The 45,207-nt window shown below is 53.9% G+C and carries 42 protein-coding genes and 2 pseudogenes; 23 read left to right on the top strand and 21 right to left on the bottom strand.

The window, feature by feature from the left end:
- Positions 1-28: 28 nt before the first annotated feature.
- Positions 29-679, top strand: coding sequence for a DUF4225 domain-containing protein (locus ACHH0Z_RS22955; protein WP_395149568.1), 651 nt, complete (start codon positions 29-31; stop codon positions 677-679).
- Here ACHH0Z_RS22955 and ACHH0Z_RS22950 read toward each other — a convergent pair.
- Both ACHH0Z_RS22950 and ACHH0Z_RS22945 read right to left on the bottom strand, forming a co-directional pair.
- A complete protein-coding gene (locus ACHH0Z_RS22950) occupies positions 657-983 on the bottom strand; it encodes a hypothetical protein (RefSeq protein WP_039265473.1) in 327 nt (108 codons plus the stop codon). The two genes, ACHH0Z_RS22955 and ACHH0Z_RS22950, sit on opposite strands and share 23 nt — an antisense overlap.
- 258 nt (positions 984-1,241) lie before the next feature.
- The gene (locus ACHH0Z_RS22945; RefSeq protein WP_044597653.1) at positions 1,242-1,793 is read right to left on the bottom strand and encodes a LuxR C-terminal-related transcriptional regulator; all 552 of its coding nucleotides are present in this window, start codon (positions 1,791-1,793) and stop codon (positions 1,242-1,244) included.
- A gap of 672 nt (positions 1,794-2,465) precedes the next feature.
- Between ACHH0Z_RS22945 and pgaA the strand changes: the two genes are divergently transcribed.
- Genes pgaA through pgaD form a run of 4 tightly spaced genes read left to right on the top strand, consistent with a single transcriptional unit; the run spans position 2,466 to position 8,602 of the window.
- Positions 2,466-4,904: a poly-beta-1,6 N-acetyl-D-glucosamine export porin PgaA gene (gene pgaA, locus ACHH0Z_RS22940; protein ID WP_045409493.1), complete on the top strand. Its 2,439-nt coding sequence runs from the start codon at positions 2,466-2,468 to the stop codon at positions 4,902-4,904.
- A gap of 2 nt (positions 4,905-4,906) precedes the next feature.
- Positions 4,907-6,850, top strand: a complete 1,944-nt coding sequence (gene pgaB, locus ACHH0Z_RS22935; protein WP_163291546.1) for a poly-beta-1,6-N-acetyl-D-glucosamine N-deacetylase PgaB — start codon at positions 4,907-4,909, stop codon at positions 6,848-6,850.
- The gene (gene pgaC, locus ACHH0Z_RS22930) at positions 6,843-8,171 is read left to right on the top strand and encodes a poly-beta-1,6-N-acetyl-D-glucosamine synthase (RefSeq protein WP_045409496.1); all 1,329 of its coding nucleotides are present in this window, start codon (positions 6,843-6,845) and stop codon (positions 8,169-8,171) included. Before pgaB ends, pgaC begins: the two co-directional genes overlap by 8 nt.
- Positions 8,171-8,602, top strand: a complete 432-nt coding sequence (gene pgaD, locus ACHH0Z_RS22925; protein WP_008499789.1) for a poly-beta-1,6-N-acetyl-D-glucosamine biosynthesis protein PgaD — start codon at positions 8,171-8,173, stop codon at positions 8,600-8,602. Before pgaC ends, pgaD begins: the two co-directional genes overlap by 1 nt.
- A 52-nt stretch (positions 8,603-8,654) precedes the next feature.
- Here the strand turns inward: pgaD and gss are convergent, their stop codons facing one another.
- The 6 genes from gss to ACHH0Z_RS22895 all read right to left on the bottom strand — a co-directional run bounded on the left by gss (position 8,655) and on the right by ACHH0Z_RS22895 (position 16,084).
- The gene (gene gss / locus ACHH0Z_RS22920; protein ID WP_395149567.1) at positions 8,655-10,517 is read right to left on the bottom strand and encodes a bifunctional glutathionylspermidine amidase/synthase; all 1,863 of its coding nucleotides are present in this window, start codon (positions 10,515-10,517) and stop codon (positions 8,655-8,657) included.
- Between the two features lie 183 nt (positions 10,518-10,700).
- Entirely contained in the window at positions 10,701-11,678 is a 978-nt protein-coding gene (locus ACHH0Z_RS22915; protein ID WP_045409497.1) for an ABC transporter ATP-binding protein, read from the bottom strand.
- A complete protein-coding gene (locus ACHH0Z_RS22910; RefSeq protein WP_008499792.1) occupies positions 11,675-12,652 on the bottom strand; it encodes an ABC transporter ATP-binding protein in 978 nt (325 codons plus the stop codon). Before ACHH0Z_RS22910 ends, ACHH0Z_RS22915 begins: the two co-directional genes overlap by 4 nt.
- Positions 12,645-13,490, bottom strand: coding sequence for an ABC transporter permease (locus tag ACHH0Z_RS22905; RefSeq protein WP_008499793.1), 846 nt, complete (start codon positions 13,488-13,490; stop codon positions 12,645-12,647). Before ACHH0Z_RS22905 ends, ACHH0Z_RS22910 begins: the two co-directional genes overlap by 8 nt.
- A 5-nt stretch (positions 13,491-13,495) precedes the next feature.
- Positions 13,496-14,449, bottom strand: coding sequence for an ABC transporter permease (locus tag ACHH0Z_RS22900; RefSeq protein WP_084832257.1), 954 nt, complete (start codon positions 14,447-14,449; stop codon positions 13,496-13,498).
- A 45-nt stretch (positions 14,450-14,494) separates the two neighbouring features.
- Complete coding sequence (locus ACHH0Z_RS22895; RefSeq protein ID WP_045409500.1) at positions 14,495-16,084, bottom strand: ABC transporter substrate-binding protein; 1,590 nt, start codon at positions 16,082-16,084, stop codon at positions 14,495-14,497.
- A 245-nt stretch (positions 16,085-16,329) separates the two neighbouring features.
- Between ACHH0Z_RS22895 and yghU the strand changes: the two genes are divergently transcribed.
- The 4 genes from yghU (at position 16,330) to ACHH0Z_RS22875 (ending at position 18,551) form a co-directional block, all read left to right on the top strand.
- Positions 16,330-17,196, top strand: coding sequence for a glutathione-dependent disulfide-bond oxidoreductase (gene yghU / locus ACHH0Z_RS22890; RefSeq protein ID WP_008499796.1), 867 nt, complete (start codon positions 16,330-16,332; stop codon positions 17,194-17,196).
- A 158-nt stretch (positions 17,197-17,354) separates the two neighbouring features.
- Positions 17,355-17,687: a glycine zipper domain-containing protein gene (locus ACHH0Z_RS22885; protein ID WP_008499797.1), complete on the top strand. Its 333-nt coding sequence runs from the start codon at positions 17,355-17,357 to the stop codon at positions 17,685-17,687.
- Positions 17,688-17,879: 192 nt separating this feature from the next.
- Positions 17,880-18,212: a type II toxin-antitoxin system RelE/ParE family toxin gene (locus ACHH0Z_RS22880; protein ID WP_008499798.1), complete on the top strand. Its 333-nt coding sequence runs from the start codon at positions 17,880-17,882 to the stop codon at positions 18,210-18,212.
- 12 nt (positions 18,213-18,224) lie between these two features.
- Positions 18,225-18,551, top strand: coding sequence for a DNA-binding protein (locus tag ACHH0Z_RS22875; RefSeq protein WP_008499799.1), 327 nt, complete (start codon positions 18,225-18,227; stop codon positions 18,549-18,551).
- Positions 18,552-18,595: 44 nt separating this feature from the next.
- Here ACHH0Z_RS22875 and ACHH0Z_RS22870 read toward each other — a convergent pair whose 3' ends face one another.
- The 3 genes from ACHH0Z_RS22870 to ACHH0Z_RS22860 all read right to left on the bottom strand — a co-directional run bounded on the left by ACHH0Z_RS22870 (position 18,596) and on the right by ACHH0Z_RS22860 (position 20,999).
- On the bottom strand, positions 18,596-18,868 hold the full coding sequence (locus ACHH0Z_RS22870) for a hypothetical protein (RefSeq protein ID WP_008499800.1): 273 nt from the start codon (positions 18,866-18,868) through the stop codon (positions 18,596-18,598).
- A gap of 202 nt (positions 18,869-19,070) precedes the next feature.
- Positions 19,071-19,325, bottom strand: coding sequence for a hypothetical protein (locus ACHH0Z_RS22865; RefSeq protein WP_045409503.1), 255 nt, complete (start codon positions 19,323-19,325; stop codon positions 19,071-19,073).
- A 126-nt stretch (positions 19,326-19,451) separates the two neighbouring features.
- Positions 19,452-20,999 (bottom strand): methyl-accepting chemotaxis protein, encoded by a 1,548-nt coding sequence (locus tag ACHH0Z_RS22860; RefSeq protein WP_023326068.1) that lies wholly within the window; start codon positions 20,997-20,999, stop codon positions 19,452-19,454.
- A 550-nt stretch (positions 21,000-21,549) separates the two neighbouring features.
- On the opposite strand from ACHH0Z_RS22860, the gene ACHH0Z_RS22855 reads away from it, so the two are divergent.
- Together ACHH0Z_RS22855 and ACHH0Z_RS22850 are read left to right on the top strand one after the other, a co-directional pair.
- Complete coding sequence (locus ACHH0Z_RS22855) at positions 21,550-24,096, top strand: autotransporter outer membrane beta-barrel domain-containing protein (protein ID WP_239519666.1); 2,547 nt, start codon at positions 21,550-21,552, stop codon at positions 24,094-24,096.
- A gap of 181 nt (positions 24,097-24,277) precedes the next feature.
- Positions 24,278-25,318, top strand: coding sequence for an aldo/keto reductase (locus ACHH0Z_RS22850; RefSeq protein WP_045409509.1), 1,041 nt, complete (start codon positions 24,278-24,280; stop codon positions 25,316-25,318).
- A 64-nt stretch (positions 25,319-25,382) separates the two neighbouring features.
- Here the strand turns inward: ACHH0Z_RS22850 and ACHH0Z_RS22845 are convergent, their stop codons facing one another.
- A complete protein-coding gene (locus ACHH0Z_RS22845; protein ID WP_008499805.1) occupies positions 25,383-25,871 on the bottom strand; it encodes a TIGR00645 family protein in 489 nt (162 codons plus the stop codon).
- An 82-nt stretch (positions 25,872-25,953) separates the two neighbouring features.
- Positions 25,954-26,457 carry an ESA_00282 family adhesion-associated protein gene (locus ACHH0Z_RS22840; protein WP_045409513.1) on the bottom strand — a complete coding sequence of 168 codons (504 nt, stop codon included), beginning with the start codon at positions 26,455-26,457 and terminating at the stop codon, positions 25,954-25,956.
- Positions 26,458-26,560: 103 nt separating this feature from the next.
- On the opposite strand from ACHH0Z_RS22840, the gene ACHH0Z_RS22835 reads away from it, so the two are divergent.
- Together ACHH0Z_RS22835 and ACHH0Z_RS22830 are read left to right on the top strand one after the other, a co-directional pair.
- Positions 26,561-26,965, top strand: a complete 405-nt coding sequence (locus tag ACHH0Z_RS22835; protein ID WP_025912493.1) for a hypothetical protein — start codon at positions 26,561-26,563, stop codon at positions 26,963-26,965.
- A gap of 1 nt (position 26,966) precedes the next feature.
- A complete protein-coding gene (locus ACHH0Z_RS22830) occupies positions 26,967-27,416 on the top strand; it encodes a hypothetical protein (protein ID WP_023294557.1) in 450 nt (149 codons plus the stop codon).
- A gap of 43 nt (positions 27,417-27,459) precedes the next feature.
- On the opposite strand, the gene exbD is transcribed toward ACHH0Z_RS22830, so the two are convergent.
- Entirely contained in the window at positions 27,460-27,885 is a 426-nt protein-coding gene (gene exbD, locus ACHH0Z_RS22825) for a TonB system transport protein ExbD (protein ID WP_008499809.1), read from the bottom strand.
- Between the two features lie 4 nt (positions 27,886-27,889).
- Complete coding sequence (gene exbB, locus ACHH0Z_RS22820; RefSeq protein ID WP_045409516.1) at positions 27,890-28,621, bottom strand: tol-pal system-associated acyl-CoA thioesterase; 732 nt, start codon at positions 28,619-28,621, stop codon at positions 27,890-27,892.
- A gap of 251 nt (positions 28,622-28,872) precedes the next feature.
- On the opposite strand from exbB, the gene metC reads away from it, so the two are divergent.
- Together metC and yghB are read left to right on the top strand one after the other, a co-directional pair.
- Entirely contained in the window at positions 28,873-30,060 is a 1,188-nt protein-coding gene (metC, locus tag ACHH0Z_RS22815; RefSeq protein ID WP_008499811.1) for a cystathionine beta-lyase, read from the top strand.
- A gap of 143 nt (positions 30,061-30,203) precedes the next feature.
- Positions 30,204-30,863, top strand: coding sequence for a DedA family general envelope maintenance protein YghB (gene yghB, locus ACHH0Z_RS22810; RefSeq protein WP_008499812.1), 660 nt, complete (start codon positions 30,204-30,206; stop codon positions 30,861-30,863).
- 49 nt (positions 30,864-30,912) lie between these two features.
- Here yghB and ACHH0Z_RS22805 read toward each other — a convergent pair whose 3' ends face one another.
- The gene (locus tag ACHH0Z_RS22805; protein ID WP_045409519.1) at positions 30,913-31,812 is read right to left on the bottom strand and encodes an AraC family transcriptional regulator; all 900 of its coding nucleotides are present in this window, start codon (positions 31,810-31,812) and stop codon (positions 30,913-30,915) included.
- Positions 31,813-32,006: 194 nt separating this feature from the next.
- On the opposite strand from ACHH0Z_RS22805, the gene yqhD reads away from it, so the two are divergent.
- Positions 32,007-33,170 carry an alcohol dehydrogenase gene (gene yqhD / locus ACHH0Z_RS22800; RefSeq protein WP_045409522.1) on the top strand — a complete coding sequence of 388 codons (1,164 nt, stop codon included), beginning with the start codon at positions 32,007-32,009 and terminating at the stop codon, positions 33,168-33,170.
- A gap of 105 nt (positions 33,171-33,275) precedes the next feature.
- The gene (dkgA, locus tag ACHH0Z_RS22795) at positions 33,276-34,103 is read left to right on the top strand and encodes a 2,5-didehydrogluconate reductase DkgA (RefSeq protein ID WP_032675499.1); all 828 of its coding nucleotides are present in this window, start codon (positions 33,276-33,278) and stop codon (positions 34,101-34,103) included.
- 41 nt (positions 34,104-34,144) lie between these two features.
- On the opposite strand, the gene ACHH0Z_RS22790 is transcribed toward dkgA, so the two are convergent.
- The 4 genes and pseudogenes from ACHH0Z_RS22790 to ACHH0Z_RS22775 form a co-directional block, all read right to left on the bottom strand.
- The gene (locus ACHH0Z_RS22790; RefSeq protein WP_025912494.1) at positions 34,145-34,546 is read right to left on the bottom strand and encodes a carboxypeptidase-like regulatory domain-containing protein; all 402 of its coding nucleotides are present in this window, start codon (positions 34,544-34,546) and stop codon (positions 34,145-34,147) included.
- Between the two features lie 115 nt (positions 34,547-34,661).
- Positions 34,662-35,672 (bottom strand): annotated as a pseudogene (locus tag ACHH0Z_RS22785) (radical SAM protein); the annotation flags it as partial.
- A gap of 114 nt (positions 35,673-35,786) precedes the next feature.
- Complete coding sequence (locus ACHH0Z_RS22780; protein WP_000140246.1) at positions 35,787-36,116, bottom strand: hypothetical protein; 330 nt, start codon at positions 36,114-36,116, stop codon at positions 35,787-35,789.
- A gap of 204 nt (positions 36,117-36,320) precedes the next feature.
- Positions 36,321-39,596 (bottom strand): P-loop NTPase fold protein, encoded by a 3,276-nt coding sequence (locus tag ACHH0Z_RS22775; protein WP_045409525.1) that lies wholly within the window; start codon positions 39,594-39,596, stop codon positions 36,321-36,323.
- A gap of 858 nt (positions 39,597-40,454) precedes the next feature.
- On the opposite strand from ACHH0Z_RS22775, the gene ACHH0Z_RS22770 reads away from it, so the two are divergent.
- The 6 genes from ACHH0Z_RS22770 (at position 40,455) to fghA (ending at position 44,861) form a co-directional block, all read left to right on the top strand.
- The gene (locus ACHH0Z_RS22770; RefSeq protein ID WP_017384073.1) at positions 40,455-40,751 is read left to right on the top strand and encodes a helix-turn-helix transcriptional regulator; all 297 of its coding nucleotides are present in this window, start codon (positions 40,455-40,457) and stop codon (positions 40,749-40,751) included.
- Positions 40,752-41,287: 536 nt separating this feature from the next.
- Positions 41,288-41,985, top strand: a protein-coding gene (locus ACHH0Z_RS22765; RefSeq protein WP_223479951.1) for an IS1 family transposase whose coding sequence is annotated in 2 segments (ribosomal slippage) — positions 41,288-41,537 and positions 41,537-41,985 — 699 coding nt in all. Because the reading frame shifts where the segments join, the coding sequence is not laid out codon by codon here.
- A gap of 113 nt (positions 41,986-42,098) precedes the next feature.
- Complete coding sequence (frmR, locus tag ACHH0Z_RS22760) at positions 42,099-42,374, top strand: formaldehyde-responsive transcriptional repressor FrmR (RefSeq protein ID WP_017384071.1); 276 nt, start codon at positions 42,099-42,101, stop codon at positions 42,372-42,374.
- A gap of 34 nt (positions 42,375-42,408) precedes the next feature.
- Positions 42,409-43,518 (top strand): S-(hydroxymethyl)glutathione dehydrogenase, encoded by a 1,110-nt coding sequence (frmA, locus tag ACHH0Z_RS22755; protein ID WP_017384070.1) that lies wholly within the window; start codon positions 42,409-42,411, stop codon positions 43,516-43,518.
- Positions 43,519-43,561: 43 nt separating this feature from the next.
- On the top strand, positions 43,562-43,960 hold the full coding sequence (locus ACHH0Z_RS22750; protein WP_012561111.1) for a VOC family protein: 399 nt from the start codon (positions 43,562-43,564) through the stop codon (positions 43,958-43,960).
- 64 nt (positions 43,961-44,024) lie between these two features.
- The gene (gene fghA / locus ACHH0Z_RS22745) at positions 44,025-44,861 is read left to right on the top strand and encodes an S-formylglutathione hydrolase (protein WP_012561110.1); all 837 of its coding nucleotides are present in this window, start codon (positions 44,025-44,027) and stop codon (positions 44,859-44,861) included.
- 27 nt (positions 44,862-44,888) lie between these two features.
- Here the strand turns inward: fghA and ACHH0Z_RS22740 are convergent.
- Positions 44,889-45,041: pseudogene (locus tag ACHH0Z_RS22740) on the bottom strand (resolvase); the annotation flags it as partial.
- Positions 45,042-45,207: the final 166 nt, after the last annotated feature.

Raw genomic sequence — 45,207 nt, 5'->3', positions numbered from 1 at the left:
CTTCGGCTTCGCGGAGAATACTGATGATCTGTTCGTCGGAAAAACGCTTCTTCATGGGGATGTCCTCATGTGGCTTATGAAGACATTACTAACATCGGGGTGTACTAATCAACGGGGAGCAGGTCACCTGGAACAAGCTCGTTTATTACGAACGAAGGCAGCGAAGCTTTACGCGAAAGTCGAGTTCATCCGAGAGAATAACAAAATTGTTGGGTATGTTATCTCGGCAGTTAGTGTTGTCCTGGCCGGTGCTGAAATAGCCGCAGGATTTACACTGATTGGCACGATGACCCCTCTCGGAGTACTTGCTGGTGCGATTCTGGTTACTGACGGGGCAAACAGCATCAGTAAAGAAGTGGCTCGCTACGCAACGAACAACACTACCAGTGAAGGGCTGGTCGCGAATGCCGCGATGTCTACAGCTGAGTTTATGGGCTTTAGTCGTGAGAATGGTTTAGGTGTCTACAAATCAATCTCACTGGCCGCTAATGCGTATACCATTTTTGGCTTGTTACGGCGACCTGGTACCTGGCGACTGTTTCGTTATCTACCCACAGACTATTACCGAAAGGTGAGCACATTGAGCCGCCCGCAGCTTACAATGAAAATAGCAGGTTACGGCGTGAAAGCTAAGATTATTTTTGATCTGTTGTCCGTCAGCGACCCGTCTCAGAATTAGTCAGCATTTTACGGTAACGCCAGGATTTGTAGCCAAGTTTTGCTGGCGTTATATACCAGATAAAAGGTAGTACAATCAATAACGTGAGCGCAAGTGTCAGACTTGTATCCCTGGATGCAAGTAAAAGAGTTAAAGCCAGTATGATAAAGGCAATAATAGTTATCCACTTCATTGCCTTAAAACGATTGGCCAGATCATGAGTTACGCTATCAAACGAACCACCGTAATTCTCGATATTGTTTTTTAGCTTTTGAAGATCTCGTTTACTAAAACCTGATTTTAAAAGTGCTTCTTCGCTGGTCATTCTACTAACCATCCCATAACTCACTGAAACATGTGACGAAGTTTAACTGAATTTGACGGATAAATCGCTACCTGTCGATATTTGTCAAATTTATATTTATATCAAATAGTTGAAGATATCTTACAGTGGCGGTGACCAGACTCTTCAATCGTGTCCATGACAACGTCCTTGTGTCGTTTTGAGCCAGAGTAAATCCAAACCCAAGGCCAGGAAGTTGTCCTCATCCAGCGTTCTCAAACCTCAGAATACCGCCCGCAATTATGCTTTTGATCTCTCCCCAACCCAGGGATCGTTCCCACCTGCGCCCAGCAGTTTGTTTTTGAAGATAAACAAACACGCCTCGTTGAAGTTCTCCGCCCCCAGCCGTTCCGAGAGCGCCATTCGTTTGCGATAGAGACTTTTCACCGACGTATTCAGCTCGCCTGCAATCTCCTCCATTGACATCCCTGCTCTCAGCAACCGCAACATGATCGTTTCATGCGTGCTCAGCCGTAAATTCAGCAGCCACTTCGTGGTCAGGCGACGGCCCTTCATATTGAGCACCAGGTTAAACAGCGAGGCCATGTCCGGCGCCGTCAGCGACGTGTTCATAAACAGCTTCATACTGAGCAGATTCTCCTCGCGATGGCGCATATCAAGCATAACGCAGCAGATCGTTTTTTTCGTTCTGGCCGGATGGCGTATCAGATAATCATATAGACGGAGCGGCGCACGACTATCAATCAATACAGAATATTCATCTGCACCGTTATCAAATATGTTTCTGTCAATCGAATCGAGCAGGATAATATCCGGAAAAAATATCCGCATCCCCCTGACAAGGTAGCGATCCTGAGTCACTAACACTATTGAAGTTGCCACTAACCATCCCTTTTAGATTAAAGCAAGAACGATCCTGCGAAAAGAAGACCGCCTTCGTTTTATAGCGCTGTTATATTAACGATAGATGTATTCTGGCTTTGGACATCCCTCAATACACACATTGATGAGTAAGACTTCCTGTAGACTATCATTCAATGTCTGTCTTTAATTATAAATAAAAAACAATCGCAGAAAAGTCACTTCTCTAAACATTAAGAATTTTTGTCATGAAACTTCCCAAACATGCACCAGAAAGTACTTTAATTGAGGCTAGCAAGCGTCATTAAAAATATATACAAAACTGTCACAATAAAAATAAAACCATTACATTTCAATGAGTTGCAATTAATCACTCAATTCAAAATAAACACAAAAAACTGCTCATTACAGAATTATCTCAAAACGACACAGCCGCTTTTCAGCATATTTATCGGGCAACATATCGGGTGTACATTACCTCCCATCCAGTCCACTAAGATGAGGCGCCATAATTACCTTTAAGTAAGTACCCCTTAACGTTACTGCATTCAGATTTAATGTTCTCATTTATGGCCTTTAACGCAGAGTTAAAAGGCAGCCGTGTTATGCAATGGATTCATGATAAACAAATGGCAAATAGATATGGAAAGATCGCTTCGCTTCAGTACATTATTCTTTTATCGCACCCCAACATTATTGTTTCTGTTATTACTCTTTCCTGTTCTGGTTCAGGCGACGGAATCCGTTTATGAGCAACAGATTCAACAGGCGCGTAACGGTAATTACACGTCGTTTCTCGATTATCTTCAGCGTTATCAGCAGCAGCATGCCCTGACGCCTGAGCACGTTGCGGACTGGTTACAGGTGGCTGCCTGGGCAGGTCATGATGACGAGGTTATTCAGGTCTGGCAGCGCTACAGCATTTATATGCCGCTGCCCGCCCGCGGCGTTGCGGCTGTCGCGCAGGCCAGACGAAATCAGAAAGCGTGGGAGCCCGCTCTGGCGCTCTGGAAAGAAGCGCGCAGCCTTGCGCCGGATAACGACGATTATCGTATCGGCTATATCAAAACCCTGGCCGATGCCCGTAAAGATACGCTTGCCCTTCAGGAGGCCCGACGGCTGGTGGCGGAGGCCCCCTCGCAGGCGCATCTTCAGACGCTGGCATACGTCTGGCTACGCCAGGGAAAAAGCTGGGATCGGCTTTTAGCCGACACGCGCGCGCTGTATGTCGCGCCAGAAAATCACGCGCTTCTCCGCGAGCGGGTCGACGCGCTAACGGATAACCGGGTCAATACCCCCGCGCTCCTGCTTTCACAAAAGGTGGCGCTAGCCCCCGCGGAGCGTCGTCGTCTTGAGCTGAATGCCGCCGCCGAAAGCGTTCGCCTTGCAGACGTGCCGGGCAGAACAGAAAAGGAGCGCCTGCAGCTTGCGCAATCTGCGCTGAATCGTTACGACGCGCTGCTGTCTCGCTGGCAGAGCGAGCCGCAGGCGGCGGAAGACGTCGTGCTTGCGCGTATCGACCGGCTCGGCGCGCTGTATGCCCATGCCGATTACCCGCGGGTCATCAGCGAATATCAGGATCTGACGGCAGCCCGGCATCCGGTGCCGGGCTGGGCAATCGGCTGGGTGATCTCCGCATATCTGCAGGAGAAAAACGCTGCCGCCGCCTTCGCGCTTCTGCAACGCTATCCGCAGTATGCATCCGATCCGCAGGACGAGGAGCACGCGCTTTTCTACGCCTGGCTGGATACGGGAGAGTATCCGTCCGCCCGCCGGTATGCAGAGCGCCACACCCGCAACGTTCCCTGGACCCGTTACGATTTCGGTTCTCCTACCCCTCAGCCGAACGATCGGTGGCTTACCGGTCAGTCGCTCCGTTTTAACTATTTGCTGGCGACGAATGCCCTGCCGGAAGCCGAAAAGCTGGCGCGACGTATGGCGACAACGGCACCGGGCAATCAGGGTTTGCAGATTGACTACGCTACCCTGCTGCAGGCGCGAGGCCTGCCGCGCGCGGCCGAGCAAACGCTGAAAATGGCGGAGGCGCTGGAGCCCTCGAATCTGGAGCTTGAGCAGCAGCAGGCTTACGTCGCCATGGATCTGCAGGAGTGGCGGCAGATGGATTTACTGGCCGACGACGTCGTTGCCCGCGCGCCGCGCGATCGCAGCGCAAGGCGTCTGGACAGGCTCCGCACCGTCCACCATATGTCCGAGCTGCGCCTCAACGCGAGCAAGGGTTTGCACTCCGATAACCCCGTCAGTGGGACGCACGACCTCAACTGGGACGCCACGCTCTATGGCCCGCCCATAGCAGATAACTGGCGGCTGTTTGCCGGCACCCGCTATGCAGAGGGCAATTTCGATGAAGGCAAAGGCACCAGCCGTCACCTGTTGGGCGGCATCGAATGGCGGCCACGCGATCTCCAGCTCGAAGCCGAGCTCTCAAGCAACCGCTATCACGGGGCGAACAAGCCGGGCGCTCGCCTCTCAACGACGTACAGCCTCACCGATAGCTGGCAGGTCAGCGGCAGCCTTGAGCGCCTGTCGCGCACCACGCCCCTGCGAGCGTTACGCAACGGGATCAGCGCCAACCGGGGGGAAGGCGGCGTGCGCTGGTATCAAAACGAGCGCCGTGAGTATCAGTTCAGCGCCGCCCTCAGCCGCTTCTCGGATCATAACCGCCGACAGGAATACACCCTCACGGGCAAGGAGCGTCTCTGGCAGACCCCGTCCCTGACGCTGGATCTCGAACCGGGGATCGCCGCCAGCAAAAACAGCCTGCGGGACACCCTCTATTACAACCCGGCACGGGATCTTTCCGTGACGGCCGCCCTGGCCGTAGACCATGAGATGTATCGCCATTACGACACCCTCTGGAGCCAGCAGTTCGTGGCGGGAGGCGGCCGCTACTGGCAGAAAAATCAGTCCGCTGGTGCCATCGCCCTGCTGGGTTACGGACAACGCGTTCAGTGGAACAACGTCATGGATACCGGCGTGATGCTGAACTGGGACAAGCGCCCTTACGACGGCAAACGCGAGAGCAACCTCTCCGTCACGTTTGATGCGACTTTACGCTTTTAAGGATGATGATAATGAACACACGTTTTTCCGCGAGCCTGATACTCATCGGCTGGCTCTGCCTCAGCGCAAATGTCTGCGCGCAGGCATTTTCGTTTATTGCGCCCAAAGATCGGCCGCAGCTGGAGGCGAGCAAACCCTGGCCGCAGAACCAGTTTCTGGTGCTGGCCTACCACGACGTCGAAGACGATGCCGCCGATCAGCGCTACCTCTCCGTGCGCACCAGCGCGCTAAACGAGCAGATAAGCTGGCTGCTGCACAACGGTTATCACGTCATCAGCGTGCAGGACATTCTGGATGCCCATGACGGAAAAAAAACGCTGCCGCCCAAAGCCGTTCTGCTCAGCTTTGACGATGGCTACAGCAGCTTTTACACCCGCGTCTGGCCACTGCTTCAGGCGTGGAACGTCCCTGCGCTCTGGGCGCCGGTGGGCAGCTGGGTGGATACGCCGGAAAATCAAAAAGTTAACTTCGGCGGTCTGATGACGCCCCGCGATCGCTTCGCGACGTGGGATATGGTGCGCGAGCTCAGCCGGTCTCCGCTGATTGAGATCGGGTCGCACACCTGGGCCTCGCATTACGGCATTGTTGCCAACCCGCAGGGCAGCCGCGAACCCGCCATCGCCAACCGCTTTTACGATAAAGCGACGGGCCGCTATGAAACCGATCGGCAGTTCAGCCAGCGGATCGGCGATGACGTTCACAAAGTGACTGAAAAAATCACGCAGGTGACGGGCAAGGCGCCGCGCGCCTGGGTCTGGCCCTACGGTGCCGCCAACGGCACGTCGCTCGCCATCGCCAGACAGCAGGGTTATCAGCTGGCCTTTACCCTTGAGGACGGGCTGGGGAACGTGCAGGAGCTGGGAAACATCCCCCGGCTGCTGATCGCCGGCAATCCCTCGCTTAAGGCGTTTGCCAGTACGGTCAGCCAGGTTCAGGAGCGCGAACCCGTGCGCGTCATGCACGTCGATCTCGACTACGTTTACGATCCCAATCCAGCCCAGCAGACGCAAAATATCAACAGGCTGATCCAGCGGGTCTACGACATGAAAATCAGCCATGTTTTCCTGCAGGCGTTTGCCGACCCGCAGGGCGACGGCAGGATCAAGGCGCTCTATTTCCCCAACCGCCAGCTGCCGGTCCGGGCCGATCTCTTTAATTTTGTCTCCTGGCAGCTGCAAACCCGGGCGGGCGTGAAAGTCTTCGCGTGGATGCCGGTGCTCTCGTTCGATCTCGATCCTGCCCTGCCGCGCGTGCAGCGTCGGGACCGCTCGTCAGGCCAGCGGCGCGAAGCCACCGATCCCTATATCCGGCTCTCCCCGTGGGACCCGCAGGTGCGCGAGCAGGTGACGGATATCTATGAAGATCTTTCCCGCTACGCCAGCTTCAACGGGATCTTATTCCATGACGATGCGGTGCTGACGGACGTGGACGATGGCCCTCAGAGCACAACACGTCAGAAAAGCCAGACGCTTATCGGGTTTATCCACGCCCTGAGCCTCGCGGTGAAGCATATCCGTGGCCCGCAGATAAAAACCGCGCGCAACATGTTCGCCTTGCCCATTCTGCAGCCCGAAAGCGAGGCGTGGTTCGCCCAGAATCTTGACGATTTTCTGGCGGAGTATGACTGGACGGTGCCGATGGCCATGCCGCTGATGGAGTCCGTCCCGGCAGACGAGAGCGATGCCTGGCTGACGCGTCTGGTGAAAGCGGTCGCCGCGCGTCCCGGCGCGCTCGATAAAACCATTTTCGAGCTGCAGGCCCGGGACTGGGAGCGGAAACCGCAGCGCGCCGTTTCCGACAGCCAGCTGGCACAGTGGATGCGCGTGCTCCAGCTGAACGGCGTCAAAAACTACGGCTACTACCCCGACGATTTCATCAACAACCAACCTGATATCTCACGCATCAGGCCTGTATTTTCTTCATACTGGTACCCTGACAATGACTGATCGCATTATCGCCTTTTCCATTTTATGTCTGGTATTCGGGTTGCCGTTAGGCGTGGCCGCCCTCTTTACCGGCGAGCTGATTCTGGATTTTGTGTTCTTCTGGCCGCTGTTCATGTCGGTGCTCTGGATAACCGGCGGGCTCTATTTCTGGTTTCAGCTTGAACGCCACTGGTCGTGGGAGAAAGAGACGCCCGCCCCGACGCTCGCCGGTGAGCCGCTCATCTCCATTCTGATCCCCTGCTTTAACGAGGGACGAAATGCCCGGGAGACCATCAGCGCCGCGCTGGATCAGCGGTATGAAAATATCGAAGTTATCGCCATCAACGACGGCTCGTCTGACAACACCGCGCAGGTGCTGCAGGCGCTGGCGCAGGAACATCCGCGCCTGCGGGTGATTAATCTCGCGGAAAACCAGGGGAAAGCGCTGGCGCTCAAAGCCGGGGCAGCGGCGGCCCGGGGCGATCTGCTGGTCTGCATTGACGGCGACGCCCTGCTCGACCGCGATACGGCAGCGTATCTGGTGGCCCCGCTGATTCAGTATCCCCACGTCGGGGCGGTCACCGGGAATCCGCGTATCCGCACGCGCTCCACGCTGATTGGCCGCATTCAGGTGGGCGAGTTCTCATCGATTATCGGGCTCATCAAGCGGACGCAGCGGATCTATGGCCGGGTCTTTACCGTCTCGGGCGTCATCGCCGCCTTTCGCCGACAGGCGCTGGCGGACGTCGGGTACTGGAGCCCGGACATGATCACCGAAGACATCGACATCAGCTGGAAGCTCCAGCTGCGCCACTGGGATATCTTTTTCGAGCCGCGGGCGCTGTGCTGGATCCTGATGCCGGAGACGCTGAAGGGCCTGTGGAAACAGCGTCTGCGCTGGGCCCAGGGCGGTGCGGAGGTGTTTCTGGTCAACCTTCGCAAGATAGTGCGCTGGGAGCATCACCGCATGTGGCCCCTGTTTCTTGAGTATGCCCTGTCAACGCTGTGGGCCTTCGCCTACGCCATGACGGTGCTGTTATTTATCCTCAGCCATATCACGCCGATTCCCGCCAGGCTGACCGTGGAGAGCCTCTTTCCACCGGAGTTTACCGGGCTGCTGCTGGGCGTGATGTGCCTGCTGCAGTTCCTGGTCAGCCTGTTCATCGAGCGTCGCTATGAACGGAAGGTGGCCAGCTCGCTTTTCTGGGTGATCTGGTTCCCGATGGTGTACTGGATGATCGGCCTGTTCACCACCCTCGTCGCATTTCCAAAAGTCATGCTTAAACGCCAGCGCGCCCGCGCGCGCTGGATCAGTCCGGACCGGGGAAAAGGACGCATTTAATGAACGAAAATACCTTAATTCTGACCGAACATCGGCTGTTGCCACGTCTTTTCGATGCCGCGTTAACGCTGGTGGCGTGGGGAGGCTTTCTGTTTTTCCTGTATGCCCGGCTCTGGATGCAGCTCACCGAGGAGAGCGACCACCGCTGGAGCGTGATTATTGCGTCCTTTAATACGGTGTTGCTCTACCTGCTGTTCGCCGCGCTCAACGGCTGGCTGCTGATTTTGTGGTATCAGTACAATCGCCGTCGGGCCCACGCGAGGCGGCGTCAGCCGGGCTATTTTCACCAGGAGGAGCTGGCCCGCAGCTTTAATGTCTCACCGCAGATCATCTCTGAGATGAGCCAGTACAACCTGCTGACGGTCTATCATGACCAGATTGGCCGCATCATCGATCTGAAAATCAACGGGCAGGAAGAGGAAGAACAGTAACGAAAAGCCCCCGCAGGATGCCCTGCGGGGGCTTTTTTATTGCGGGTAAGAGCTACTTATCTTTAACCACGATCAGCGGCTCAATATCGCTCTCTTTCTTCACCACCAGTGAGTCATCGCCGCGCAGGCAGGTCCCACCGTAGTTCCCGCCCACGGTAAAGGTACAGACCTGAATGTACTTGCCGTCGACGTTTGGCAGGCACCACAGCTGCTGGTAGATGTTTTTACGGTCGACAAACTTGCCGCTGGATTTATCCAGCAGTTCGTCCTGGGCGCTAATCAGGTCGATATTGCTGCCGCAGCGTCCGGCAATCGGCTTGACGGCGTATCCGGTCTGCTTCAGCAGATCGTTGACCTCAAAATCGGTGTCGAGCAGGTAACGGTGATTCGGGAACAGTTGCCACAGCACCGGAAGAATCGCCTTGTTGCCGGGAATAACGGTCCACAGGGGTTCAAAGACCAGCACCTCCGGGCGCAGCAGGACGTCAATCAGGCGCACTTCGCCTTCAGGATGCCCGGTGCGGATCGGCACCGCCGCGTATTCGGTTTCGCTGACCTCGCGGATCTGCTCAATCGCCGTCTCCCACGCCCAGGTTTTCCACACGCAGTTGACGTGGCGACCCTCGTCGTCAATCAGCTGTCCGGCGGCATCCCAGCTGAGCGCCCCCAGACCGTGGAGGATTTTGGTCTCGAACCCGGCCTGCAGCAGAGAACGCTGGATAAAGAGCGCGTGATAGTCCTCTTCGACATCGTTGTCCTGCATGATGTGCACGAACGGCCGCGCGTGGCTGTGCTTCCAGGCGCCGGTCAGCTCTTCCAGCAGGCCTTCCGCCGGGTTATGCCCGTTGCCGCGATAGCCGTTTTTCACCCACTCCTCAAGGATAAGCCCGCCCTCGGTATGACAGGACGCGGAGTCCGCGTTGTACTCGTAGACCTTGATGCCGCGCTCATCCATGCAAAAATCCATACGACCGGTGATCATATGGTGACGGCGCCACTGCCAGGAGAGGCGCAGGCGCGGCCAGAGGATTTTCGGGATGTCGAAAAGCGCCAGCAGGCTGTCGTCTTTCAGCACCTTGTCCGTCGCGTGCAGGTACATCAGGTGCAGCTCGTTGGTGGCTTTGATCAGCTCCTGTTCGGCGCTTTCGGTAATGGTGAAGTACTGGCAGGGATCTTTGTTGATCACGTGACCGTTGGCGCGAATATACGCCTGCTGCAGCGCGTCATTTTCGTTGAGCCATTTCCCGTCGAACTGACGTGTGTTTTTCAGCCGCGCGCCGCTGATTTTCAGCAGTTCGCCGTCGATTTCCGGCTGCGGAATGCTGTGTTCTGTGTCGTCGGTCTGGATCATCCAGCCGAGAATTTCCGTGTCGCTGAAGGTGTCGTGGAGGGTGTAACACCCGTTCTCCACGCTCAGGCGCAGCTCGCGCGTCCACTGCTGCCCGAGCGACAGCGGGGAGTGAATCACGTTCTGCTCGGCGATACGCACCTTATCGTCCAGAAGCTGGGTGATCACCGCCACGTGGCCGGTCTCGTGAAACTCGCCGCCCTTTTGCCAGATCAGCAGCGCCCCGGCGCGCGGCGCGCGTTTTGAGCCGTTGGCAAACGCCTGAAGGGGCAGAATGTTATCGTTCACCACCTGACGCAAAAAGCGCAGAGAGAAAATTTCCCACGCCATACCGACGTCGGTAAACACAAAGCCATAGTTGAGGAACAGGAAACGGCGGGCAAACTCAACGCACTGCCACTTGTGGCCCATGTATTCGTTGCCGATATAGCTGCGGAAATCCGCATCTTCCGGATAGTTTCGCGGGTCCAGACTGCCGTAATTTGAAGAGTAAATCGCCACGCCACCGGGCGCATAGCCTAACAATGTCCCGAATGGCGCATCACTGCTTAACGTTCCTTTACGCATGTATCCAACCTAAAACAGGCAGGCGGCAATTTTTATGGGTTGTCGTCGTCTGCACGTTGTAATTAACCTGACAGAGGAGCGTTTATCATACACCTGCGTGGTAAATAATTCGCCTTACCCGGCCGACAAAACGCAAAACCCTGTAGGTCGGGTAAGCGAAGCGCCACCCGACACGTTTAAGGCTCACATCTTAAACAGCCAGCACGCCGCGAAATGCCCTGGCGCGATCTCCTGCATCGCTGGCTCCTGCGTCTGGCAAACCGGCATGGCGTGCGGGCAGCGGCTGCAGAACTTACAGCCCGGCAGCGCGGACGTAGGGCCGGGCATTTCGCCGCGCAGGGTTGCGTCTTCGAGGTTGCGAATGCGCGGGTCGGGCTGGGGAACCGCCGCCAGCAGCGCGCGGGTATAAGGGTGCGCCGGACGCTGATACAGTTCATTCGCCGGGGCAACCTCCACCAGCTTACCGAGGTACATCACTCCAATGCGGCTGGAGATATGGCGCACCATCGAGAGATCGTGGGCGATGAACAGATAGGTCAGCCCCAGCTCCTGCTGCAGATCCTGCAGAATATTCACCACCTGCGCCTGCACCGAGACGTCCAGCGCCGAGAGCGGCTCGTCGCACAGCACAAATTCAGGACGCACGGACAACGCGCGGGCAATACTGATGCGCTGGCGCTGCCCGCCGCTGAACTCATGCGGGAACCGCTCAAGGTGCTCCTGCTTGAGCCCCACTTTGTAGAGCAGCGTTTCCGTCCGTTCGCGCTGTTCTTCACGACTGTAGCCGTGGATCTGCATCGGCTCAGCCACCAGCTGCCGCACCGTCATGCCGGGGTTGAGCGAGGAGTAAGGATCCTGAAAAATCGCCTGCATCCGCTTACGCAGCGGCTTGAGCTCTCTTTCGCGAGCATGGGCAATCGCCTGTCCGGCAAAGTGGATCTCGCCCGCGGTGATATCGAAAAGGCGCAGAATGGCGCGCCCGAGGGTGGATTTCCCGCAGCCGGACTCACCCACCAGGCCAAACGTCTCGCCGGGCTGGATATCAAAGCTCACGCCATCAACCGCCTTCACCGCCGCGCCTTTACGCAGCAAACCGCCGTTAAGCGGATAGTGTTTGCGCAGATCGCGCACGCTTACTAAAGGGGCCTGTTGTTCACTCATGCCTGAATCTCCTTATCGGCCCATAGCCAGCAGGCGGCGCGATGGCCTTCACCCATGGCGTAAAAAGCGGGCTGCCGTTCACACTGGGGCATGCGTTTCGGGCAGCGTTCGGCGAACGGACAGCCCGGCGGCGGGTTAAGCAGGCCAGGCGGTGCGCCTTCAATGGGCGATAAACGTTGGTTGACCTCATCCGGGCGCGGCAGCGAGGCCAGCAGCCCCTGGGTATAAGGATGCGCAGGGCGATAAAAAATGTCCTCCACGCTCCCCTCCTCCATCACCAGCCCGCCGTACATCACCACCACGCGGCTGCAGACCTGCGCCACCACGCCGAGATCGTGGGTGATCAGCAGAATCGCGGTTTGGGTCTGCTGTTGCAGGCTTTTCAGCAGACGCAGGATCTGCGCCTGAATGGTAACGTCCAGCGCGGTGGTCGGCTCATCGGCAATAAGCAGCTTCGGGTTGCAGGAGAGCGCAATGGCGATCATCACCCGCTGGCGCATCCCGCCGCTGAACTCGTGGGGATACTGATCGTATCGGCGTTCCGCCTCGGCAATGCCCACCTGTTCCAGCATGGCGATCGCCGCCGCTTTGGCCGCTCTTTTGGTGAGCCCTTTATTGCGCATCAGGATCTCTGCCATCTGTTTGCCGATGGTCAGCACCGGATTCAGGGCGGTCATTGGATCCTGGAAAATCATCGCGATCTCGTTGCCGCGAATGGCGCGCATCTGCGCGGGCGTTTTCTGCGCCAGATCGTCATTCTGGAAGCGAATGCTGCCGCCGGTTATCCGTCCGTTGCTCCCCAGAAGCTGAATGATGGACTTACAGGTGACGCTTTTCCCGCAGCCCGACTCGCCGACGATGCCGACGAGTTCCCCCGGCTGCACCTGAAAGCTCACGCCGCGCACCGCGTGAACCTCGCCCTCGCGGGTGCGGAAGGTGGTTTGCAGATTCTCCAGCGCTAATAAGCTACTCATCGCGATTCGCTCCTGGCTCAAAGGCGGTACGGAACACATCGCCCAGCACGTTAAAGCTGAACACCGTCAGCAGGATCAGGATGCCGGGGAACATCGCCAGCCACGACGCTTCGCCAATATAAGACTGGGCGTTGTTAAGCATGCTTCCCCACGACGCCGCCGGTGCCTGTACGCCCAGCCCTAAGAAGCTGAGCGTCGACTCCATCAGAATGGCCGAGGCGATATTGAGCGTGGCGGCCACGATAATGGTCGGCAGCACGCCGGGAATAATGTGGCGCACGATAATGCGCAGCGGGTGCTCCCCCGACGCGCGGGCATAAAGCACATACTCGCGCTCTTTCACCGACAGGGTTTCTGCGCGCACCAGCCGCGACATGTTCATCCACGTCAGCAGGCTGATGATCAGAATGATGTTATCCACGCCCGGCTTGAGGTAAGCATTCACCACCAGCAGCAGGAAGAAGGCCGGAATGGCCATCAGGATATCCACGGCGCGCATCATCAGGTTGTCCAGCCAGCCGCCAAAGTAGCCGCTCACCGTTCCCACCACCGTGCCGATAAGCGTGGAAAAGAGCATGGCGAGAAAACCGACCATCAGGGAGATCTGCCCGCCATACAGCGCGCGGGTGAAGTAGTCGCGCCCGTACTCGTCGGTGCCGAACCAGTGTGCGGCATCCGGCGGCAGCGTGCGTGCGCCGAGCGCCATCCGATCCGGATCGTACGGACTCAAGCCCGCACAGAGCGCGGCGATAACAAATATAAAAAGCACAAACAGGGAGAACTGCGCCGGACGGTTGCGGCGCAGCTGGTGACGAACCTGCTGCCAGCGTCTGCTCATGCGGGTTACCTCAGCGTACGAATGCGGGGATCGGCGAAGCGATAAAGCAGATCGGCGATCAGGTTACCGACGATCAGCATCATCGACGAGAGCATGATGATCGCCATGATCAGCGGGTAGTCCAGCGAAGCGATCGACTGGATCCCGAGCAGCCCCATCCCCGGCCAGGAGAAGACGCTTTCCGTCACGTAGGCCCCCACAATCAGCTCACCGAACGACAATCCGAACAGGGTGATCACCGGCAGCAGCACGTTTTTCAGCACGTGGCGGAACAGAATGCTGGAACGCGTGGCGCCGTAGGCCAGCTGGGTCTGCACGTAGTCGGCAGAGAGCTGCGAGATGGTGTTGGAGCGGATGTAGCGCACGTAGCTGGAGAGGTTGTAGAACGTGAGGGCAATACACGGCAGCACGCCGTGGCGCAGCACGTCCAGCGCATTATCCTCCATGCCGATGGTGCGCATTCCCATGCTGGGGAACCAGTTAAGCTGCACGGCAAAGACCGTAATGAGCAAAATGCCGAACCAGAAAATCGGCACCGAGATGCCGATATAGGCGAACAGGTTCAGCAGGTGATCCAGCCAGCGGTGCTTAAATGCCCCCGCCAGCAGGCCCAGCGGGATCGCCAGCACGATCGCCAGCAGCAGCGACGCGCCCATCAGCCCCAGCGTGGCCGGAATGCGTTCGCCGATCATCTCCAGCACCGGGCGGTGGTAAATCAGCGAATAGCCGAGATCGCCCCGCAGGACGTTCTTCAGCCACAGAACGTACTGCGTGACCAGCGGCTTATCCAGCCCCAGGCTCTGGCGAATACGTTCGATATCTTCCGGAGCCATGCGCGGTGTGATGTACGCCGCCACCGGATCGCCGGGCGCGAGCTTGACCAGCAAAAACGCCACCAGCGAAATAAAGAACAGCATCGGCAGCAGCTGCAGCAGCCGACGCGTGAGAAGTGTGTTCACGACATGCCCTTACCAAGGCCCCGACCCGATGGCCGGGGCAATCGCTTATTTCTGATAGATTTTTGACAGATCCTGGAACAGATAGACCGGTTTCGGCTCCGCTTCCTGGGTGCCGCCGAAACGCTTGTCTACCGCGACGGTCGCATTGGTATAGGCGATCGGGTAGTACGTCATGTCGTTCGCCACGATCTGCTGAATTTGCTTGTAGATATCGGCACGTTTCGCGGCGTCGGTTTCCACGGCGCCTTTATCCCACAGGGCATCAAACTGCGGATTTTTGTAGTGCGCGTAGTTATAGGCTTCGTTGCTCATGAACAGCGATTTGTAGCCGTCCGGCTCTGAGCCCATGATGTAGCCGCCCAGGTTCAGCTCCCACGCGGTGTTGTTCATATCGAGGCTGCGCTGGGACATGGCGTTGGAGTCCAGCGGCATCAGCTCCACGTTCACCCCAATGCCCTTCAGCGCCTGCTGAATGTAGAGCGCCATGCTCTCCTGGGTTTTGTTGGTATTCACATACGCCAGGCGCAGCTTGAGGTTGTCCGGCGCGCCGGACGCTTTAAGCAGCTCTTTAGCTTTTTGCAGGTCGAATGTGTATTGCTCGACGTCATCCGTCTTGTAAAGCGTATCGGGCGTCAGGAAGGACGTCGCGGGTTTGGCGTAGTCCAGCGAGGTAAAGGCGGTCTGGGTCAGCTCGTCTTTGTTGATGGCGTACGCAATGGCCTGACGCAATTCTTTGCTCTTCATTACCGGCACGTTCTGGTTGAACGTCATATAGGCCAGACGGCCTTCCGGATAGACCACGAAGTCAAACTTACCGGTATTTTTCAGGCGGTTCACATCCTGCGGGTCAACCATCTTGAGGTTGATTTCACCGTTTTGCAGCGCAAGGTTGGCGGCGTTACTGTCTTTGGCGAAACGGTAGGTCACCGAATCTAGCTTCGCTTTGCCGTTCCAGTAATCGTCAAAACGGGTCAGGGCATAATATTGTCCGGCGCGGTACTCTTTAAATTTGAACGGCCCGGAGCCGACCGGTGCATCGTTTTTGCTGCTCTTTTCCAGGTCGCCTTCGCCGGCGAACACGTGCTGCGGGATCGGGTAGATCTGTACCAGCGTGCCGGTAAAGGCCGCGCTGACCTGCGGTAAGGTGAACTTAACGGTGCGGTCGTCAACCTTGCTTACCTGTACCGGCTTATCGCCGTAGGTGAACATGCTGCGGAAGAAGCTGTGCTGTTTGGCATCGAGCAGCTTGTTGAACGTAAAGACCACGTCGTCCGCCGTCAGCGGCTGGCCGTCCTGCCATTTCAGGTTGGGTTTTAACGTCAGGGTGTAGCTCAGGTTGTCGGCAGAGGGCGTCAGGCTTTCCGCCAGGCCCCATTCGATCTTACCGTTGTTGAAGCTATAGAGCGGGGCATAGAGCGCCTGCATGATCGTCAACGTGGTACGGTCGCTGGCGTAGAGCGGATTTACAGCTAACGGGTCGCCGGAGGTAATACCGATAATCAGCGAACCGCCCGCTTTTGGCGCATCGCTTTTTGCCGCTGAGGGCGTATTTGTCTCTTTATTTTTCGCATCATCACAGCCCGCCAGGCCTAACGCGAGCGAAACAACCACTGCCGATAACAGAAGCTTGCGCATCTCACTAACTCCTTGCCTTATAAAGTGTTTATGACTGCATCTTTTATTTATGTTGAAGCATCATATGCAGCTTTATCCGTTTACGCATTAATTATGAAAATGCGATTTTCGATTAAGCTTATACCTGATTTGATATATATAAGCGCCGGAAGGAATAGCGGCAGATCGATTACGCTCAGTTCGTTAAACGCTTCACAAATCTCCTGCTACACTGCCTCAACACATCACTCAAAAGGCAGGCCAACATGTCAGACAACACGTATCAGCCACCCAAAGTGTGGGAATGGAAAAAGAACAACGGCGGCGCGTTCGCCAATATCAACCGCCCGATTTCCGGCGCGACCCATGAGAAAGATCTTCCTGTCGGTTCGCACCCGCTGCAGCTTTACTCGCTCGGCACACCGAACGGCCAGAAGGTGACGATCATGCTCGAAGAGCTGCTGGCGCTGGGCGTAACGGGCGCGGAGTACGACGCGTGGTTGATCCGCATCGGCGAGGGCGATCAGTTCTCCAGCGGCTTCGTGGAGGTGAACCCGAACTCGAAAATACCGGCGCTGCGTGACCACTCCACGAACCCGCCAACGCGCGTCTTTGAATCCGGCAATATCCTGCTCTATCTGGCGGAGAAATTCGGCCACTTCCTGCCGAAAGATCCGGCGGGACGCACCGAGACGCTGAACTGGCTGTTCTGGCTGCAGGGCGCGGCGCCGTTCCTCGGCGGCGGCTTTGGCCACTTCTATAACTATGCCCCGGTGAAAATTGAGTACGCGATTGACCGCTTTACCATGGAAGCCAAACGCCTGTTCGACGTGCTGGATAAACAGCTGGCGCGCGGTCGCTACGTGGCGGGTGAGGAGTACACCATTGCCGATATCGCCATCTGGCCATGGTTCGGCTGCGTGGCGCTGGGCAGCGTGTACAACGCCGCTGAGTTCCTCGACGCAGAAAAGTACACCAACGTGCAGCGCTGGGCGAAAGACGTGGCGAACCGCCATGCCGTTAAGCGCGGACGCATCGTTAACCGCACCAGCGGCGAGCTGAACGAGCAGCTTCACGAACGCCACGCGGCGAGCGACTTCGAGACCAATACGGAAGATAAGCGTCAGGCGTAATGTTCTGCCGGGCGGATCGCCGCCCGGCAACCGAGATCCTTTCGCAGGGCATGATTGGCCTAAAGGTTGAGCCGGTATTGCTGGCACTATCTGTGCGTTTTTCTCACCTCAGAGTGAGAAGCGACGTATCAACCGACAGCAGTCACAAAGGATCTGTTATGAAACTGATTAAAACAACGCTGGTTATCAGCGCCCTCATTTTTTCCACCTCGGGAATGGCCATCGATAAAACCGCCGCTGGCGCGGTAGCAGGTGCTGCCATTGGCGCGGCCACGGGCAAAGATCTGAAATCCACCGTTGGCGGTGCCGTTGTTGGCGCAGGCACGGGTGCCATGTTCAAAAACGGCGACAAAGGTAAAGCCGCGCGTAAAGGCGGCGCCGTAGGGGCTGCCGTGGGCGCAGGCGCCGCGGCGGTTACCGGCAAGAGCGTGCTGAAAGGTGCAGCCGTTGGCGCGGGCACGGGCGCGCTGATTGGTGAAGCGACGCACTGATAAACTTCGCCGGGCGTCGCAGCGCGTGCCCGGCCTCATGGCTGTTCAGTAATAACCCCGCACCCAATCTCGCATTTTTGCGAGCCGCTTTCCGAAATAGCATTTCCCCTCTGTCGCAGCGATGTTAACAATTGCCAGTCGTAGCCTGAAGATTACAATGCATTTGCTTATCGTAAACTACAGGCTACAATAATGGCTAAGGTTAAACACTACATCACAGCTGATGGGTATGACCCTTTTGATGCATATCTAAGAAGTGTGAAAGATCCCATAGCAAAAGCCATGATTGCCACGCGTGTCGCCAGAATGTCAACGGGTAACTATGGTGATTGTAAACCATGCAGAGAGAGCGTTTCAGAGCTCAGAATTAACCAGGGGCCGGGTTACCGTGTCTATTTCAGCGAAGTCTCCGATCCGGCAGATGGCGCAGTGAGTCTGGTGCTACTGACTGGAACGAAAAAAAAGCAAAGTGCAGATATTGAAAGAGCCGTTGAGTACCTCAACGACTACAAGCGCAGGATATAAAAGGAAATCGCAATGGCTAAATCAGTACTCCATGATGACGCAATGGTACAACTCCTGAAAGATTCTCCGGATTTCGCGCCCGTATATCTTCATCAGGCTTTCATTGAAATTGACGAGCCCGGAGGCTATGAGGCATTCATGCTGGCTTTACGACATGTTATAGAAGCCTCCGGCGGGATGACTGTCATTGCAAAACGCGCAGGCATTTCTCGCGAATCACTCTACAAATCACTTTCACCAAACGGTAATCCCTCATTTAAGCGTATCGCCGAAGTGGCATCTGCAACGGGATACCCAATATCCCGAATTGCAACAGCAGGATTAAACACAACAGCGTGAGAGCCACTCCAAAATAGGCCCGGATATGCGACCCGGGCAATACATCAATGGTGATCGTCATACTGATGCTCAATCACCATTCCTTCCGCCACGCTCGCCACATGGCGTGCACGCGGATGATAGACCGGTGCAGGGGCGGCATACGTTGTTTGTACAGGTGCAGGCGCAACGCTTACCGCCTCAGGAACCGTGGCTGACTGCGGAACAATCACGACCTTATACCCGGCAGGGACATCGACCGTGACGCTCTGGGCCATCGCTGTATTGACCACGGCAAAACCTGCCAGGGCAGCAAATAAAATAATACGGTTTTTCATAAATTGAATTATTTCCTGTATCAAGAAGATAATTCATTATGTCGACTGAATCTTAAGACAATATTAATTTTCATGTTCTGGAATGTGCAGAAAATGCCAAATATATTGTTACAAGCGAATATTTTAATATTTGAAATATATTGACTTACGCTTTTTAAAAAGGCGGCAAGAAATACGCTTGCATGCCGCCTCGCCTGTTATGTTAATACTTAATATCCCGCGCTTTTTGCCGCCCGGCCTGTTTCATCTGACGTTTATCCTGGCGGCAGTCGTGATTACTCTGGTTATTGTTCGCCACGCAGGTCTGTTTCACCTGCCGTGACGCGTCGCGGGTTTCCTGCCTGACATCACGCGCCACGCGCCGCTCCTGCGCCTGCTGGGTCGCGCTGGTGGAAACCGAGAAAAGCGTCAGAAAAATGAGAGAAAGGACAGGGATAAAAGATAACGATCTGTTCATAGCAACACCTCGTAGAAGAGAGTCCAGAACGTCAGGGGTTAGCAAAAGAATAGCAGTTTCAGAGCACGCGGAATGGGGAAGGCGTTAATAATGTAAGGCCGCTCAAGGCGGCCTTATCACGTTGCGTTATGCCGTCAAGCGGAACTTCTGCACCGAGCGCTGAAGATCTTCGGTCTGACGCTCCAGCGCCGAAGCCGCCGCGGAAACCTCCTCCACCAGCGAGGCGTTTTGCTGGGTGACGCCGTCCATCTGCGTAATGGCGATACCGACCTGCGAAATGCCTTTACTCTGCTCCTCAGAGGCAGAGGCGATTTGCTTCATAATGGTCGTCACTTCCGTCACGTCCCGCAAAATCGCATCCATGGTCGTCCCCGTGTCGCTTACCAGCTTTGCACCCTGCTCGACGCGGGACACGGAGTCGGTAATCAGCCCCTCAATCTCTTTCGCCGCGTTGGCGCTGCGGCTTGCCAGGTTGCGGACTTCGCCCGCGACGACGGCGAAGCCGCGCCCCTGTTCGCCCGCGCGTGCTGCTTCAACCGCCGCGTTAAGTGCCAGAATATTGGTCTGGAAGGCAATGCTGTTAATGACGTTGGTGATTTCAGCAATTTTCTTCGAGCTTTCCGAAATACCGCTCATGGTGCTTACCACCTCTTCCACCAGCGAACCGCCGCGGCTGGCGGTGGTTGAGGCCACATCGGCCAGCTGGCTTGCCTGGCGGGCGCTCTCCGCGTTCAGTTTCACCGTAGCGGTCAGCTGTTCCATGCTGGCTGCCGTCTCTTCCAGCGCCGCCGCCTGCTCTTCGGTACGGGAGGAGAGATCGTTGTTACCGCTGGAAATCTCCGTCGCCCCGCGCCAGATATTTTCACTGCCGGAGCGGATCGTGCTGACCGCCTCGCGCAGGCTGTCCTGCATGGCGCTCAGCAGCGGCACCAGCTGTCCCACGCAGTTGCGGCCGAACGGTTCAATGGGCTGGCTGAGATCGCCCTGAGCAATCTGGCGGAACTGCTGGCGAATGCGGTCCAGCGGTTTGACCAGCATCGCGACCAGGTAACGGTCGGTGAAGAGCAGGATCAGCAGACCGACGATCGTGGCGACGATAATCACCGTACGGGTCATGCTGGTCAGGCCGTCCACCACCACGCGGGTGCTGTCGAGCGACTTCGCGGCAGCATTGTTGAACTCTTCAGCCGCCGCGCCGAACGCGCGGCTCAGCGTTGGCGTGACGTTATTGGCCTGCTGACGATAGCCGTCCAGCGCGCCCAGTTTCGCCTGCTGCATTTGCGGCGTCACGCCCTGTTCGAGCAGCGCCTGCCAGGCACCGATCACCCGGGAAGAGACCTGGGGATCCATTGGGCCTGGGGAGATCGCCTTCATCTCGGCCAGCTTCTTGCCCATGTTATCCAGCGCCTGCTGGGCAGAGGCCAGATCCGGCGTGCCGCCTGCGGCTTTGACTTCCATTGCGCGGCTCAGACGGGTCACAAAGCGGAAATACTGATCGTTGCCCTGGCTGAGCACCGTCATCTGCTTGACCAGCTGGCGGTCCACCTCGTTGCCATCTGAAACGCGAGACAGAGACCAGGTGCTGTACAGCCCAACACCCGCCCACATTAAACAAAAGATCCCGAGAATCGCCAGCATGACGAAACGGATCGTGAAATTACGGAGCATATTCATAAGTCTTCCTTGCCGTGAGGGTGAATTCGCCCAGAGGCGAGTCTTACCCTCGTTATCGGCAGAAACTGACGAAGTTATACTATTTCGCGCGTAATTTTATAAAAATCTTCGCTACCCTGCCGTTCGCCGGAAAAGGATAATCACTGCGGGGAAAATCTTACTGCTCAATACATGTTTTCATATTTCAGCAGCCGTCGAAATGTAAAACAGACAAACAGTTAATTAACCTCACAACCCGAAAGGATGAATACCCTGATGAATGAGACGGTCAAAGAACCGCACGACCGGTCAAGAAACCCTTTAATTTGTATGCAAATCATTCCAAAGCATTTAGCTCATGAATTAAATTAAATTTATTAATCAGATTTAATTATTTAAACGCTAATTATTGTGCAGGATATTTTTTTAGATTTCATTACATCCTTACCTGCTGAGGAAGTTCTTATTTTAAATAAATTCATTTAAAAAGAGCCGGACAATTTTCGACTCATCCAGAGAACTTCAAATGCGCAAATTAATGAATCGCACATTGCTTTCGCAATGTGTATTAGTGGCTTTAACGTCATTTGGCGCCCAGGCTAACGTAACGCCCGCTACGCCCTGCCAGCCGGGCGTGACATCGCAGACCTGCGGCTTAACGAAATATGTAGATAATAGTTTTTATGAAGATCCCGGCGTGACTAATGCCATTATGGCCGACACCACCGCAAATAATATCTTTATGGATGGAAGCCGTGAATCAGGGGATACCCAGTCATTAACCGTTTCTGGTACCGACATGTCCGGCCATTATATTCAGGGCAGCAACGGGGGGACGGCTAATATTACGGTGAATAACGGCGCCACCGTCGATATGATCGAAGTGGGCAATACCGGTGCAACCACCAATACGACGGTGACCATCGATGACGCCACGCTGAATGGCGAAAATGACGCCGGAAGCTACGAGGGCAAGAAAGCCTATATGATGGGTTCCGCCATTTATCTCGACCCCATGGATAAAGGTTACCACACCGTCAATGTTGAGGACGGCAGCATGCTGCACGGCAGTATTCTCAGTGCGGGAGCCGGTGCACAAAATATTGCCATCAGCAACAGCACGATGGATAAAGGCGGTATTTACGCGGGTAGCGATAAATCTGATACCAATATTACGCTGACTAACGCTTCCGTGGATGCCTCGCAGAGCGAAATCGCGCAGAACATCGACACGCTGGCGGTAAAACTGAGCGAATACAAGCCCTTCAGCGACATCAACCTGGATGCCTTTGGCGATGTCGCCATCGCGATGTACGGAACGAAGGCTGATTCGCTGGCGCTGGATAACAGTACGGTCACCGGCGACATTGGGGCCTTTAACGAAAACGGCACCACGCTGATTTCATTGACCAATAACAGCGTGGTAAATGGCAATGTGACCGTCGATGGTAACGCCGCAAATTCCGTTCTGGTGGATAACAGCACCGTGAATGGCGAGATAAATACCAGCCAGAGTACGGGCAATAGCACAATTACGCTGCAGAACAACGCGACCGTCAACGGTGATATTACAACGGGTGCAGGTGATGATACGGTCGTGCTGACCAATGATTCACATGTCAATGGCAATGTTAACGGTGGTGACGGCAGCGATACCCTGTCAATGGATGCGGGCAGTTCTATATCCGGACAAATAAGCCAGTTTGAAACGGTAAATACCACCAGCGATAACAGCATTGACATTGATAAAATTAACGATGCAACCAGCTGGAGTTTGCAAAACGGTTCAACCCTGATTGCCAATACCACCGGCAGCAATGCGCTGGTTACCATGAGCACCGACAGCTACGTGAATTTCGGTAATATTACCGGCGCCAATAACGCCGTGGTGGTGAACAGCATTACGCCGTCTGCGCAAAATCAGCAGGGGATAGTCCTGGGGACCTTCACCACGTCGGGCAGCAGTGCGCCGCAGAATTATGCAGCAGCCACGTTTACCAACGGCGACCAGACCGTGGAGAATCGTAGCGGCGCGTATAACTACAACAACAGTCTGAATATTGTTGCGGCCGACAGCGCGCCTCAGGCTCAGCTGACTGCAGATAATAGCCAGAGCTGGAATATTGAATTTAACAGCCAGAAGGACAACCTTGCGAGCGACGTTCAGGGGCTGGTAGCCGGCCTGGATGCAGCGGAACAGGCCGGGCATCAGGTAGCGGATGACATCAGCAACCACATGAACCAGGTGCATCTGGCAAACCTGCTGGGAGAACAGCAGGACGGTGCGCAGGTCTGGGGCGATTTCCTTTATCAGAACGGTAATTTCAGCAACGACGTCGACTATAAAAGCATCACTCAGGGTGCGCAGGGCGGCGTAGACTGGACGGCGCATCTGGACAACGGCGACAGCGTCACCGGCGGTATCGCGCTGGCGTGGACGCGCAGCCGCGTGCAGGACACCAGCGACGGCGCGGATAGCTTCAAAGACAGCGTTTACGGTAACTACTACAGCCTGTATGGCGGCTGGCAGCAGGCACTGAACGGCCGAACCTGGGGTCTGTTTGCTGACGGCAGCTTCAGCTACGGCGATATGCGTTACTCGCTGTCTGCCAACAACGTGACGGGCGATACCAGCGGCATGACGGAAGCGCTGCACGGCTCCACCGATGGCAGTCTGTATCTGGCGCAGGCCCGCACCGGGGTGAACGTGTTGCTGCCAGGCGAAACGCTGCTGCAACCCTACGCCACTCTTGGCTGGGATCAGACCAAAGCGAACGGCTTCTCTGACAGCGAAGTCACCTTTGCCGACAGCCAGGTCTCTTCCTGGAACGGCGGTGCGGGCGTGAGGCTCACCACCACCCTTCGCGATTTGAACAAGAACGTGAAGGTGATGCCGTGGATCGACGCGCGCTTCCAGAAAGAGTTCAGCGATGACACCGACATTCAGGCGGCGGATTATCACAATACCTCCGGTCACAACAACACCATGGGCATCTTTGGGGCAGGTATCAACGCCACCATCGCCCATAACTTCACCCTGACCACCGGCGTCTATGTCGGTACTGGCGATGTGGATAACGATGCCAGCGTACAGGCGGGGATGAGCTACAGCTTCTGATTGTCGTCTGATTGCCCGGTGACCTGCGTGTACCGGGCAGTGCGGGACTCAACGTCTGACGCATCCCGGGGAAAATTGCTGGCAGGGAGTTCTGCCATCGCTTCTCCCCGGGATTTGTGTTTTGATAAGGACAGAATGAAAACGCCGTTTCAAAAATTCATCGATAAGAAAAGGAGACATCATGTCCTGGTACCCTGCCCCTGACCGCTACGAGAATATGCAGTACCGCCACTGTGGCAAAAGCGGCCTTCGCCTGCCCGCGCTTTCGCTTGGCCTGTGGCATAGCTTCGGCCATATTCAGCCTCTTGATGCCCAGCGGGCGCTGCTGCGTAAAGCCTTTGACCTCGGCATTACCCATTTCGACCTTGCCAACAACTACGGCCCGCCAGCAGGCAGCGCGGAAGAGAATTTTGGCCGTCTGCTACGGGAGGACTTTGCCGCGTATCGCGACGAGCTGGTTATCTCCACCAAGGCGGGTTATGACATGTGGCCCGGGCCATACGGCTCAGGCGGATCGCGCAAATATCTGCTCGCCAGCCTCGATCAGAGCCTGAAACGCCTGGGCGTCGACTACGTGGATATTTTCTATTCCCACCGCGTGGATGAAACCACGCCGATGGAAGAGACGGCCTCTGCGCTGGCGCAGACTGTTCAGAGCGGCAAAGCGCTGTATGTAGGCATTTCCTCCTATTCAACCGAGCGCACGCAAAAAATGGCCGAGCTGCTGCGCGAGTGGAAGATCCCCCTGCTGATCCACCAGCCGTCCTATAACCTGCTCAACCGCTGGGTCGATAAGACCGGTTTGCTGGATGCGCTGGCGGCCAACGGTACCGGGTGCATCGCCTTTACCCCGCTGGCGCAGGGGCTGCTGACCGGAAAATACCTGAACGGTATTCCTGAAGATTCACGCATGCAGCGTGAAGGCAAGAAAGTCCGCGGTCTGAACGAAAAAATGCTGACCGAAGCCAACCTGAACAGCCTGCGTCTGCTGAGTGAAATGGCGCAGGCGCGCGGTCAGACCATGGCGCAGATGGCGTTGAGCTGGCTGCTGAAAGATGCGCGCGTGACGTCAGTGCTGATTGGCGCAAGCCGCCCGGAACAGATTGAGGAGAACGTTCGGGCGCTGGATAACCTGCGCTTTACTGAGGACGAACTCAAGCGGATTGACCAGCATGTTGCGGATGGGGAGTTGAACCTGTGGCAGGCGTCGTCTGATAAATAATACCGCACCGAGCAGTCCCCTCTCCCCTTTGGGGAGAGGGTTGGGGTGAGGGGTAAGGCGTACTTTACTTCTTACTGATCTTATCCAGATACCCCATCACAAACGCAGACAGCACAAACGTCAGATGGATAATGACGTACCACATCAGTTTGTTATCCGGCACGTTCTTCGCGTCCATAAACACGCGTAGCAGGTGGATAGAAGAGATCGCCACAATCGACGCGGCCACTTTATTCTTCAGCGACGAGGCATCCATTTTGCCCAACCAGCTGAGCTTCTCTTTGCGCTCGTCGATATCCAGCTGAGAGACGAAATTCTCGTAGCCGGAGAACATCACCATTACCAGCAGCCCGCCCACCAGGGTCATATCCACCAGCGACAGCAGAACCAGAATCAAATCCGCCTCGGCAATGGAAAAGATATTCGGCAGAACGTGCAGGATTTCCTGAAAGAACTTAATCGTCAGCGCGATAAGCGCCAGCGAAAGGCCAAAATAGACGGGAGCCAGTATCCAGCGAGAGGCGTACATGGCATTTTCAAAAAAGCGTTCCATAAAGTCCTGTTTGCAAAAGAAACCAGCGCCCAGTATATCCCAATGGCGCTGACTGTTTGCAATAGCTTACCAGTATGGTCACTCAGACGTTGTCGGGGTTAACCTCGGGACGGGCGTATTCCGGCCAGACCAGCACCACCAGCTCCGGGTAGGCTTCAAGGCTGAACTCACGAAAACACTGACGCAAATTTAATACGTCCAGATCGGAATAAGAGACCTTCTCGCCGTTAAGGCAGCGTTTTTTGATATTGTCATAATATTTATACACGGCTGAATTGAGATCGCTACAGCGACGCTGTGCTTCAAACAGTCCGGGCGTGTCATTAATTTCCGACATTTTCATGCGTTTAATTGTCGCGTGTAAAAAGTCGATATATTCATAGTTCACCCGCCAGTACCAGACAGGCGTAACGGAGTTCATCAATACAGAGAAATGGTCTTCCCCTTCCTCTTTTGTCATGAGTTCCGGTTGCGGCGGTTCACTGGTGTCTTTCGACACTTTCGTTTTATTGAACTCCTGCATCAATAAAAGCACACCAGCGGTCAGTAATAGTAATGTGATGACCGTAAAAAAGATGCTGTTCATGGGTAGGCTCCATTTTTTTTGATTTTAAATTTGCCTCATGATATTGTCAACGAATCTCACGCCTTTACCAACCCCACCCTGTTGAAATTAAAGGAAATTAAAAATGCTGCCCGACTATCTCGTCCCGGCTAAGTACCACATTACGCCTGTGGAACAGCAACCGACGGAAGCAGAAAAAGAGGTCAGTTTCACTCAGGGGAAAAGAAAGCTCTCTGATTACGAGCCTGATATATTAATTGGTGTTTCCCGTACCGGCAAATCCCGTAATATGTTGCTGGAAGAGCACGATCGTCATATAAAAGACCGCTTATTTCGCGCCATAAAAATTGAAGCCTTTGTCCACCTGCTGAATGATCTGCAGGCCGAAGGTGAAATAGATGCCCAGAAACTAAGTCAAATATTGGCCGAAAAAACCAAAGAAATTAACGAAGCGGGCAATGAAATTTGGCTTAACTTAATTACGCGCGAAAAAAACAACCCAATTTTTTATAGCCTGGGGGAGGATTAACGTGAAGGAAGTTAAAAATAACGACGTTTATTTGACTTTGGATGATAAAAAAAGTGATGAATTTATCTTAAAGCAAAATCTCGACGCACTGCGAAACACAAAAAATGACGAGATGACGCGCATTACACAAGACCTGGTATCGATCCCGGCGACGCTGGTGCGGCTGAAATGGCAGAATCGCCGTGAGATTTATCCGCTGCAGGTCAAAGAAGAAATTTACGGTGCCGTGATGAACGCCATCATGGAACAGCGGCCAGAGCTAAAAGAGAAGCTTCTGGGACGCCTTGAGGCCAACTACCAGTACCTGCTTGCCAGAGAGATCGCCACCCTGCGTCTGACGCGCAAACTGTCAGACGGCGAGTACCGTACCTCAAACGTCACCTGCGTTGCGCTTGATGAGGACGCGCTGGCAACCCCCTCTACCGCACCGACGGAAAATAAGAACGCATAAACCCAACAGGCATAAAAAAAGCCGGCTTTCGCCAGCTTCTTTATCACTTCGCGGCCGCTTTCTCTTCGCCGACCAGCCCAATCTTCAGATAACCCGCCTGATGCAGCGTGTCCATTACCTTCATCATGGTTTCATAATCCACGGTTTTATCCGCACGGAAGAAGACCGTGGTGTCTTTTTTACCGCCGGTAAGCTGATCCAGCGCCGGGATAACAGAGTCGGCCGTTACCGGGTCGTTCCCGAGGAACATCGATTTATCGGCCTTCACGGAGAGATAAACAGGCTTTTCCGGGCGCGGCTGCGGCTGGCTGGACGAGGCTGGCAGATTCACCTTCACGTCCACCGTCGCCAGCGGCGCGGCCACCATGAAGATGATCAGCAGAACCAGCATGACGTCGATAAACGGCGTCACGTTGATCTCATGCATTTCGCCGTTATCGTCCAGATTTTCGTTTAGACGCATCGCCATAATATCAACCTACGCGCAGTTTGGACGCCGCGTGCACCGGCTTAACGGCGCTGGCATTCAGGTCGAGATCGCGGCTCTGCAGCAGCAGAACCTGCGCGGCAACGTCACCGAGGGTGGCTTTGTAGCTGCCAATCATCCGCGCGAAGATGTTGTAGATAACCACCGCCGGAATCGCCGCGACCAGACCAATCGCCGTTGCCAGCAGCGCTTCGGCGATACCCGGCGCAACGACCGCCAGGTTGGTGGTTTGGGTCTGCGCGATACCGATAAAGCTGTTCATGATGCCCCAGACCGTACCGAAAAGACCGATGAACGGCGAAATCGCGCCGATGGTGGCCAGATAACCATTGCCGCGCCCCATGTGTCGGCCAACGGCCGCCACGCGACGTTCCAGACGGAAACCGGTACGCTCCTTGATGCCTTCGTTATCTTCACTGCCCGCGGAGAGTTCCAGCTCGTTCTGTGCTTCATTCACGAGCAGGGCAGTCAGGCTTTTCGCGTGGAAGGATGAGGTCATATCTGAGGCCTGATCCAGAGAGCGGGCTTCAGCCAGCTGCTGCTGTTCCCGCTTGAGGCGACGCTTCTGCGAAAGCAGCTCGGCGCTCTTGCTGAAGAAGATAGCCCAGGTGACAACGGACGCCAGAATCAGGCCGATCATCACAATCTTAACCACGATGTCAGCATGCTGATACATGCCCCAAACGGAGAGATCCGCCTGCATCAAATTATTACCCACTCTGTATCTCCAGGACGCAAATCACAAAATCTGAACGTAATAATATCAAAACATCGTCGAATTGATAGTAGTTCTCATTAGTATTTGCATAGTGACGCAATTTTCGTTCACTTTCCTTGCGCTTACGCAGTAAAAATTTCTTATGCGCTTTTTTGCTAATATTTTCTGCTTATTCGATAAGCCTGCGGGTGCAGTTTTTTCCAATCGTGGTAGTCTGGACGTCCAGACGTATAAAAACAGGGTTAGCGAACATGACAACGAAGCATCTTGATACCACGCTGGTACAGGCAGGACGCAGCAAAAAATATACTCAGGGATCGGTCAACAGCGTGATTCAACGCGCCTCCTCGCTGGTGTTTGACACCGTTGAGGAGAAAAAAAACGCCACGCGCAACCGCGCAAAAGGCGGACTGTTTTATGGCCGTCGCGGCACGCTAACCCACTTTTCTCTGCAGGAAGCGATGTGCGAACTGGAAGGCGGCGCAGGCTGCGCGCTGTTCCCGTGCGGCGCGGCGGCGGTCGCCAACACCATTCTGGCGTTTGTGGAACAGGGCGACCATATCCTGATGACCAACACCGCCTATGAACCCAGCCAGGACTTCTGTACCAAAATCCTCAGCAAGCTCGGCGTGACGACCGGCTGGTTCGACCCGCTGATTGGTGAAGGCATTGCCGAACTTATTCAGCCAAACACGCGCATTGTGTTCCTGGAATCGCCGGGGTCACTCACCATGGAAGTTCACGACGTGCCGGCTATCGTCAAGGCCGTGCGCAGCAAAGCGCCAGAGGCGATCATTATGATCGACAACACCTGGGCGGCAGGCGTGCTGTTCAAAGCGCTGGAATTCGACATTGATATTTCCATCCAGGCGGCGACGAAATACCTGATTGGCCACTCTGACGGCATGATTGGTACTGCGGTTTCCAACGCGCGCTGCTGGGATCAGCTGCGTGAAAACGCCTATCTGATGGGCCAGATGGTGGATGCCGACACGGCGTACATGACCAGCCGCGGACTCCGCACGCTGGGCGTTCGCCTGCGTCAGCACCACGAAAGCAGCCTGAAGGTGGCCGAATGGCTGGCGCAGCATCCGCAGGTTGAGCGCGTAAACCATCCGGCGCTGCCGGGCAGTAAGGGGCATGAATTCTGGCAACGTGACTTTACGGGCAGCAGCGGTTTGTTCTCGTTTGTGCTGAAAAAACGGCTGAATAATGACGAGCTGGCAAGCTATCTGGATAATTTTAGCCTCTTCAGCATGGCCTACTCCTGGGGCGGTTTTGAATCCCTGATCCTGGCTAACCAGCCGGAGCAGATCGCGGCCCTGCGCCCCGGCGGTGAAGTGGACTTCAGCGGTACCCTAATACGACTGCATATCGGTTTAGAAAATGTTGACGATCTGATTGCGGATTTAGCAGCAGGGTTCGAGCGTATCGTGTAGAGTGCTGGCTGAAAATGTACTCTCTGGACGCTTTTGTGGACACCGCAAGCAGAAAAGTCTGCATGAGTTGCGCCCGGGATCAAACCCGTCGGGCGAATTAGGGAGTACAATAGCGCTATATCTGCTGTTCCACAGGAAAGTCCATGGCTGTTATTCAAGATATTATCGCGGCGCTCTGGCAACATGATTTTGCCGCCCTGGCGGATCCTCACGTCATAGGCGTCGTCTATTTCGTGATGTTCGCAACGCTGTTTCTGGAAAATGGATTACTGCCAGCCTCGTTTTTACCCGGTGACAGTCTGCTTTTGCTTGCCGGGGCGTTGATCGGCAAAGGCGTCATGGACTTTACGCCCACGATGGTTATCCTCACTTCCGCAGCCAGCCTGGGCTGCTGGCTGAGCTATCTGCAGGGCCGCTGGCTCGGCAACACGCGCGTGGTCAAAAGCTGGCTGGCGCAGTTACCCCATAAATACCATCAGCGTGCAACCTGCATGTTTGACCGACACGGCCTGCTTGCGCTGCTGGCCGGACGTTTTCTGGCGTTCGTTCGCACCCTTCTGCCGACGATGGCGGGCATTTCCGGTTTGTCGAACCGCCGATTTCAGTTCTTCAACTGGCTGAGCGCCCTGCTTTGGGTTGGCGTGGTGACGACATTCGGCTACGCGCTGAATATGATCCCCTTCGTGAAACACCACGAAGATCAGGTGATGACCTTCCTGATGGTGCTGCCGATGTTCCTGCTGGTGGCGGGCCTGGTGGGTACCATCGCGGTAGTGATTAAGAAGAAGTACTGCAGCGCGTGATAAAAAATTGCCGGGTGGCGGCTACGCCTTACCCGGCCTACGTTTCCCCTCAGGCTCCCTGCATCGTTCTTATACGTGACGCATCCTCTCCCGGCGTGACGCCGAAATAGCGCTTAAACTCCCGACTGAACTGCGACGCACTTTCGTAGCCCACCCGCATCGCCGCCGCGCTGGCCTTCATGCCGTCGTGGATCATCAGCATCCGTGCCTTATGCAGCCGGTAGGTTTTGAGGTACTGCAGCGGCGAAGTGCTGGTCACCGATTTAAAGTTATGGTGAAACGCCGAGACGCTCATATTGGCTTCCGCCGCCAGCTGGTCGACGCTGAGGTTTTCCGTGTACTGGCTTTCGATACGCTTGAGCACGCGGCTTATCAGGCTGAAGTGGGTCTGTCGGCTCACCAGGGCAAGTAACGCGCCGCCGCCCGGGCCCAGCAGCACGTGGTACAGAATTTCTCGGATAATCTGCTTGCCCAGTATGCGCGCGTCCAGCGGCCTCTCCATGACGTCCAGCAGACGCTCAATGGCGCAGAGGATCTCTTCCGACAGCGTTGCCGAGTTGATCCCGCTTGAGGCCATCGAAGGCTGGAAGAGTTCATCTTCGCCAATCTCCATCAGCAGCTCCTGCAGCTGGAGGATGTCGACATTGACGCGGATCCCCGCCAGCGGAACCGCCTCTGTCGCGAAGGTTTCACATTCGAAGGGTAAAGGTACTGTCAGCAGCAGATATTCATTGGTGTCGTAGCGGAACACGCGCTCGTTGATATAGCCAATTTTATGGCCTGAAAAGAGAAAAACGATGCCCGGCTGGTACATGACCGGCGTGCGCGTTCCGGGCTGCGTGCCGTAGAGCAGGCGAATGTTCGGCAGCAGATCGCTGGCACGATTTTCATTATCTATCAATCTCTTAATCTGCGCAGTGAGCTGCTGGCAGATAGCCTCACGGTTCATCTTGCGTTACTCCGGGTGCGGTTTTCGACGTTGACAGTGTGCGTTGTTTTCCGCGCTTTCTCCAGCGCTCTGTAGAAATGGGCAAGACATCGGCAGGAATGTGCATTGAGGGCGTAGCCCCGGACGGCCACAATGTGCAGCATCAGGTCGCCCTCTGCGCACCACGGTTTTTCACCCACTAAAGGGAACGAGCAATGAACAACTTTAATCTTCACACCCCAACCCGCATTCTGTTTGGTAAAGACGCTATCGCTGACCTGCGCGCACAGATCCCTGCTGACGCCCGCGTGCTGATCACCTATGGTGGCGGCAGCGTGAAAAAAACCGGCGTGCTGGATCAGGTTTACAGCGCGCTGGACGGTCTGGACGTGCGTGAGTTTGGCGGCATTGAGCCAAACCCGTCCTACGAAACGCTGATGAACGCGGTGAAAATCGCCCGCGAAGAAAACATCACCTTCCTGCTGGCGGTCGGCGGCGGCTCCGTGCTGGACGGCACCAAATTCATCGCGGCGGCAGCGCACTATGCTGACGGCATCGATCCGTGGCACATTCTGGAAACCCGCGGCAGCGACATCAAAAGCGCCATCCCGATGGGCTCCGTGCTGACCCTGCCAGCGACGGGTTCTGAATCCAACAAGGGCGCGGTCATCTCCCGTAAAACTACCGGTGATAAGCAGGCCTTCATGAACGAACACGTTCAGCCTGTCTTCGCCATCCTGGACCCGGTCTACACCTACACCCTGCCTGCGCGTCAGGTCGCGAACGGCGTGGTCGATGCCTTTGTTCATACCGTTGAGCAGTACGTCACGTATCCGGTAAATGCCAAAATCCAGGATCGTTTTGCGGAAGGCATTCTGCTGACGCTGATTGAAGAAGGTCCGAAAGCGCTGAAAGAGCCGGAAAACTATGACGTTCGCGCCAACGTGATGTGGGCCGCCACCCAGGCGCTGAATGGCCTGATCGGTGCTGGCGTGCCGCAGGACTGGGCGACCCACATGCTGGGCCACGAGCTGACGGCGATGCACGGTCTGGATCATGCGCAGACGCTGGCCGTTGTGCTGCCTGCGCTGTGGAATGAAAAACGTGATACCAAACGCGCCAAACTGCTGCAGTACGCTGAGCGCGTGTGGAACTTCACCGAGGGTTCTGACGATGCGCGTATTGATGCCGCCATCGAAGCGACCCGCAGTTTCTTTGAAGGTCTGGGCGTGCCAACGCGTCTGTCTGGCTACGGTCTGGACGGCAGCTCTATCCCTGCCCTGCTGGCGAAACTCGAAGAGCATGGCATGACCCATCTGGGCGAGCACGGCGACATCACCCTGGACGTCAGCCGTCGTATTTACGAGGCGGCACGCTAAGCGTTTTTGTCCCCCCGACTTTCGTTTTTTGACATTTCGTCCAGACTTAATGCACACCCCATCGCCGGAGTCTCCCTCCGGCGATGCGCACCTGAAGGAGGAAAAATGGCAAACCAAACCGTAATCAAGCTGCAGGACGGCAACGTGATGCCCCAGCTGGGGCTAGGTGTATGGAAAGCCGGTAACGACGAGGTCGTCTCCGCCATTCATAAAGCCCTGGAAGTCGGCTACCGGTCGATTGACACCGCCGCCGCGTACAAAAACGAGGACGGCGTGGGGACCGCACTGGTCAGCGCCGGTGTCCCCCGCGATGAGTTATTCATCACCACGAAACTGTGGAATGACGATCAAAAGCGTCCCCGCGAAGCCCTGCAGGAGAGTCTGGAGAAGCTCCAGCTCGATTTCGTCGACCTGTATCTCATGCACTGGCCGGTTCCGGCCATCGACCATTACGTTGATGCCTGGAAAGGGATGATTGAACTGCAAAAAGCGGGGCTGGTGAAAAGCATCGGCGTCTGTAACTTCCAGGTTCATCACCTGCAGCGGCTGATTGACGAGACGGGCGTCGCGCCTGTGATTAACCAGATCGAACTGCACCCGCTGTTGCAGCAGCGCCAGCTTCACGCCTGGAACGCCACGCATAAGATTCAGACCGAATCCTGGAGCCCGCTGGCTCAGGGTGGTGAAGGGGTATTCGATCAGAAAATTATCCGCGACCTGGCGGATAAATACGGCAAAACCCCGGCGCAGATCGTCATTCGCTGGCATCTGGACAACGGCCTGGTGGTGATCCCGAAATCGGTCACGCCATCGCGCATCGCCGAGAACTTCGACGTCTGGGATTTCCGTCTGGACAAAGATGAGCTGGGGGAAATTGCGAAGCTTGATAAGGGCAAGCGGCTTGGGCCAGACCCGGATCAGTTTGGCGGATAATACTTAAAACGAGCCCGGTCTTCCGCCGGGCTCGTTTTAATTTATAAACCGGACTGACATCTCGCTTCTCCGGGAAGATCAGGTAATGTGCAAATAACGTTGTACGCTTTCCCTTCCAGTTTATGTGGCCCACCGAGACCGCCGCCTACTTCTGCACCATATTCCTTTCCGTTGACGCTTATCTGGAGCGGGGTGTGATAAATCCAGTCCATCGGACCTATTGGCAGAAAAAAGATCCATTCATGCTGGCTCTGAAAAGCAAAACGACCGTTGTCGTCAGAAAGCGTTTGCTCCCTCTCTAATGTTATTTTAGCGCCCGGGACTGGCTTACCTGCGCTGTCGATTAGACGTCCTTCCACTTCTGGCTGTGTCTGGCGGTGCATTACACAACCGCATAACGTAAGGCCAATCAGCATCGCTCCTGTTAACTTCCTAATTTTCATTTTGGGCCTCCTACCCTTATGCAGAAAAAAGCCGGGTGGCGGCTGCGCCTTACCCGGCCTACGCGCTGGCCTGTAGGCCCGGTAAGCGCTAGCGCCACCGGGCTTTGTTACAGGTTTAACCGATCTTACGTTTTACGGTCTTCTTCATTCCCGCTCCACCGTTCGAACGCTGATGCACAATCGGCGTGTGCTTGGTCAGCGCCGGGCGCGTATTGCGGTTCTGGCGACGCGCTTCGCGCATCTCCTCCAGCGTCGGGGCCGGTACCAGACAGTCGCGGCGCGAGCCGATCAGATGTTTTTTACCCATCTCTTCCAGCGCCTGGCGGATCAGCGGCCAGTTTTTCGGATCGTGGTAACGCAGCAGCGCCTTGTGCAGACGACGCTGTTTGTCCCCTTTCGGCACCACCACCTCTTCACTCTTGTAGCCAATCTTACTCAGCGGGTTCTTGCCGGTGTAGTACATGGTCGTCGAGTTGGCGAGCGGTGACGGATAGAAGTTCTGCACCTGATCCAGGCGGAAGCGGCGCTGCTTCAGCCACAGCGCCAGGTTCACCATGTCCTCATCACGCGTGCCCGGGTGGGCGGAGATGAAGTACGGGATCAGATACTGCTCTTTGCCCGCCTGCTTCGAGTAGGTGTCGAACAGCTGTTTAAAACGATCGTAGCTGCCCATGCCCGGCTTCATCATCTTCGACAGCGGGCCTTCTTCGGTGTGCTCCGGCGCAATCTTGAGATAGCCACCCACGTGGTGCGTCGCCAGCTCTTTGATGTAGCGCGGATCTTCCACGGCGATGTCATAACGCACCCCGGACGCGATGAGGATCTTCTTGATGCCCTTCAGATCGCGCGCGCGGCGGTAGAGGTTGATCGTCGGCTCGTGGTTGGTGTCCATGTGCTCACAAATGTTCGGATAGACGCAGGAGAGGCGACGACAGGTCTGTTCCGCGCGCGGTGATTTGCAGCGCAGCATATACATGTTGGCGGTTGGGCCGCCAAGATCGGAAATCACGCCGGTAAAGCCCGGCACGGAGTCGCGAATGGCTTCGATCTCATTGATGATCGAATCTTCAGAGCGGCTCTGAATAATGCGCCCTTCGTGCTCGGTAATGGAGCAGAGCGAGCACCCTATAATTCTGATCATTTAGAAATTTTTTTGCGTTTAAAATCAATGAATTGAAAGATTTCATTTTTCTAAGTCTGATAAAACAGATGAAAACCCAACTGACTATACTCATAAAACTCAATCTTTGCGCTGCTGTACGATACCAGTAATTACAGGTGCCGAGTTTAACATCATGAAAAGTAGCCCAATAATGAATGACGCAACGCCAGCTGCGGTGCCTAACTTCTGACTGAACACCATTGAAACAAAGTACATATTTGGGATAAAAACGGACATAGCAATCACGAAAAGTAACTTATTCAGATAATTATTTATTCGGGTCTTAACCTCAACTCTATCATAAAAAGCCATCGAAACGTAAGCAGTTATCAGTGAATAAAAAGACCATGTCATATAGTTAACCGATTCATTAAATGCCTCTCGCAAAAGCAAAGCACTTTCTGTCATTCCCTACCTCATTAAATCAATAGAAAATAAATCTGAATAATTTATTTTTAAAAGAAAAGAACACAACATAACTTCAGTAGTTATGATTAATCCCTGAATGATTATTTCTTAGCAAGATATAACATGCTTAATGTATATCAGGCAATAAAAAAACTCCCAAAGACCACCGCTGTGGTCTTCAGGTATAGGATTTAAAGAACGAACTCAGTCCGGAAACGTATCACTATCTTCTGTAACGTCCGCTTTCTCTGGTAACATTCTGTTTTTAATATACTGTGAATTCCTGCAGATGAGAGGAAAAATCTCCGAGTTATTCATTATACAACTCGTTGCCGTACGGGCGTCCTCCGGAGACCATGATGAAAATGAAAACGTCTGACGGTCAAGCCATTGAGACAATAATACATTATCAACAGAAGCGCTAAACAGCGCCGCAATAGCCCTGCGTTCAACGGCCTTCTCAGGTTCAATAAACGACAACTCATTATGAAAACGGGTAATAATCGCAATACGGCTGTCAATACGAATATGTCTTTCAAGTAAGACATCGTGCAACTCATCAAGTACAGTCTCTCTCTGGGTATCGTCGAGGCAAGACCACAGAAAATGAATGTTCTCGGCATTTGTGACAACGTCTGGCTCTGCATCACGGAACCATGATGCAAAGATACCCACACTACCTTCCATCCGGATATGCTGCCCCTGAAGTTGCATTTGTTCAAGGATAAAGCGCATGTTCACAGGAAGAACCGTAAAACACGCAATAAGCCTTTCAGAAGAACTAAATACTCCACATGCCAGGGCGTTCAGCTTTTTCTTCAAAATATCAAACTGCTCACCTGACTGATATACGTCATGGAGAAATACTGGACCCATAGCATTCACATCAGACTCAATTATTTTCTCTGACAGTGCTTTTTGACGCTCTCGCACAAATATTAAAAGAGAGGTTGCATTTGTAGCTTCTTTGATGACGTCATACTGACCTTTAACAAAGCTCAGGACAGGTATATTCACCAGAAGACCTAAATCAACAATCCTGCCAACAGCATTTTTGATGTACGGCAGAACATTTTTATCCTTAAGTGCTATAAAGATACTCTCGGCAGTACGTAGATAACGAAGATATGCAGCCAAAGCCAGGTCAAACCGTTCCTCACCAATATGTTCACTGTACGACTCGATACCGGCATAGTTACCATGGAGCACCATGTGAGCAACAGCCTGTGCAGCAAATTCCGCAGGGAAGAGATTCCTCGTCGCCGTATTATTAAGATAATATTGATTTAAAACATTATTATTCCAGTCCGGGCTCAGAACAATTTTTCTGAAATGGATAACGTCCTCAACAACCTGACGATTTTTAAGCGTCATTATTGCAGAGCTAACCTGAGCCCCACCTGTACCATCATTCTTTCCAATTACGTTCTGTACCGCCTTCGATGCAATATTGATATGCCGGATAATTCCCGGATTAAAAAGGTCTATCTGAGGTTGCTCAGCTCCATAGCGTAACATCTCCTCCCGACCGTGATTTCCGATATCTAGTGTGCCAATTTTCAGGTTTGACAAGGTCTCTTCATTATTGACAAGGTATTCCACATAAAATACGCCATCTACAAAATTCTCCATTTTATTCAGTAGTGATTCACCGGCCAGAACAGAGTATGAATCAGCTTCCTGCAGCAACGTCTTCGTGGATTCAGCCTCCAATTTTTCTGAATCCTGAATTTCATCAAGTTTACTCACAATAAACGATATTTGCCTTTCGACGAAAGGCTCTAGGCTTATCCGCCCGTCAGCCATCAGTTTCTGCAGACTCAATACGAAACCTTCATCATTCTTTTCTCTGAGTGAAACAGCATAACTCTGATTCAGCATTTGCACTGCGACTTTGAGTTGCGGTTCGGCGAGAGCCTGACACTTCTCATCCATCCGGCTATAAGAAACCAGCCAGTCTCGCATCTGAATATGTGGTGCCACTCGCTGCCATGCTTCAGCGAAACCCCACAAGGCCGTCAGTTCTTCAAGCCGTGGGATATTTATAGCACCAATCGCGTCTTTAAGAGGCGTATCAAGCAACTCGCTCCTGGCAAGCTCCACCGTGGACTGATAGTGGATGCTCATCAGAAATTCGCTCCATCTTTCTGTATCGTTATTAAAAATTCGGGATATTTGTTGATAAGTTAGCGAGAGCATCTCGTCAAAATCATCCGGAGCAATACCGGGTTCGGTCTGACTAGCTTTGGGATCGCGAAGTAATACTTTAATATCTCGCTCCCCGTATCTGACCACCAGTAAGTAGAGAGCAATAAGAATATGGCGATGATCTTCTGTTGCAGGAACGGTAAGGTTCAGAATATGAATATCATTAACAAACTTCTTCATTAATCGCGGTGTGATACGAGGATACTCAGAGGGTTTCCAGCGCTCAAGCAACACCGTTGCTTCCCGGCACGCTATCCCTGCATCCTCATTTACTGTTTCTTTCCAGTACTGCCTTAACGCTTCCTGCCATCCTGCCGAAATAAGAGGAGGAACCTGAAAACTTACAGGAATCCGCTTTGCAATAAACTCACGCCCGCTGAAACCCGCCACAGAAAGTGAGGCTGAAACCTGTCTTGCCGAATAGGGCACCACTATCCTGAAGTGTTCATGAGTGGCTCCGGCAATAAGCTCCATATCACTCCAGAGCTCTTTCACTTTGTCTGCACTGATTCGGTCCAGATTATCAATGATAAGGATGAAGCGATCTCCATGGGAAATGACCTCTTTGGAGGTAAATCCCTGCAGAGCTTCAGCCAGCTCAATAGCTCCGACCTCCTTATTAACTAGCCAAGTCTCTTCAATCCTGTCAGTACTGTTGCGTTTGAACAAATCACCAATACTCGAATACCCCTTCTTTCTGTACCATTCCATGTTCTGCAGGCATGCCAGTCCTGCGACCATAATGGCAGGAGAAAGAAACGCGGCCACCTCAACATAAAAAAGCCACCCTAATAATGACTCCTTGTTAGTAAAATATTGATTAAGGTCTGTTAGCACATAACGAAGCATCTGCACGGAAAGCAATGACAGTAAAATAAAAACGACGGTCAACCAGCTTAGCCTGCTGCTGACCCTCTTGTCGTATTCAACGATGTTACCCAGAGCCAGATTTTTATACTTATCCAACACATCCCGGGAGCCCGGACATTGTAGGCTGACCCCGTGGTGGATGACATCGATAAGCGCTTTTTTAGTTGAGCCATGATGGTAACGTTCTGCATCAAAGTTAATGAACGTAAAATCATCTTTAAGCTTTTTCTGCAGGAACTTCAATATTGTTGACTTACCTGAACCCAGCTCACCTTCCAGACCAATAATATTGACATCAGGTGTCCTGATGATCTGAGCCACATTCTCTGCAACTTTTTCATGACTGCTGCCTCTAAACATATCCTGGTCAGCGGGTGATTCCGTCTGCAATCGTAGAGTCATTCAGCAATTTCCTTCGTTATAACGTAAGATTCTTTCACTATTAGACACAGTACAGAGCCCACAGCAACCAAATGACTGCAGCCGGGGCAGTTTAGTTTTAAGCATGCATAAGCCGATTTCGATGGAATCCCTTTCACACAATAATATTGAATTGAAGCAATGAAAACATTAATGTGTTTGTTGTGACTAGCTGCAGGGGCCTGGAAGAAATTCCAAAGCCTGACAAACCGGAACAGGGCTTGCTCTGCTCCGGTTTTATCCAGTTCATCTTGAAGCCCTTGTTTTTGTTACATATCCCTGCTCACTCTTTCAGCCATTGTTAAGCTTCTTGTGTGTAATCTGCGAATAATACGGATGCAAAATTGATGCAATGGATTATACATACCTACAGCGCACGTTACGCTGAGCTGAATCGAATTTCAGAGAACGTTCTTCGCTATTACCCTGCCCAGCCAGTTGAACACATTTTATCATCCGGCCCCGAGAGTGACATGTTCTCTGCCTGGTACAGCCTTCATCAGAGTCAAACTAGACGTTATTTACAGGCAAAAGAAGACAGCTACAGAGCTTAAGTCTGACATTATTCGTGGCTGTGTCTGCCTTCGGAGTTTTCAGCTTATCCCGATAACAGCGGTTTTGAAAAATTGACGTTTTTTACACCGGTACATTGCCCGAACGCAATCTCCCCCGTAGCGAAATACCGCCCCGCAGAAAATCGTCCATGCTCGGCATGCCCCTGGAACATCAGCATCTTTTCAATAAAGGTTTTACAGCCTATAGTCTGTATAACACAAAATACACCTTACCTGCTGTATTACAGGGCGGTACTCCCTACTCAGTCTGCGAGGCAGGTCACTTATGAATAATCAGTTCCCGATAAAAACGCTGAACCAGCTCAGACCTGTGCTAATCGGGTTTCGCAAAATCAAGGGCTTCACGCAAAAAGATGTGTCTGAGAGGCTTGGCGTAACGCAGCAAACCTATGCCCGCCTGGAAGCAAACCCTGCTAGCGCCAGTATTGATCGTCTGTACAAGGTATTCAGTATTCTGGGCGTAGAAATAACGCTGTCATCTATTTCCCCTTCACCCTTCATTTCCCACACAGAGATGAGGGGGGCATTTGACAGCACTCCCGCCAGACGGGAGAAATGGTGACTATTAGAAGTTTGCTAGTTTTGTCGAATGACGCCAACTACATGTCCGCATCCATCGAGTAGTGGCTTCAAGCCACGATTGTCACTGCCTCCGCTGCCTTTTTCCAGTAACTCTCTCCTTTTAATTCTAATATTTAGGGGTGTCAACGCAAAGCAGAAACGGCACCTTCTTTGCGAGACAGAAATGACCTGTGATTGCCTGGCCGATTTATGGCAGCTAAGTGCGAGAAGCGGATATAGCGAATTCGCCATTGTACGGGATTAGCAGGTTTACTGAAGCAACCTGCGATGGCGTTATGGCAATAGTCAGTCCCCTGTCCAGTCGGCATAGGTGGCCACCTCGTCACCGCCGGGGATAAACTGATTGAAGCCTCCGCGCAAAATCACTTATTCTTTTCCGTTAATAAAATGCAGGAGCAAAGTCATGACTGGCGAAATTCGTGGGCGAGGCAGGCCACGAAAAACAGAGAGTACCTATACAGGGTAAGGGTGCCAACTTACTGATTTAGTGTATGATGGTGTTTTTGAGGTGCTCCAGTGGCTTCTGTTTCTATCAGCTGTCCCTCCTGTTCAGCTACTGAAGGCGTGGTGCGTAACGGTAAAAGTACTGCCGGACATCAGCGCTATCTCTGCTCTCACTGCCGTAAAACATGGCAGCTACAGTTCACTTACATCGCCTCTCAGCCCGGTACACACCAGAAAATTATTGATATGGCCATGAATGGCGTCGGATGTCGCGCCAGTGCACGCATTATGGGCGTTGGCCTCAACACGATTTTACGACACTTAAAAAACTCAGGCCGCAGTCGGTAAACTCACGCATACAACCGGGCAGTGACGTTATTGTTTGCGCGGAAATGGACGAACAGTGGGGTTACGTCGGCGCTAAATCACGCCAGCGCTGGTTGTTTTACGCGTATGACAGGATACGGAGGACGGTTGTGGCGCACGTATTCGGTGAACGCACGTTGGTCACGCTGGAGCGTCTTCTGGGCCTGCTGTCGGCCTTTGAGGTCGTGGTATGGATGACGGATGGCTGGCCGCTTTATGAATCACGCCTGAAGGGAGAACTGCACGTTATCAGCAAGCGATATACGCAGCGCATTGAGCGGCATAACCTGAATCTGAGGCAGCATCTGGCAAGGCTGGGCAGGAAGTCACTGTCTTTCTCAAAATCGGTGGAGCTGCATGACAAAGTCATCGGGCATTATCTGAACATAAAACACTATCAGTAAGTTGGAGTCATTACCGGTGCTCTGATATATTTATTATACTATAGTGGGGTATGTGTTGATCTTAATGTAATACTCCCCTATAGTATAAGAAATACAGAGCAGTGAGGTAAGCAATGCCCAGTACTCCTGAAGAGAAAAAAAAGGTCCTAACCCGGGTTCGCCGTATCCGGGGTCAGATTGATGCTCTGGAAAGAGCACTTGAAAGTGGCGCTGAATGCCGTTCCGTTCTCCAGCAAATCGCCGCCGTCCGGGGCGCCGCTAACGGACTGATGGCAGAGGTGCTGGAGAGCCACATACGGGAAACCTTTGACCAGAATGACAGCTACAGTCATGAAGTCAGTAAATCAGTTGACGATACGATTGAGCTGGTTCGTGCCTATCTTAAATAGGTGAGGCCATTATTACATTGAGGATATATTACGTATGAAATCACGTGCCGCTGTTGCATTTGCACCAGGGAAGCCCCTGGAGATTGTTGAAATTGATGTTGCTCCGCCTAAAAAAGGCGAGGTGCTGATTAAAAACACCCACACAGGTGTCTGCCATACCGATGCCTTTACCCTCTCAGGGAATGACCCTGAGGGCGTTTTCCCGGTGGTTCTCGGCCACGAGGGAGCCGGTATCGTCGTTGAAGTTGGTGAAGGCGTCACCAGTGTGAAGCCGGGTGACCATGTTATTCCGCTCTACACCGCTGAATGCGGGGAGTGTGAATTCTGCCAGTCCGGTAAAACGAACCTCTGTGTATCGGTTCGCGAGACTCAGGGCAAAGGACTGATGCCTGACGGGACCACTCGCTTTTCATACAACGGTCAGCCTCTTTACCACTACATGGGATGTTCCACATTCAGTGAATACACCGTTGTGGCCGAGGTTTCTCTGGCAAAAATTAACCCGGAGGCGAACCATGAACACGTCTGCCTGTTGGGTTGTGGCGTGACTACCGGTATTGGCGCCGTCCATAACACGGCTAAAGTGCAGCCGGGCGATTCAGTTGCCATTTTTGGTCTGGGGGCAATTGGTCTGGCTGCGGTACAGGGGGCCCGTCAGGCAAAAGCGGGACGTATTATCGCTATCGATACTAATCCGACAAAATTTGACCTGGCCCGTCAGTTCGGGGCCACTGACTGCATTAACCCGAATGATTATGACAAACCGATTAAAGATGTTCTGCTGGATATCAACAAGTGGGGTATTGACCATACCTTTGAATGTATCGGTAACGTTAACGTCATGCGTGCAGCGCTGGAAAGTGCTCACCGTGGGTGGGGGCAGTCCGTTGTCATTGGTGTCGCAGGGGCCGGACAGGAGATTTCCACCCGTCCTTTCCAGCTGGTCACCGGGCGCGTATGGAAAGGTTCCGCGTTTGGCGGAGTAAAAGGCCGCACTCAGCTCCCCGGTATGGTCGAGGATGCCATGAAGGGGGATATTGACCTTGAGCCATTTGTAACCCATACGATGACACTGGATGAAATCAATGACGCCTTCGAGCTTATGCATGAAGGCAAATCTATCCGGACAGTGATTCATTACTGATCCCATCAGAATTTTAATCAACTCAAACTGAAGGAAGTGGAAAATGACAACTCCGGTAATTTCTGGTGACGGCATCTTTTCTCATGTGTTCATTGGCGCAGCCGATGTCGAGAAATCCTCCGCATTTTACGATGTCGTCCTGGGCACGCTTGGTATCAATAACCTCGGCCCGTTTGGCAACGGCTGGGTACTCTATGGCCGCGAAAAGCCGGCATTTATCATTGCCCGTCCGGGCAACGGTGAAGCACCTTCCGCTAACGGGGTGACTGTCGGCTTCGCTGCTGCCACCCCGGAAGAGGTTGATGCTTTCCATGCTGCCGGCCTTGCCGCCGGTGGAGCTGATGAAGGTCAACCTGGCCCGCGTGGTCACCTTCCCGGGGCCTATGCTGCCTACCTGCGGGATCCGGCGGGTAACAAAATCACGGCGTATACGTTTATCTGACGTCCGGATTTAAAGATACTTCCCCTGGCTTCGGTCAGGGGAAATAACCATGAGATAACGGCTGATGGAACTCATTGAGCAGCATGCCAGCTCTGGCGGCTGGCAAAACGTGTACCGGCATTATTCACAATCCCTTAATTGTGAAATGAATTTCGGTGTGTATCTTCCTCCCAAAGCAGTAACAGAAAAACTGCCGGTACTATACTGGTTGTCGGGCCTGACCTGTACTGAGCAGAATTTCATCACCAAATCAGGTATGCAGCATTATGCAGCCCGGCATAACGTCATCGTTGTTGTCCCGGATACCAGTCCCCGGGGTAATAATGTCCCGGATGCCGACAGTTACGATCTTGGCCAGGGGGCCGGTTTTTATCTGAACGCGACGGAACAGCCGTGGAATGTTCATTACAGGATGTATGACTATATTCTCAGAGAGCTTCCGGATGTCGTCATGAATCATTTTCCTGCAACGGCAAGAAAATCTATATCCGGTCATTCTATGGGAGGGCTGGGTGCTCTGGTGCTGGCTCTGCGAAATCCTGGTGAATATGTGAGCGTATCAGCATTTTCCCCGATAGTATCGCCTTCTCAGGTGCCATGGGGGCAACAGGCATTTAGCGCTTACCTGGGTGAAAACAGAAAAACGTGGGAAGCCTACGATCCAGTCAGCCTCATTTTACAGGGTGAAAAATTACCAGAAATCTTCATTGATCAGGGGCTGAGTGACGCCTTTTATGAAGAGCAACTGCGCACCAAAATCCTTGAGAGAGTATGCAATGAGATGAACCTCAATGCGTCGTTCCGATATCATACTGGATACGACCACAGCTATTATTTCATTTCCAGCTTTATTGGTGAGCACATTGCTTACCATGCCAACAGGCTCAGGCTGTCAGCATGAGTTGATTTCCAGCCTCAGAAAATGTGCTTAATTTTCAGGCCTGAACAGGGCCTGAACCCTGCAGACCTGAGATGTACTGTAACTGGTGGCTTCAGCAGTTTCTCTTATGCTCAGTTTCTTGACCTGTCGGTAATACAGAACTTTCTTATGTCGTTCCTGATCGGCCTGTTTGCCCCGGTGAATCGCCACGGATAATCTAGACACTTCCGAGCCGTTGATTGGACTGACCCCGCCCCGGTAGACGATCCTGCCCTATAGTTTGAGCATAGGAGGAGCGTATGGGCACACCACGATTTACACCTGAATTTAAGGAAGAAGCCGTCCGTCAGATAACAGAACGCGGTTA

Source organism: Enterobacter cloacae complex sp. 2024EL-00227 (assembly GCF_043945315.1).
In the GTDB taxonomy this organism is placed as follows: domain Bacteria; phylum Pseudomonadota; class Gammaproteobacteria; order Enterobacterales; family Enterobacteriaceae; genus Enterobacter; species Enterobacter roggenkampii.
The sequence above is the reverse complement of the archived record's forward strand: the minus strand, read 5'-3'. Positions and strand labels throughout refer to the sequence as shown.

Excerpts from the sequence above, each read along its gene's own strand:
- ACHH0Z_RS22950 (WP_039265473.1), bottom strand. The coding sequence starts at position 983 with ATGACCAGCGAAGAAGCACTTTTAAAATCAGGTTTTAGTAAACGAGAT.
- ACHH0Z_RS22945 (WP_044597653.1), bottom strand. The coding sequence starts at position 1,793 with ATGCGGATATTTTTTCCGGATATTATCCTGCTCGATTCGATTGACAGA.
- pgaA (WP_045409493.1), top strand. The coding sequence starts at position 2,466 with ATGGAAAGATCGCTTCGCTTCAGTACATTATTCTTTTATCGCACCCCA.
- pgaB (WP_163291546.1), top strand. The coding sequence starts at position 4,907 with ATGATGATAATGAACACACGTTTTTCCGCGAGCCTGATACTCATCGGC.
- pgaC (WP_045409496.1), top strand. The coding sequence starts at position 6,843 with ATGACTGATCGCATTATCGCCTTTTCCATTTTATGTCTGGTATTCGGG.
- pgaD (WP_008499789.1), top strand. The coding sequence starts at position 8,171 with ATGAACGAAAATACCTTAATTCTGACCGAACATCGGCTGTTGCCACGT.
- gss (WP_395149567.1), bottom strand. The coding sequence starts at position 10,517 with ATGCGTAAAGGAACGTTAAGCAGTGATGCGCCATTCGGGACATTGTTA.
- ACHH0Z_RS22915 (WP_045409497.1), bottom strand. The coding sequence starts at position 11,678 with ATGAGTGAACAACAGGCCCCTTTAGTAAGCGTGCGCGATCTGCGCAAA.
- ACHH0Z_RS22910 (WP_008499792.1), bottom strand. The coding sequence starts at position 12,652 with ATGAGTAGCTTATTAGCGCTGGAGAATCTGCAAACCACCTTCCGCACC.
- ACHH0Z_RS22905 (WP_008499793.1), bottom strand. The coding sequence starts at position 13,490 with ATGAGCAGACGCTGGCAGCAGGTTCGTCACCAGCTGCGCCGCAACCGT.
- ACHH0Z_RS22895 (WP_045409500.1), bottom strand. The coding sequence starts at position 16,084 with ATGCGCAAGCTTCTGTTATCGGCAGTGGTTGTTTCGCTCGCGTTAGGC.
- yghU (WP_008499796.1), top strand. The coding sequence starts at position 16,330 with ATGTCAGACAACACGTATCAGCCACCCAAAGTGTGGGAATGGAAAAAG.
- ACHH0Z_RS22885 (WP_008499797.1), top strand. The coding sequence starts at position 17,355 with ATGAAACTGATTAAAACAACGCTGGTTATCAGCGCCCTCATTTTTTCC.
- ACHH0Z_RS22880 (WP_008499798.1), top strand. The coding sequence starts at position 17,880 with ATGGCTAAGGTTAAACACTACATCACAGCTGATGGGTATGACCCTTTT.
- ACHH0Z_RS22875 (WP_008499799.1), top strand. The coding sequence starts at position 18,225 with ATGGCTAAATCAGTACTCCATGATGACGCAATGGTACAACTCCTGAAA.
- ACHH0Z_RS22870 (WP_008499800.1), bottom strand. The coding sequence starts at position 18,868 with ATGAAAAACCGTATTATTTTATTTGCTGCCCTGGCAGGTTTTGCCGTG.
- ACHH0Z_RS22865 (WP_045409503.1), bottom strand. The coding sequence starts at position 19,325 with ATGAACAGATCGTTATCTTTTATCCCTGTCCTTTCTCTCATTTTTCTG.
- ACHH0Z_RS22860 (WP_023326068.1), bottom strand. The coding sequence starts at position 20,999 with ATGAATATGCTCCGTAATTTCACGATCCGTTTCGTCATGCTGGCGATT.
- ACHH0Z_RS22850 (WP_045409509.1), top strand. The coding sequence starts at position 24,278 with ATGTCCTGGTACCCTGCCCCTGACCGCTACGAGAATATGCAGTACCGC.
- ACHH0Z_RS22845 (WP_008499805.1), bottom strand. The coding sequence starts at position 25,871 with ATGGAACGCTTTTTTGAAAATGCCATGTACGCCTCTCGCTGGATACTG.
- ACHH0Z_RS22840 (WP_045409513.1), bottom strand. The coding sequence starts at position 26,457 with ATGAACAGCATCTTTTTTACGGTCATCACATTACTATTACTGACCGCT.
- ACHH0Z_RS22835 (WP_025912493.1), top strand. The coding sequence starts at position 26,561 with ATGCTGCCCGACTATCTCGTCCCGGCTAAGTACCACATTACGCCTGTG.
- exbD (WP_008499809.1), bottom strand. The coding sequence starts at position 27,885 with ATGGCGATGCGTCTAAACGAAAATCTGGACGATAACGGCGAAATGCAT.
- metC (WP_008499811.1), top strand. The coding sequence starts at position 28,873 with ATGACAACGAAGCATCTTGATACCACGCTGGTACAGGCAGGACGCAGC.
- yghB (WP_008499812.1), top strand. The coding sequence starts at position 30,204 with ATGGCTGTTATTCAAGATATTATCGCGGCGCTCTGGCAACATGATTTT.
- ACHH0Z_RS22805 (WP_045409519.1), bottom strand. The coding sequence starts at position 31,812 with ATGAACCGTGAGGCTATCTGCCAGCAGCTCACTGCGCAGATTAAGAGA.
- yqhD (WP_045409522.1), top strand. The coding sequence starts at position 32,007 with ATGAACAACTTTAATCTTCACACCCCAACCCGCATTCTGTTTGGTAAA.
- dkgA (WP_032675499.1), top strand. The coding sequence starts at position 33,276 with ATGGCAAACCAAACCGTAATCAAGCTGCAGGACGGCAACGTGATGCCC.
- ACHH0Z_RS22790 (WP_025912494.1), bottom strand. The coding sequence starts at position 34,546 with ATGAAAATTAGGAAGTTAACAGGAGCGATGCTGATTGGCCTTACGTTA.
- ACHH0Z_RS22780 (WP_000140246.1), bottom strand. The coding sequence starts at position 36,116 with ATGACAGAAAGTGCTTTGCTTTTGCGAGAGGCATTTAATGAATCGGTT.
- ACHH0Z_RS22775 (WP_045409525.1), bottom strand. The coding sequence starts at position 39,596 with ATGACTCTACGATTGCAGACGGAATCACCCGCTGACCAGGATATGTTT.
- ACHH0Z_RS22770 (WP_017384073.1), top strand. The coding sequence starts at position 40,455 with ATGAATAATCAGTTCCCGATAAAAACGCTGAACCAGCTCAGACCTGTG.
- frmR (WP_017384071.1), top strand. The coding sequence starts at position 42,099 with ATGCCCAGTACTCCTGAAGAGAAAAAAAAGGTCCTAACCCGGGTTCGC.
- frmA (WP_017384070.1), top strand. The coding sequence starts at position 42,409 with ATGAAATCACGTGCCGCTGTTGCATTTGCACCAGGGAAGCCCCTGGAG.
- ACHH0Z_RS22750 (WP_012561111.1), top strand. The coding sequence starts at position 43,562 with ATGACAACTCCGGTAATTTCTGGTGACGGCATCTTTTCTCATGTGTTC.
- fghA (WP_012561110.1), top strand. The coding sequence starts at position 44,025 with ATGGAACTCATTGAGCAGCATGCCAGCTCTGGCGGCTGGCAAAACGTG.